The following is a 57,671-nucleotide window of genomic DNA, read 5'->3' as shown; positions in this document are numbered from 1 at the left end:
GCCACCGGCGTGACGTCACGCTCTGTAGACGAAGTGGCCGCCAGCGGGGAATTGAAGTGGCCGCGCCGGGGAGCTGACGTGGCCGCAGGCGGGGAAATTTAACTGTCCGCTGTCACCGCTGGCGGTACGCCGTGGTAGTCCATCTGCCCGGCAGGAGTGGGCAGATGGGCGCAACGTCTGTCAGGTGGCGGTGAACCTGGACAGCTCCACGAGCGTTGTCGCCTTTTGTACGCATGGCCACAGTCAGGGCTCCGCATCGCGCACGGCCCCGTCGTCGAGCCAGCGGCGCGGCCGTACTGGCTCATGGGCGGAACCGCGACCTGAACGCGGTACGCCCGGCGTCCCTCGACGCGCCGCGGACCCGAGAGCCTGCCCGCCAGGCACGTGCCCCGGGGTCACTGAGATGCAAGCAGGTGACCGGTGCATTCACTCAGCTCTTCACCTTTGATCGGCCGGGTCGCCAGTTCGGCAAGCCGGTCAGACCACGGCCCACGCGGGGCTCCCTGGCTGGCAGTCACAGTCCCGGTTTTGGGTCGTCGTGGGGCGCGGAGCGTGTCCAGGCGTGTGTCCAGGAGGTGCTGGGCAGTGCGCTGTCGTGCGGCGTGGGCGGCAGTTTGTGCTGCGGCGCGGCTGGTGTCGGGGTATTGCTGGTGCCAGCGTCGGCTTTCCTCGGTGGCGTAGGCGCGCAGAGCTTCTGCGTCGGCTTCCACTGAGCGTGCCAGCATGGCCAGGGCAGACGCCCGGTACTCCGGTTCGGCGTCCCGGACGGTCTGCAGGGCGTTGAATGCCAGAACCGAGTGCACATTCCGCAAGCTCTGATACTCATGATCAGTGGGGTCCATCAGGTCGACCAGGTGCTGACGTCTCTCGTCGATGCGTCGCTGCACATTGGCCCGAACGCTAGCGGCAACTGCTTCGATGTCGACGGGGTCATCCAGGTCGGCCGCCCAGGTGGCGGCAATCAGGCCAAGCTCGGCGATGAGGTCTCGGGTCTGGCGTCGATAGCCGCAGGTCTCGCACAGGCCCGCGGCTCGGTCGGCGCCGCAGTCCTCGCATGGAATTGCTTGACGGGCAGCTCTGGCGGCCTTCGCTGCAGCACGCTCGTTCGCGGCTTCCGCCTGCGCCTTCGCGCGGACTGCTTCCTGCCTGGCTTCGGCCTGGCGGCGACGCTGCACGAGGGTTTCTGCCTCGAGCACGACTTGGTTGCGCAGGCGCTCTTCTAGGGCTGCCCGGCGAGCGGCCGCGGCAGCACTGGGCATCGACGCCTCGACTTCGGCGACTGTCCTGGCGCGCTGGGCCCGGCGGATGCGGATGACGTTGTCGCAGGTTGGGCAGTCGCTGCCGGTGTCAAGGCGGGTGCCGTCGTCGCAACGCATGTCCGAGCATGCGGGACGCTGGACGAGCCCGCGGCGAAGGAGCCATCCGACCGGCTCGCGGACACCTGCGGGGCCGCCGTCTGCCCGTAGCCGCTCCGTCAAGCGCTGGGCGAGCAACTGCGGGGCTACCTCGGGGCCGGTAATTCCACTGAGGGTGATGAGCTCGGTCTCCGCCGCGCAGCTGATTAGGCGCCTTTGTGCGGCAGTGAACTGCGACCACAGGCAAGCAACCGGTCCCAGCGCGACCAACAGCCGGTCATCCTGCGACGGGCCATTGCGCCCGGATTCCGGGCGCGGTCGGGCATCCTCTCTTCTCCCCTGGTGGACGCGGAGGTTTTGGGGCTTGTCCCCGCGCAGCGGGCTGGCAGCGCTCGTTCCGAGCTGCAGCTTTGGCCCGGCCGGGAGAGGCTCGGCCTCGGCCTCGCGCGCGCACGCGCGTCCCGGCCGACGGCCCCGCCCCCTACGGACTTCGCCGGAAAACCCCTCACTACCAGCATCAACTTCCCGCCCAGGAACCCCGGCAGAGTGATCAGAGTGAAGGCCTGCCGGAACATCGGGCTCTGAAGTCGCAGCGCGCTCGGAGCTATCGGTCGCCCTGACCTGCGTGTCCGTGCGTGCGTGGGGAGCGTCACTACTCCCTGCCGCAGCGTCGGGGTCCGCAACGTCAGACAGACAGGCTGTGGTCACCTGGGGCGAGGGCCCGTTGCCGTGGGCGGCTGCCACCGCCGGCACCATCAGCCGGGTACGGTGCACCATCCCCGATGCCGTCCGCAGGCGGACCCGTTCAATCAGGCCCTGGTGCTCCAGGCGCTCGAGTACCCGCTCTGCTGCGGCCGCGGTGCAGCCCAGCAGCCGTGCCACGGTCGCGGCCGCGCGGCCGCGCTTGGTGTCGATGGTGCCGCCGCACTGCCGCACGCGCCCCGTCGGGGCCGTCTCCAGCACCAGGAGCAGCAGTGCGAGCCGGTCGGTCGCGGCCCCACGCCCCGTACGGGTGCCGATCAGCCCGGGCGGGGTGACCGAGCCGTCTCGGTGTACCCAGCCGGGCGCCATGAGCGCCTCCATCAGCCGGAAGAGCGTAGCGAGCTCCTTGCGGTGGAGCGCCAGCGGATGACCCACCTCGCTTCGTGCCTCCCACAGCGGAAGGACCCGGCATCGGAGCCCGGAGTTTTCACCGAACTCCCCCGTCGCCGTGACGACCTCCACGACGCCTGAGCGGCGCAGCCCGGGCACGACAACTGACGCGGCGTAGGACTCCGACATGCCCAACCAGCGGGCGAGTTCACGCGTGCGGATCTCCACCACGCCCGACGCTGATGGGGTGCGTGCCGCCAGCACCAGCACTGCCAGCCTCACCGCGTCCGCCCCTGGACTGCCGAGGAGAACGTGAACCGCGCTTCTGATGCGCGCACGAGCGTCTCGCCCGAGCGCCAGCGGCCGCCCGGGACTGCTCACGGGCGCCGGGCCTGCCTGCTCGGGAACCGAGCGCAGACGGGGGAGCCGCGCGCCCGCAGCCTTGCCGTGGATGGCGGGCAGGCCGACGCGGCGCGGGGAGGGGACCACCGCTGCTCGTTGGGTGCCGGCGCTCAACCGAAGCACCCGCCTCGAATAATGGGGCGAATCGGGCAGAGAGGGCAGTCAATCTCGACGGAGGGAATGAACTCGCCCGTGCGAATCAGGATGAAACGGGCGTAGGTGGACTGGCGAAAGGCATAGTGCTCCTGCACAATGGCTCCTGTCGTTGAGGCATCGCCACAAACGGCATGACGAAGCCCCTCGTGGACTTCGTGGTTCTCGCCGAACCAAGACCGAACTGTTCGACCGGCTCCCGACCGGACGGACAATCCCTTCGGCGGGCTCTCCCAAGCCCTCCGGTGGCAGATGGGCGCTGAGCCGTGGGTGACTCCCAATCACCCGCTGGCTGAGCAGCCGGGGCGGCATGAAGACCCGTACGGGCGCCGCCCCCGACGATCTACGTCATTCCGGCCCCCTCACCACGTGAGGTGCGGACCGGGGTGCGCGCGGACAGCACAAACACCCCGCCGAAGGACCAGCCATCGCTCATGCGACAGCTGGCACCACGGCGGGGTGCGGTGAGTCCAGTGCTGAGTACGGGTACCCTGATCACGTCGACCCCTTCTGGAGAGATAAAAGGGTGCTCGGCAGGCCGCAGGACCCCCATCACAAGGTCTTTCGGCCACGTGGCCCCTCTCGACTTGTCCAAGGTCGATTGACGGGGCCACTTCTCTTTTTGATCAATGCTCGGCGCAACTCTACCGGCCCCGTCACGCCCGAAGAGCCCTCGGGGCACACGTGTCGCCCCAGGCCTGCGCCCGTTCCTGAGCATGAGTTGATCTCCTTTCAGCTAGGCCCGCAAGCGGTGGCGTAGTAGGAGGCGAGCACGGCTTCGGCCCCCGATCCCTGCGCAGTCAGAATGCGCTGATACCGCGCGGACCGTAGGTCTCCGGCGATCTGAATCCGCGAGTGCTGCTGTTCGGGCAAGCAGTAGCCGTCCGCGCTCACGGCAAGGCCCGTCAGGGCCGCGGGCGTGTTCCCCAGGTTGCTCAGGACCGTGCCAGCCGCGTAGGTCTTCCGCTCTCCATGCCGGTCCTCCACCTCTACGCTCCAGTCATCCCCGTAAGGCGGTCGAGACAGGACTACGTGGGACACCGGCACGATTCGAACTCGCTCGTCACTCGAGACCTCAGCAACCTTGTACTCGTCCGCTGGCGGACAGAGGACGTGCAGGGTGGTCGAGGTCGCGGGGTGTGTGCGAAGCCAGGTTCCGAGCGGTCGATCACCACCCAGCACATATGTGCGACCGAGCAAGTCCTGGGGAACTGCGCGCCACAGCGGTGGCGGTGACAGCTCGGCAGAGGCACTCACCCAATCGGCATCGGACGGGGTCTGGGCGGCTACGCCGGTGGCAACCACGATCGTCTGCGCGCCGAGTACCCGTCCGTCATCGAGGACTAGCTCTGCACGGTCGTCCAGCCCACGTACCTCCACTGCACGGGCTTGTATTACGGAGCATCGCCCGGACTTCTGCAGGCACGCCAAGTCCGATGCAAGGGCCGTAGCGAGTTGCGGCCCGGTTGACCAACCGCCAGGCACGTTCTCCAGTGCACCGATGGTGTGCAGCTTGCCAGCCACCGGACCAGCTTCCACCACGAGGGTCTGCAGGTTGAGGCTGGCCGCCATCATCGTGGCTGCCACCCCGGCTGGGCCGGCGCCGACCACGAGCACGTCCGCTTCGGTCGTCGTGGCACTCATGCGTGTGCTCCTTCAGTTCCGCCGAGCCGGGACAGCGCTTCATGGCTCGTGATGAGTTGCTTGGCGCCAAGGTTCCTGGACGCCAGCAGAAGTGCTGCGTCGTGGTACTGGCGTCCGCCCGTAGAGGCGCAGGCGTCGGTAACGATCCACGGCCGGTAGCCGTTCTGATAGGCGGCCATTGCCGTGTCGTAGACGCAGGCGTCCGTGTCGATGCCGCACACAACCAGGTCGTTCCAGCCAGCGTCACGGATGAGTTCGGTGCCGCTAGGCGTGAAGGCTGACGAGCGCACCTTGTCGATCACCGCGGAGGCGTACCCCGCGTGTGGAGCGAGTTCGGCGACGAGTGCCTGCTCTTCCGCCGTGCGGAGCCGGGTCCATCCGGTGATTCTCTCGTACGGCGATCCCGGCTCGTTGCGAAAACGGGTCAGAACGATTGGGGCCCCCGCCTCGCGCCAGCCTTCCACCAGCCGGACGACTGTGGGCAGTACGCCCTGGCTGTGCCGGTTGATGAAGCCCTGTTGCACGTCAATGACCAGCAATGCTGTCGATCGAGGATCCACTCACTCCGCCTTCCCTGAAGCCATCACCGGTTGCTGTCTCGAAGGGCATCCTGGGCTGCGCGCAACCGATCAGGAAGGTCACTTGTCGAGAGGATCGCCTCGCGCATCACCCGATGCTGGGCAGTTTCCGTCGGGCGCGCGGTGGTCAGCCGCGAGTAGGCACCGCGAAGGAAGCGCCATCCGTATTCTGGCGGCATCACCGGATCCTGACCGTCCTCGACCATGCTCAGGATGTGGGAAGACAGCGCCCAAAGAGCCTGAACGTCCAGCTCCAGGGCCACAATCTGGCTCATGGTCAGTGCACGCTCGTCCGACTGAGGGTGGTAGGCCACTCCGGACCAGCCGGCGACGCCCCGAGACACGCCTCCACCGAAGGCGACAGCTTCAGGGTGGGTCCAGCCGTCCCGGAACTTGGCATCCTCCACCCCAGGAGCAAGCGGGACCACATTGGACGGGTCCTGACGGTTGACTAGCACCGATGGCGTGGTCAGTAGCTGAAGAGCCGTGTCCAGGCCAGTACCGCTCCAGGCGTTCTCGCGAAGCTCGTAAGCAGACAGCACGTATTGAGGCACCGGCGGCAGCCCGCGAACCTGCCCGTCACCTGAGCCCGTAGCCAGCAGCCGAGTCAGCCTCTCCCCCACCCACTCCGGATCCTTCGAGTAGCTCCGGTAGCGCCACACGGCCAGCTCGGTCAGCGATTCGACTCGCTGATGCTCTTCCAGATGCACGACCGCGACGCCGCACGCGTAGACATGGAGCGTCGACGCCTGGGCTGACCGGTGGCAAGCCCCGCGCACACGCTGCTCTAAGCCTCCCGGCCCAGCGGGCCGTGGCGTGGCCGACTCGTGCAGCGGAAGGCTTCGATCCCCCAGGTACACCGGCAGAAACTTGTGCGAGACAACGGTGCACGGACCTGGTCGAGCGGCTTCAGCTCGAGCTGAAGGGACTGGTTCGCCGCGGAGCGCCGCCAGGCGGAGGCGGAAGGCTTCCCGTTCCTGCGGCGTGCACTGGGCGAGTGCCGTGTCGAGAATCTGCGCCGTCTCCGGCCGGCAGACGCTGCTGCTGTTGTTCTTCCAATTCGAAACCGTTCGAGGACTGATGCCGAGGCGATCGGCGAAATCACGCACCGAGGCACGCATCACCGAGCGCAGCAGCAACGCCACTTCGCCTGTCCACTGCTCCACGGCGATCACTACACACCCCCTCAGCGGTCATCTGCCAGGCGGGAAGCGACCTACTTCCACGCTGCTTCCACACCACTTCCACGGCAGGGCATCTCGCCGAACTCGCACGCCCCGGAAGCTATGGGACGTTGATCGAGAACTAGCAATCCGACGGGAGAACTCCATGCCGAGCGCCGCGGGGCACCCCCGCCCCACGCCGTTGAGAAGGACGGCCGAATGCCCGTCGGCTGCCTCCTCATCAAATGTCCGGCTGTTCGGTCTGGGCTTGCTCGATGCGTTCCAGACGCCGGGTCAGATCAGCGACCTGGTCCTCGAGCCGCTTGATAGCTCGCGTCGTCGGATCTGCTACGGCTTCGACGGCCTGCTCTCGGATGAAGCTACCGCGTCCCTGGTGGGAGTAGATGATGCCGTCTGTTCGGAGCTCAACAAGGGCCCGCTGGACCGTTCCAGGAGCGACCTCGAAGCTGTCAGCCATCTCACGCGTGCTGGGCAGCTTGTCGTTCGCCTTGAGACGGCCGAGCCGGATCTGATCACGCACATACTGCGCAATCCGCTGGTAGGGCTGCATGGACTCGTCCGTCATGAGCCACATCGTAGAGCCACCTCACTGGTCTACATACCTTCCACAACTTGGTTGACACAGCCCAGACTGTATCAGCTAACCTAAGTAAGTCGGCAATGTTTCTCTGTCGGTGCAGCAAGGGAGTCGCCAGCGGCTCCCCCAAGACAGCGGGTGTCACCGCGTCAGCGGCGGCAATGGGGTTGAGCCTTCGCTCCCCCGGCCGAGACACCCGTACCGAATACAGAGCACCACCTGCATGACCTTGAACAGCGCGCTGCGCTGTCTGTCCGCTGGGCCCCGGGTGGCCGGCACCGCCTGGCGGGCAGAGAGAGCAGCTCCCGTTCTGCCACAGCCAGGAGGAATTGATGCCCCGCATTCGACCCGGCCGAGTTCGCACCAAGCGCACCAACGGCCGTCCGGCCCTGATGCTCAGCACCATGGATCCGCAGCACTTCAACGTCCGCTCTGGCGAGGTGAAGTCGGTCGTCTGCCCCGACTGCATGCGCTGGCGCCGACTGACCGGCGAGACAACGCTGAAGATCCGTGAGCACTGCGCCCCCGGCTGTGTCCCCGAAGGCAAGCGGCATCAGCGCTGCAACGGCAGTAGCCAACTCGTCGTGGTCGACATCTGCATCCGCGCGTGGACGGCGCGGCAGAACCGGCTCGCCCGGGAGGCGGTCCCGGCAGACCAGCGCCGTGCGGCACGGCAGTACCACAAGGCGATGCCTACTCCCGCGCCACCGGTCACCAAGCTGAAGCGGAGGCCGCCAGCCGCGCCTGAGGTCCTCACCGCCTACCGCACTCACTTCAAGCGCTGCGCGGGTTGCGAAGGCTCCGCACGGTGCCCTGATGGTCTGCGGCTCGCCGCGCTGTATGCGCACCTCGCGCGGCAGCAGGCCCGGCGGGATGCGCTGCGCGCGACCCTCGCTCGCGAGCGGATCCAGTTCGACCGGCTCTACCTCGCGCGAGCAGCGAGGAAAGCGGCCACCGAATGGATGAAGCACCACCAGGCCACATTGGACACGAAGCGGTTCGCCAAGCGCAGCGGCACCGCGATCGAGGAGACGAACAACATCTGCGGCTTCCGGCCGAAGGAGGCGGCCTCCGAGTTCCGCGGACCGGACCTGCCGCTGGAGCCAGTCCGGACCACCACCTGAACATGCTCCCGATCGACGAACGACCACGGCCGCCGCCACTCCGAGAAGGGGTTGGCGGCGGCCGTGGCTGCTCGTACGGCAGCCAGCCCAAGGACAGCCCCAGGGGCGCAATCCCTGGGGCTGTCTGCGCAGGTCACCCGCCAGAGAGAGGACGACCTACATGACGCACAGCATGGCACGCGCATCCGCACCGGCCGCGCCCAGGGCCGGACTGGTCGAGGACATGGAACGCGCGGAAACAGCACTGCACCGGCTGGTGCGTGACCTCGTGGCCGACGGCGACCGCCGCGCCATCAGCACCGGTCGGCGAGCCCGCCGCACGCTGGACGAGATGACGGCCGGAGCATCACGATGACCGGCCGGACCGTCTCCGGTGCCAGCACTATGAGCAGCGAGCGGATCCAGAGTCCTGAAGGCCGCCCCGCCGTGTGGCTCGAGCCCAACGGGCTGCGCGCCTCCATGCCTGCGGATGCGATGAACCTCCGCGGGGTGCGCAGGCTCATCGCGCGGATCCTGATGGCTGAGGGCCTCTCAGTCGAGACCGCAGACGCCGCGTGCCTGGTGCTATCGGAACTGGTCGGCAACGCTGTGCGCGCATGCGGGGACGGGGTCCTGCTCACGATCGAGCTGCGCCTGGCGGACGAAGGCGTTGTCGTCGCCGTCACGGATCCCGACCCGAGTCGGCTGCCACACACCACGGACACGGCGCTCGACAGCGCCGAGGCCGAGTCCGGACGTGGCCTGGCGCTCATCGACGCACTGTGCACGGAAGTCTCCGTCCGCACTACGTCGGTCGATAAGCAGGTTCGGTGCGTGCTCCCCGCGGCGTAATGGCCCACCGGGCGCGGCCAGGTAGATCAATCGCAGCCAGCGTCGGGATCACCCGACCGCTCCCCTAGCCAAATGCACCACTTGCCGGGCCGACCGGCTCCGCTCACCAATCGATCACGAAAGGTACGAACTCCCATGCCTGACTGGCGCCATGCGTCCGAATGCCGGAACGAAGACCCGGAACTGTTCTTCCCCATCGGGAACACCGGTCCTGCGCTCATGCAGATTGAAGAGGCCAAGGCCGTCTGCCGTCGCTGCCCAGTCTTGGAGCAGTGCCTGGCGTGGGCGCTCGAGAATGGCCAGGACACCGGTGTCTGGGGTGGCCTCAGCGAGGACCAACGCCGCGCGATGAAGCGCCGCGCCGCCCGCATCCGCACCCGCAACGCGGCGGCCCAGGCATGACCGCCACCGAACCGCGGCAGATGAACGCCGAAGCTCGCGGTACCGGGGGGAACGGCGGCCTCCGGCGAGCTCGTGGCTGAGGATCTCTACGACCGCTACATGAAGGCCTCAGCCGCGCTCCGCCGCCACGAGAACGAGTGCGGCGAGTGCTCGCCGGCCGAACGTTGCCTGGACGGGCAACGCCTCTTCGAGTCGTTCGCGCGACTCCAGGACGCGTACAACAACGGCCTCCGTCAGCCCAGGCCACCGCACCGCTGAGCGAGCCGGTCACCGCATACCGTCCGGCTGCTCACCGGTCATTCCACTATCTGCACCCGGCTTCCGGGCCCCGGCATTGGAGCTGCCGGGGGCCCGGAGGCCTGTTTACGACCCTATCGATCGACGCTGACCTCGGCGCTCTCCCCTGGAGGCTCCGCAAGGCGTGAAAGGACCCACCGTGTCCACCTCGCCCGACACCCGACTCAGGCGCGATCGCGCCGGGACCGCGAACTCCCCAAAGAGCGGACGTGCCAAGGCATCGGCGTCGTCCTCCATGTCTTTGCCCGCTCCATCGCCCTCCCTGGAACCCGGTCCAGAGCGCCCGATTCATGAGGAGGCCAACCAGGACCTCGCCGACGCGGCCGACCGCGCGGCCGACATGTGCGACCTGGCCACAGACAACGCCGCCCGCATCCTCGCTAATGGTGAGGCCCGTGTCGTCGAGTTGCTGGCCACCGCCCGTACCCAGGCCGCCGCAATCACTCAGGCAGCAACCGCCGACACCGAGCAGGCACGGGCCGCCGCAAGCCGGGAGGCCGTGCAGCTGGTCACCAACGCGCAGCGCAGAGCCGACAACCTCACCTCCGCTGCCAGCATCGAGGCGGACCGGCTCCTGGCCGACGTCCACGCGAGAGTCGAACAGGTCCGTCTCGCAGCCGAGCAGGACGCCGTCAAAGTCCTCGCCGACGCGGGGACCAAGCGCACCGAGCTGCTTGTCGAGGCGGAGCATGCGGGGGCCGCGGCCCGTAGCCGCGCCACGACGGAATCCGCGAAGGTTCTCGAGCGCGCTCGCACCGAGGCCGACGGGATGAGGGACAGCGCGGACACTCATTCCACGCAGGTTCGTGCCGCTGCCGAGAAGGCCGCGGCTGACATCCGGCAGGATGCCGACCGGGCCCTGGCGGAAGCGAGCACCTGCGCCGACAAGCTGTTGGCCGGCGCCGAGAAGGACGCCGCGCGGCTGCTCGAACATGCCCGGGCCGAGGGCGACCGCATCCTGGCGGAGGCCACGCAGCGCACCGTGAAGCGCGCGCGACGCCGCGAGATCCGTGCGGACTCGCGCGCCGCACGCCGCAAGGCGCGCCAGGACGCCCGGCCCGTCGGCGGTGTCCCCCCGCTGTCCGGCCAGGAGATGGCGGGGGCAGTCGCGATCGTGCTTGCCGCCGCCACAGTCTCCACTCTGGGGCTGCTGTCCTCCTACACAGCGCTCGAGGACGCCGCTCGCGGCTGGGGCTGGTCCTGGCCATGGCTGCTGCCCGTCGGCATCGACGTCGCGATCCCCGCTTTCACCGGCGCCAACCTGATCCTGATCCGGATGGGCATGGAACTGCGCTGGATCCGCTGGGTGCCCCGGGCGCTGACCGGCGCAACGGTCTACCTGAACTGGCAGGCGTCCGACGACCTGGCCGGCCGACTCGGACACGCCGCCCTCACCCTGCTGTGGGTCGTCTTCTCCGAGATCGCCGCCCACGTCTACGCCACGCGGATCGGCGCAGTCACCGGTAAGAAGCGCATGGAGACCGTCCGCCGTTCACGCTGGCTCCTCGCTCCGATCCCCACCGCGCGGCTGCGCCGCCGGATGATCCTGTGGGAGATCACCTCCTACGAGGAGGCGCTCAAGCGTCTCCAGGAGCAGACCTGGCTGCGAGCGCGTCTGAAGGAGAAGTACGGACGGCGGTGGCGGAGCAAGGCTCCGCTGGAACAGCGCATGGCGCTCAAGCTCGGCACCGAGCCCGCCTCACTCGCTGACACGCTCACCCCTGAGAACGCTCACACCATCGAGCGCGTCGCCGACACCAAGTGCGCTCACCCCGAGCCGAGCACGCTCATTGCGGGGAACGCTTGCGGTGAGCATGAGCGCCAAGCGCTCCCCCCCAACGCTCACGGCGGTGAGCGCACCAGCGAGAGCAGCAGCGCTCACGGAGCGCAGGGCACCCGAAGCCGCAGCGCGACGGACGCGCTCACCGAGCGCCGCCATGAACGCATCCGCCTCCTCTACACCGAACTCGGGCGCCGCCCCCAATGGAAGGACATCCGCAAAGCGCTCACCGAGGCGGCTCTGTCCGACAAGCCGGTCTCACGCCCGACCGCTCAGCGGCTACGCACTCAAGTTGAACGCAAGCAACGAGCGTCCCCGCATGAGCGTGAGCCTGAGTGGGTGAGCGAGGGATGAGCCGGTGAGCGGGTGAGCGCGCTCACCCGCCCAGGCAAATCACCTGACGCTCACCGTCGTCATCGGTGTTCACCCGAGCGCTCGGGTGAACCGGTGACGCTCACCACCAGCCGGCCCCAACAGCACAGGCGCCCCGTCCTCATTACGGCGGACTGCCACCCCAGACCGGACTCCCGCACCACCAGTGAAGGCCAACGCGGGCACACCGGGTTGGCCTTCACTGCAACTGCCGGAAGCAGTCAACAGCCCACCATCACCGCCTGAATGGCACTGGAGGTTCCCCTGTGAACAGCAACGACTCAAACCACGCGCCTCTGCGCGATGTGGCGCAAAGCCCCGAGGCGACCGCCCGGTACCTCGCGGACATCCAGCGGGTCCTGCTGGACATCGGCAAGAACCTGGAGACGCTGCAGCTCGAGACACGCGTGCACTGCCGCCACACCCGCGTCGAAGGAGACCACTGGTACAGCGCCCGTCTGCGCGCCCTGCCCGTGGATAGGCAACTCGCTGGCGCTCTCAAAGACCTCCGTGCGCTGTCGGACGGGCTGGAAAAGAGTGCCCACAAGCGCCACGCACACGACGAAGGCGTGAGGGAGGTAGCGCGAAAGCGCCAGGAAAAGGCCCTGGAGAAGCAGCGAAAGAAGGCGGCTGCACTGCAGTCCGCACCAGAACCCAAGGAGGACATTACTGCAGATCAGCGTCGCTATAGTGGCCCCAAGTCGCTTTACGACCTCACCGACAGGGAGACGGCATGACGCGCCCGCTCACCAGCGTCGAGCGCTCGGCACAGAATCGCATAGCCTGGCTGGCAGACGAGGAACGCGCAGCCCGCGAATCACGCGGCGAAAAGGGAGCAATGGAATTCTGGCTCCGGCTAACCCGATCTCAAATCGCTAAAGAAATCAAAGCTGGACGCTGCGACGTCTACGCCGGATTCACCCTCGTCTGCCGCCTGTTCATGACGGCGACCGACAGGCGGGCGGCGGGCGACCGGCGCCTGTGGGACGACCTTCTGCGATACGCCGAGCAGGTCGTCGAGCAGAACCACCCGCGTCACTGAACGTCACCCGCGATGGCCCCTCCGATGCCCGGAGGGGCCTCGCGCGCACAAAGCGTGCACGCGTGCCCGTGCACGCGTGCACACAAGGCTCACGGTCTGTCAAGCCCCTTGGAAGGAGGTGCGCGGTGTCCGATGACCCGAACGGGATCCTGCTTCGGTTCCCCGGAGGCGGCGATCCCTCGTATGTGCCGCCGCCTATCCCGGCCTACACCGATACCCTCCCGGCGCCGGAGGACATTCCTGAGGCTCCGCCGGAAGAGACAACTATTGATTTGCCACCCATTCCGCACCCTATGGACCCGTCGATGGCGCTCTCTTCGGAGGGAATATCGATACCTGAGCCGAACGGCGAATACGGCGAGGATGAATACGTCGAGTATGTTCAGCCTCGCTCTCTCGCCGACCGTATCGGTGACTGGCTGGAGTTCCGGATCGACATGGCGCGGGCACGTCACGAAAGTGAGGCGCCGTTCCGGGAGGCCGAGATCGCACGGAAGGCCGCCTTGCTGGGGGCGCGCACTGCGCAGGAAGTCGCGCTGATTGAGCAGAACGGAAAGCTGCGACAGGCGCTTCTCAAAGCAAGAGGCGACAAAGCGGAGGCTCGGGGAAAGGCGGAGGCCGACCGTGTGAAGTCCACCGGCTCCGGCCTGGGATCGGGCAAGGGCCGCTCTAAGGCCGGTACCGGTGGGGCCTCGCGCAGCGGTACGGGGTCTGGTCCTGCCCGGCCCAAGCAGCCGAGGGGCGGCGCCAACACCGCAGTCCAGGCTGGTCGTACGGGTCCGAAGTCGCCCGGCAAGGGAGGCGGGGGCAGTGGGAGTCGGGGGCCGGTCAAGGGCGCCCCGAAGGGCGCTGGCCGGCCTCCGGCAAGCAGCACACCCGGTCCCGGGCGCAGCGGAGCTGACGGCCGGTCAAAAGGTTGGCAGGCGGGCTCTGGCCGGGGCGGTAGGGGCAAGCGGAACGGTGTCGGCAAGACGCTGGACCCGCACAGGCCCGGCCACCGGCCGTGGCGCGACTCGGGCAGCAAGTCGAAGCCGCCCCCGAGCGTCGGCCCATGGAAGGCCAAGCCAGAGAACAAGCCTGCGGCGAAGGGGGGTGGGAAGCCGAGCGGCAAGGCTGAAACGGGCAAGAAGAGCGAGGCCGCAAGGCCGAGCAAGAGCGGGCGACTCCCGGCGGGCACGGTTATCGATCCGCACAAGCCCGGCGAGCGGCCCTGGAAGTCCCGACCGAAGGCCTCGAAAGGGGTCGACGGCACAGTCAAGGAGACATCCTCCGAGGACGCCCCTGACGCCGCCGCTGACGGCCGCAAGGCAGGCACCGCGCCCGATGAGCCGGATGGAACCGAGAAAGCGCGCCACGGCCCATCTGACGGCCCCGGGAAGGACAAGCCTTCCGATCCCGCAGGCGCCAGCACCAAGCCTGAACCAGGACCCGACAGTTGTGACGCGGACAGCGCGGGCACGCCAAAAGGCGAGCGGCTCCGGGACCGATGGCGCCGTAGCCGCGAGCGCAGCCGCGGGCGAACGGACGAACTGCCCGGCCTGGTCCCCGCCGACTCCCTCGGCATCACCGTCGAACGCACCGACCATCACAACCCGGACACCGAGGACAAGGAACCGCCCCAGGTCAGCCGGCCCGCCCTCAGCGCCGCGCACAAGGACGAGGCAGGCGCAGCGGAGCAGCCGACGAGGCCCCATGACCCCATCCGAAATACAGGCACAGGGAAGAGCAGCGTGAACAAAACGGAGGTCACCGCCCCGTCCCGGCAGGGCGGCCTCGCCACCCAGCACCGCACGGACATCTCCTTCGATCAGTACCTGGTGGAGATGGTGAACGTCGCCATCAGTGCCGCGGCCCACCAGGAACGCGCCGAGGCCTTGGCGGAGGCGTTCGCCACGGTTGCCGACGCCCTGCGGGGCATGGCTGCAGACCTGGTCGACGACCACAACATCGACACCCGCGTCACCGACCTCATCACGGAACTCGCCGATTCCGCGGGCCGCCTGAAGCTGCAGGCCCGGCGTTGCGCGGAGGAGTGCGGGATCGCCTCGGAGGCCGCCATGGTCGCGGCCGCGGACGTCGCCCGCGTCTACGGCCAGGACATGGACGCCAGGGACGACGCGGGCCTGGCGTCCACGTCGGCCGCTGCACACCACGACTAGATCAAGGAGCCACTGATGGACAGCGACCTCGAACGCGATACCAGCCGCACGGCGCCCGTGCCGGGCGACGGCGACAACCGCTACAAGTCCGTCCAGGCCAAGTTGAAAACGCTCGGCATGGCGATCGACGACGCCGCCTTCGAACTCGACGACCTGCTCCGCGACATGCGGGCCAACGCCAACCGCGCTGCCGGCCTCGCCGGTGCCATTGAAGGCGCCGAACTCGACAAGAAGTTCGTGGAGCTGTCGAACCATGTGGCCGTCGCCCTGGGAGGTGCTGCCGTTCAGGTCCGCAAGCTCACGGGCACTGCGCAGGAGGCTGCCGACCTCACGTACCAGACCAAGAGCACCCACTCGAAGCTGTACGGCGCCCTGGATGACATCCGCTCCACCCGCCGCGAGAGGACGCCCCGGCCTGGCTTTTTCACCCGCTGAGCTCCTAACCCCGCTCCGTGAGGGCGGCCACCAGCACAACGCCGGGGCCGCCCTCACCCGCTCTCGAAGAGGAGGAATCTCCGGTGTCCACGCCGCGCAGTGTCGTGCTCGAACGCCTCGCTTACACCCTTGCCGCGCCGGTACTCGCCGCCGTCCCGAACGCTTGCCCGGACGGCGCCGTGAACACCGGTGTCCTGCTGGCCGGCGCCGCCGGGATCGGCGGCATGATCCTCGCATTCAAGGGCCGCGAAGGCGCGGGCCGGAAGATCCTGCGCGGGTCTCCACTCACCCTCGGCACCGTCGTCGACGTGGCCGCCCAGTACACCCCCGGCTGGGGCTGGGACGCGGGACTTGCCGCAGTGTGGGCCGCGGCAGGCTGCCTCGTGCTGCCCCTCTCCCGGCACTCCCGCCGCGGCCACCGCCCCGCCCTCGCCACCCCGGCCCCGCAGCTGCCCCCCAGCCGCCCCAAGGCCACCCTGGTCGTGCCGGATGACGGAGCTGACCAGCTCACCCGGAAGGCGCGGATGCTGTGGGCGCGGGCCGGGATGCCCGGGCGCACCCACATCGTCGCCGCCCACCGGCACCCCTCCATGCAGCACGACCTGACCGTGCTCCTGCGGGCCTCAGAACCCGGACGGCCGATCACCGGCCTGTCGGAGGCCGACGTCGCCGCAGCATTCGGTGATGTCGACGAGAGCGACGTGTCGCTCACACCGGTCACCCCCCATCCCGGGCGGCAAGGCGGCCCCGGCTGGCTAGAAGCCCACATCACCCCCGACGCCAACCGGCGCCGCCGCGAGAAGCCCACCGACAAGGAGCGATGGGCCGACCGCATCGGCGGCCCCAAGGGCGGCGCGCCCGGCTCGGTCCTGGTCAGCAAGAGGCGCGACCACGAGCGGGGCGTGACGTTCTACCGAGCCAAGCTGACCGATGCCACCGCCGTGCTCCGCGTCAACCTGGCCAAAGTTTGCCGAGGCCTGGGCATCAAGGAAGACGACAGTCGCGTGTTCCTGCTCGCCGACGGTGCCGAGTTCCTCATCAGCGCCTTCGACACCCCGCCACTGAGCCAGATCTTCCCCGCCACCCGCGAGCTGCTCACCCCGGACGCCAAGGGCATGTACGTGTGCGGCTTCACCATCACCGGGCAGCCGGTGAAGAACATGGTCTGGCAGCACGACAAGAACGCCGCCTGCCACGGCCTCGTCCTCGGTGTCTCCCGTTCGGGCAAGACGCAGTACTTCGCCATCTCCATGGCGGCCGAATCCCTGGCGGGGGCCGTGGTGTGGCTGTCCACCGTCCGCAAGGACGAAAAGACCACCACACTGGGCCAGTACATCGACCGGCAGGGCTCCACCGCCCTGTTCATGGCCCGGCAACTGCGCGCGGCGAAGGCACTGTGCGAGATCCGCGCGGAGATGCCCTGGCCACACGACGGCAAGCCACACGACTACAAGCCCGGCGACCCGCGCTGCCCCTACCGCCTGCTGTCCGTCTACGCGGACGAATTCATGACCGCGACCCAGGACACCCTGTGCGGGCAGGACATCCAGACCAACGGCGACGACCTCACCGTCACCGGCCTTAAGTACGGCATCGGCTTCAAGCCAGCCGGCCAGTCACCGTTCGCGCACAACGGGTTCTCCACCGAAATGAAGGACAACCTGCGCCAGAACTCCCGCCCCGTCATCTTCAACATGGGCAGCCCCGGCGCCACCCGCAAGGCCGCGGAAGGCACCATGGAGAACCCCTACGACGTGCCGACCATCCCGGCCCGCTACTCCCGCCAGGAAGGCTCCGCCATCGAGCGGGCCATGACCGGGGAGGCTGACCCGGAGAACGGCGCCTCCACGGGCGGCGTCGCCGTCATCATCCTCGACAACGGCCGCGCCGTGCTGCTGCGGGTCCTGTACGCCGACTTCGACACGGACCTCGCCCACCTCTTCCCCGACGAGGTCTACCAGCTCACCGAATACGAGATCCGCGAGCTGGAGAAGCGCGGCCTGTGGGGCGACTGGAACCGGCCCCCCGAGCCCGGCGAGTTCGGCCCTGCGCCCGAAAACGAGGGCGAGGACGACGAAGACGCCCGGCCCCGCCGGGGCGGCGGCAACCGCAGCCGGGAGAGCGGCGGCGGCAGCGAGGAGCGCCAGGACGCCGTCACCTCGCCCAGCCAGGCGCTCGCGGCCATCAGGAACCTCACTGGCGCCTGAGTCACCCCCCTGCGGGCCCCGTCCCGCGGACGGGCGGCCCCTGGCTCTTGTGCCGCTCAGCACTCCGGCAAGGAACCACACCCGTGGCCATCACCATCTCCGCTGCCCTACTGCTCGGCATCGTCTTTGCCGCCCTGCTCAGGGAGGGCGCCGTGTGTATCTGGCCCGCCCTCGCCTCGGCAGCCTTGCCCCGTCATCACCGGTGCGATCGGCACTGTCAGCGGCTGGATGCCCAGCTCCTAGACGCCACACCGCCGACGTCGAAGACCGCCCCCCTCACTCACCCTTCGACTCCCTGCGAGGAGACACCGATGCCGCCACGCATCGCCCACACCCCACCCAATCCAGCCTCCACGAGCAACACACCGCCTGCCGAACCATCCCTCGAGGCCCGCATGGCCGCAACGGACGCCGCAATGACCGTGGCACTCGAGGAAGCCGCCGTGGCGTACGAGGTCCGCACCGCACACATCCCCGCCGAGCCCCTCGACCTCAACCGCATCGTCGCTCTCCCGCTCACCCCGGCCCGGCAGCCGCTGCCCAAGCTGCATCCGACCCCGGTCGCCGCGCTGCTCCAGCGCGCCTACTACCGCCTGATCACCGGCGGCTGGTGCACCGGGGCCCTCATCGACACAGAAGGCGCTCGCTGCCTCTACGGCGCCATCCACGTCGAAGCCCGCGGCGACCAGAACCTGGAGAGCGCCGCCATGAACCTGCTGCTGGACACCATTGGGCGCGAATTCGGCAACGACGTCGACTCTGTGCCGTCCTTCAACGACGCCTTCGCTTCCGGCCACGTCCCGACCCGCATGGTCGACCGGGCCGCTGACCTCGCTGATGCCCGCGGCCTGTAAACCCCCGCCTGGGCCTGGCCGCCGCGGCTGCGCCTATCCGGACCCGCACTACCCGCCCCTACTTGTCGTCGAGACATTTGTCAGGAGACACACATGGAACCGCAGCACGACCGACCCGACACCGACCTCCACCCGGTCCTCACCGCGGCAGAACACGAGGGCCCCCGCTGCTACCGGTGCGGGTGCACCGACAACCATGCCTGCCCGGGCGGATGCCGCTGGGTGCCCAACGCCGTCACGCAGGACCTGTGCAGCGCCTGCGTCCACGCAGGGGAAGTGCTGCCGCAGGATGCCGTGCCGTTCACACGTGTGTGTCCCGCCTGTGGCAGCGCTCGCGTCGTCGAGTTCGGCGTGCCTATCCCCGGTACGGACGACCGTGCGGATGCCGCCCGCTGCGAAGCCTGCCGCCTGGAGTGGTGCCTGAACCCGGCCGCCGACGGCGGCTGCACTTTCTGCGGTGGCAGCGGCTATCTGCCTCCCTGCACCAATTCCGCTTCGCCGTGCCCGTGCCGCGAGGACTACCAGCAGGTCGCCTCTGCCGCCGAGTGGCTGGCCTTCGTCGCACTAACGCTTTCCGCGCAAGCCCAAGAGTTTGCCGTCGGCGTCATCTGGCCCGAGCCTCAGACGGAGAAGGCTGCCTCCATCCTCGCCGCTGCCCAGCAGTTGGTGGACGCCGCGCGGATCCACGATGCCTCCCAGGCGACACCGTTGCCTCTCGTGCCGACCGCACCCCCTGCCGACGCCGGTTAAGCAGCGTCGCCGGCCTGCTGTCGAAGGCACGGGCTACATGATCCCTCTCCAGTTCCAGGGGCGAGATCCGTGGCGGCCTCGGAGGCAGTCGACGCGGTGCTGGGCCTGGCTGGCCCAGTCCGGATGGACCGCCGCGTGCTGAGCCGCATAGGTCACCATGCGGAGCTCCCTGGCCGCGGCGAAGACGGTGTAGCCGGGCCACTCGGTGACGTCGTATCCGTAGGCGGCGCAGAACTCGTCGTACTCAGATGCGGTGACCGCCCCAGTAGTTCGTGCCCGTACCGCGGTGGAGACCAAGTCCCACTCCGGAGGGCCGAGTGAAAAGCGTTCCAGGTCGATCATCAGTGGGCCATTGGTCGTGCGAATGAGGTTGCCCGGCCAGGCGTCACCGTGCACAGCGCAGTCGGGTCGTCCTGCGGGACGATCCGTCCACGCTGTGGCAAGGTCTTGGTACAGGCCTTGGAGCCACGCACGGTCAGCGCCGCTGAGGGTCGTGGCTGCCTGCAGGCGCTCGGCAACGCGGACGAAGGGATCCAAGTTTCCAAGCTCGAGGTCAGGGGGCGGCAGGTCGTGGAGCTGCCGCAGCAACAGGGCGACATCGATATGGCTGCCCTGTTCGTGCGGCGGAAGTTCCTCCCAGAACGTGACCGGGCGGCCGTCGGCCTCGACGGGCTGTGCTACGTCGGCCAGACGCACGGCAGGCAAGCCGTTTTCTGCGAGCCAGCGCGCGACGCGCACTTCGCGGTGGGTCGCCGGGCTCTGCCCGGCTCGGGCGATACGAACGACCACTCGTGAGCCTGGCAGTCGCCATATCTGGTTCTCTGCCAGCCGTACGGGCTCAGCGCCGTCGGCGTCAAGGCCGACGGCCCGGCAGGCGTGCTCCAAGGTGTCGCGCGCGGGCGCTGCGGCCGAAGTCGTCATGCTGAGACGGTAGTGGCGATGCGCTCACGCAGGACCACCGCTGCCCCGACGGTGGGGTGCTTGGACGCGAACGCTCCGAGCTGGCGAAGGTCGTCGGCGGCCCGCCGTGAGGTGAGACGGCCGACTTCGTCCAGAGCTTCGTGCCCAGTTGCTGCTGCCTGCCGCGGATCGCCCTTAGCCATGATGAGCGCGGCCAGCTTGGTGAGGGAGATCGCCCGTGAGCGTTTGAAGGCATCCGCGTGGCCCTGCACCGCGGCGTCGAAGCGGCGCGCTGCGCGGCCAGGGTCCTGGCTGGCGAGGATGGCGAGGTCGAACAGCGCATGTGCCGTGTCGCCATTGTGCTGGGCTTCGTCGTAGTACGCCATCCACGGCGGGTCCTCGGACGGCTGGGCTTGCGTAAACGCGTCGTCGGCTTCCCCTACTGCGGCCATGCAGTCGCGCACATTGCCCATCTTCCCGAAGGCCCTGGCGCGGGCGGTGTGGAGCATGGCCCGTTCGGTGGCGGTGAGCCGGTCCGAGCGGACCAGTCCCTTCTCGGCGTAGGTGAGCCCGTCGTCAGGCTGGCCGATCCATACGGACTGACGGGCCAGGTAGCTGTAGGTCTTGGCGCGCAGGTGCCAGTCTCCGGCCTCCTCCGCGCAGTCAGCCGCGAGCTTGAAGTTGCGGGTGGCGTTGTCGTGCTCGTAGGTGTCAAAAGCGGAGGCGCCCACGACGATGCCGAGCCTTGAGACGGCGGTGAAGAGGGCGGGACGCAGCTGCTGCGGGCTCTGAGCCTGGAGAAGCCCGGCGGCCCACTGCATGGCTCGGGCGGCGACGTCTCGGACCATGCCGCCGCCTCCGTACTTGTTGTCCCAGCAGCTGATGGTGGTGGCGACGTCCAGCACCTGCTCAATGTGGCTGGAGCCAACGGTTTCAGGAAGTGTCAGGAGCCGTGGGTCTATGGGGGCGAGGGCAGCCAGGCTGGTCGCTTGGAGGAACGCGCGTCGGTCCACAGGCTCTTGGCTCCCAAGGCGAGGAGTTACTTCGTCTCTGTCCAGGATGCGGCCTGTCCGCACCTGAACGGCCTTCTCCTGTCGGCTGTGGAAGCGCTTATCGGCATCAGGGCGTTTTCTGTCGGCATCGCGGCGGTCGAAGACCATCGGCCATGCCCGTTCCAGAACGCCATCCGTCGCGAGGATCTCATCGAGCCGACGGGCCAGCTCACGCTGGCAAGAGGGATACTTACCCTTCTCAATGGACAAGATCATGTCGCCGCTGACCAGGACTAATCGTCCAAGTTCCCGCGCTGACAGGCCCTCCGCCTTCCGCCTCTGACGCACCTCGTACCCGAACCACTCCTGGGGAGATGCCCCGGGGTCGAGAGGCTTCTCTGGCTGCGGCATGTCCCGTTCCCATCCCTCGTGATGCCGAACTCTCCGACTCTCGGCATCAGAATCTGCACGCGCCCGACGTGCTCTGCCTCAATGGTTGCTGATCGGTTTGGTCTCAGTACACACCGCAACCGTCGCCTTATGCAGGGCCTTCGGAGCAAGGGAACGGAGTATCGCGATGAGCGCACTTCTCAATCCCGCTGGCACGGGTGATCCGGTTCGCGCGATCACCAGAACCAGCCTCGGCCAACTTGACATGCGCTTCTGCGTAGAGGCGCCGCATCTGGCGAGGGTGCGACATATCGTGCGCGAGCATCTTCGGTGGTGGAACGTCAGCAACGGGACGTCCGATCGTGTGCTGCTTGCCGTCAACGAGCTACTGACGAACGTGCTGGAGCATGCCCGGCCCGATGTCCACGGGCGTCGAAATGCAAGCCTTCTCGTCCAGCACGTGCGCGACGGGGTCACCGCGATTGTCCGCGACGCGGACCCCTACACGCCAGCGCCGGTGTCGGCAAGACCGCTCGATGAGAGCGGTCGCGGCTTGGCCCTTGTGCATGCTCTGGTCGATGACTCGTCCGTGTCAGGGACCACTAACGGCAAGGACATGTGGGTCTTCATCGCCGAGCCGGTCCCCCTCGACGAGCAGCACGAGGAGATCCACCGATGAGAGCCCACTTGCTTACGAACAGTGCCGCTTGGCCCTTCTCCTGTCGTGGCCGTCTGGCTCCGGTGGCGATATGAGCACCCGGTGGGGCCATCGGCAGATCCCACCGAGTCACCAGCGCTGGCGCTGACAGCGCCCGCCCACCCCGCTCCCCATGAGGAGGCATGTCGATGACCATCAGCACACTCGCACCACTCGGGCTGCCGCCGGGCCGTCCCGGACACCCCATGCCGGCTGAGCGCGTGGAGTCTCCTTTGAACGTGGAACAGCTGGCGCTTGTACTGCAGGCCCTGAAGTCTTCATGGACACCATTCGACCCGAACGCCGTCTTCGATCTCTTAGATCGTGTTCTGGGCGACCACACTCCGCAGCCACACGAGACACCCGAACTCACTGAGTCGCTGAGGGGAACCTTGCTGCAGCTAGTCAACATCGCCGTCTCGGACACGCGTCGCCCCACGACAAAGACGATCGAGGACGCGGTTGAACAAGCCCGTGCCGTCCATGACGAGCTGCTTCCCAGCGACTGCCCGTCGGCCCTTGGCCTGACCCGCCGGCTGGCCCGTGTCACTTGGGAGCTGCTCGAGCTACTGATCGCTGCTCGGGAAGTCAAGGACGCCGAATGACCAGCAAGCCAGTTGCCCCAGCCCAGCTTCGAAAGGGGCCAGGACGCGAGATGGAGAGGAAGGGGCTCATGTGCCAGCACCGGCCGCCGTGTCCTTCGCCGGACGCGCCAGACCGTGAAGCGGCGGTCGTCCTCACACGCCGCAGCGTGCAGGGGTGGGCGCTGCTGTGCAATGGAGTCCTGCTCTTCGACGAAACAGGCGAACTGCTCCCAGAGGGACAAGTCGTTACCCCCCACCGACCCATCCCGACGGAAAGCATGCCGTCATGAGCGGCGTACGCCAGTTCCACTGGCGAGGCATGCGTGTCCCGTTCATCGCGCGCTGGTCCCGAGAAGACCAACGCCAGTACCCCATCGAGCGACGCCCGAGCCTCACGGGCGACGGCATCGGGTACCCGGACGAGGATCCCAGGGCCGACCGCCGGGATGGCGTGCTGTGGGTGCGGATGCCAGTCGTCCGCGGTATCGGAGAGCCGTACCTCGCCAGTGTTCACGCTCTGCGGCAGCGCCAATGCATGAACCACATGCTCTGCCAGATATGCGGCGAATCCACCTTCACTCACAGCGGCGGTCGGCACCTCTTCCTCATGCGTGGCGCGAAGGGACAGCCGATCCGCGAGGGTGAGAAGACTGCCGTGCCGCCCGTGCACGAGGCGTGCGCGGCCGAAGCCGTGCGGCTCTGCCCTCATCTACGCAAGGGCTGGGTAGCAGCGCGGGTGGAGTACGCACCTCCCTGGGGCGTGGCGGGCATCGTCTACGACTCCCAGACTCTTCAGCCGCTCCCCGCCGAGCGCGGCCGAGAACTTGAGTTCGTCGGACTCGACGATCCGCGCCTGCGCTGGACTCTCGCCGCCCGGGATGTCGTCGCCCTGCACGGGTGCACCCCCGTCGAACTGGACGAACTCGCGGCCGCGGCCGCGCACTGAACCCCGTCCGGCGGACCGGATGTCCCTCCCCCTGGCCCGGTCCGTCGGGCGGCACACACCTCGACGCGGGGGCTGACCACTCAGTGTTCCGCACTCTCCATAGCTACCCGCAATCCCCGTCCTGGCCCCTCACCGCTCGCACACCTCAAGGAACAGACACCCTCCGCGCCGCCGGTTCACCCCCGTGCCGGCGAGGAGGTAACCCCCTCCGTGGTGATCGGCACTCCTCCTTCCGGCCACCACGGCACGCAATCCCGGCCACATCCGCGCGTGTGGCCCTGACCCCGTGGACCCGTCGTGATGATGCAGCACCTGACCGACCAGACGCCATCGACAGCATTCGACGACGCGCCTTCCCCCGGCGCCATCGTGGTGGGCCTCTACCTCCGAGCGCTCAGGGGACACAGCTCGCAGACACTGCGCAGCGTCGCGTTCCCCCTACGCTGTACGCCCGCGGCCCTAAGCCAGATGGAGCGCGCCGAGATCCCGATGCCTCCCGCCGTCCTGAAGGCCCTTCTGCCCATGTACGGCGTCGCCGATCCCATGCATGGCCCGGCGATCCAACAACTACTGCCCCAGAGCGAGAGCTGGCGACGCCACAAGTGCCTAGACCCCCACCCGGGGGCGCGAGCCCGGCTGGCCCTTTGTGAGTACGCAGCCACCGCGATCTGCTTTCACACTCGCTTCTGGATTCCCCGTGCATTTCAGGTTCCCGGCTACGCCCAGATGGCGTCGCAGGCACTCATGCGCCTCGACCCAACCCGGCCCGCGCCCGTTCCGCTGACCGTGCCCACACTGCGTCCAGGCGAGGGCCAGCATCTGACCCTGCTCCTGGACGAAGCCGTTCTCATGCGCCCCTTAGGCGGCCGCGACGTGATGAGCAGGCAACTCAACCATCTAGCAGACCTGATTGAGCGCGATGCAGCAACGATCCTCGTGCTCCCCTTCGACAGGCCGGCCCATCCCTCCGCGTCCGTAAGCGAACTGGTGATGGGAGGGGGCCATCGGCTTGTCGTCCACGACAGCCTGTCCGTCGCCTACGAAACCGGCCCGAAGCACGCCCTCGCCATCCACGAAGCCCTGAACGGCGCCGCGGCCGCGGCCCTCAGCACCGATGAGAGCTACGCGTGGATCAACCGTGCGGCAGCCGCTTTGTCCCAGGGGTGACTCGTCATCCTGCGGCGGGCCAGGGTCTACGCCGAGCGCATCTCGATCGAGTTCGAGCGTATCCGCCGCGAGCTGGGCGACCTGCCCGGCGTCGTTGCCTCCCCCGCCCGGCTCCGCACCATGCTGGAGCACTTGGCCAAGACCCTGCACTCCGGCCTCCTCAACGACTGCTTCTACCAAGCGTGGACGGCGGTCTGTCGAAAGCGCGCCAAGGCGGCAGGGTGGCCCTTGCCGCTGTACAACATGTGCCTGAGCTGCCCCAGCGCCCGGCGATCCACGATCCACGTCCCCCGGCTGCGAACAGCACGGGACCAGGCCCTGTCCGTACTGGAGATGCGGCAGAAGGACCGCGCGACAGCCCGAGGGAGGCTGGCACACCGTATGAACGAGGAAACGGACCTGAGGATCTGGCAGACCTTCGGCCGCTTGCGCCACGGCAGTCGTCCGCTGACGGATATCGACCAGGCGTTGATGGACGCCTTCGAACGGCTGACGCACGACCTGTCCGAGACCACCGACGGCAAGGTCACGATCGTCAATGTGTGCACCGAAGCCGATGTCTCCCGCGCCTCCTACTACTCGCCGGTGGCGCAGGCGGTGAAGGAGACTCTGGAGACGCCGCAGACCCGGCGCCCGGAACCAGAGGAACTGCGGGCGGAGGTATCCCGGCTGAAGAAGGCAGAGCGCGAGCTTCGCCGAGAACACGCCTCCGCGGTCCGCGAGCTGTCTCTCCCGACGTGGGAGCTGGACGGCTCGTTCCTGGCGCAGTCCACCATGGGGCGGTACCGGACCGAGCTGAAGGCCACCCCGCGGTACGAGGAAACCGCGCCCGCTCGACTGCGGCCCGGGCAGGCCGACGACCCGGGACCGACAGATGCTCGTGCTCGCGGTACAGGGCCCAGTTGTACTGCCCGACAACGCCCGTTGCCTGGGGGAGATCGTGGTCCGGTACCCCGTGCTGCTCGGCGGCTGCGACGACAACAGCCACCCCGTCGTCGGGACCGCCGGGGACCCGGTGCCGGGACATCGAGCACAAAGGCCGCGGCCGGAGCGGAGACGGCGACCACCGCACCCCGGCCCGCGACGTCCTCGCCCTCGAACGGCCCATCGAGCTGCCACAGGAACTGACCGGCGCCCGGCGCCCTTCCACGCTGCTCGGCGAGCCCACCTCTGCCCCTTGGGCCCTTCGAGAAGGGGGCATGTCCGACTTCACGCCTGCCACTAAGCTCACCGCGCCACGCTGTTGCTCAGCCGTACGTCCAGCGCTGGCCGGTCCCGCGGTACTCCTCTACAGGGATCGGTTGCACACCCGAGCGCATGCGCTCGCGGTACAGCACGCCGCCCAGGTGGTCGACCTCGTGGTGGACGAGCCGGGACAGGCCGTGGGTGAACCGCGACAGGTGGGTGGAGCCGTCGAGGCTGCTGTGAGCGACGACGATGCTCAGCGGGCGAGGCACGAGTCCTCGGACGTCGAAGAAGCTGAGGCAGCCTTCGTACTGCTCGTCCTCGTCCTCGGAGGCCTCGGCGACGTGGGCGTTCAGCAGCACGATGGGCTCTGTCGCTGCATCGGGTGGGAAGACGACGGCGGCGGCGCGGTCGATCCCGATCTGCGGGGCGGCGATGCCCATGCCCTTGCCGAACGTGTGAAGTTGGCGGACGCGGCCGACTGCGTCCATCAGCGAGGTGATGACCTCCTGGGCCTCTTCAGCCTCGGTGGGCAGGTCGAAGGGACGGGCAGCGCGGGTGAGGACGGGGTCGCCGTCCTGGACGATGCCGGCGTTGGCCATGGCCTGGCTCGCGGACAGGGTGCTCACGGGGTTGTTCGCTTTCTCGTCGGCTGCGTTCTTCAGGCGCCATTCGAGGCGGAAGCGGGCGTGCAGGGGAGGGTCGAGGGTGGCCCAGGAGAAGACGCTGTGCTCGCCTCGTTCCGTGCGCTGTGGGGGTGTGCGCAGTGGGGCGAAGTCGGCGCTCATGGAAGTCTCGGTTCCCCAGACGGACGGTTCACTGTCTCGGGGGAAAGACAGTTCCACAGCCAGACGCCGGGTGGGCAGTCGCACCGCGCGCTGGAACCAGGGACCCCATTTCTCGGCGCCGACGCAGTACGAGTAGGAGATCTCGGCTTCCTGGCCGGGGTAGAGAGGGCAGCGGCTCGTTGGGTTCTGGAACTGGAGCCACACCTCCTTGAACGCGTCCCGGTCGTGTTTGACGGTCCAGCCCATCGGCTCGTCCGCGCAATGCGCCGTGAGCTGGAGTTCTTCCCAGGTCAGAGGGTTGCGGCGGTAGAGGGCGTTGGACCGTTCCGGTTCGGAGGGGTATCGGTCGACGGCGATTCGTACGAGGTAGCGGGTGACGGGCTCGGTGCCGTTGTTATGCAGGAGCCTGCGCATGCTGAGGTGGAAGCGTCCGTCGTCGTAGCGGAGCGCCGCCTCGTCCTCCAGGACCAGCAGGCCGGTGCCGGACGGCGGGTCGTTCTGCTCGGCCGCCTGCGGGGAGGCGTCGGTGCGCTGCCATGCCCGCCACAGTGCTCCGCCAGCGTCGAGTTCGGTGTCCGCCCGGCGGGCGAGCTGGGAGCTGCCGTGTTCCCGGCCGGCCTCAAGGTGGCTCACGTACGAGGGGTCGATGTTCAGGCGCTGGGCGAGAGCTGCCTTCGACAGGCCCCGCACGCTGCGCCAGTGCGTGAGTTCCGCAGCGAACGTAGCCCGCTCCTCCCTCTCCAAGGTGGCTTTCCTCTCCGAGAGTTGCTGACGATCGTGAGTGAGCGCTCCTCATGGTCGCCTCATCCTGCCCGGTTGAAGCCCAATAGTGCTAGGCAGCGGCCCCGGCGAATCTCCAGGACGGCGTGCTCGTCGTCCTCCAACCGTTGTCACGGCGACCTCATCCGAAGTTCACGTTCCGTGTCACCACGAAGGACGCCCGTGAAGGTGATCACCCGCTTGGTTCTGCAAACCAACAGGAGGCGCACTGCCGCCGAGGGACAGAGGCCCACATGAGTCCGAACAGTAACTACTGGATGAACTACGCCATTCGCGTCGCACAAAGGGCGTCGAAATCAGGTCGGCGGGTCGGCGTTGCGCTCGTGTCTGAACACGACGAATTGACTTGCTCCGCCTTCGAGGGGGAAGTCCGCGGCGTATCCTGGTATCGCACTCTGCGGAGCAGGATGCAGGAACTCGGAATATCCAGCGCACACAGCGCATATCTGACGATCAACACCCTGTCGGCAAACCAGTCGTTTGAGCTCGCTGAGCTCTTGAAGGAAGTGCGCATCGACAGGGTCTACATCGGCCTGCCAGACCCCGCGCTGACGAGTTACCTCGATGAAGATCCCGTCACTGCACGAGGTCATGTACAACGCTTCCCCGACGACCTACAGCGTGAGATCCTCGAGCAGAACCGAGACCTCTACGCAGCGAGCGAGCAAAATATCGAGTGCAACCCCCACTACTCCACACATCGCATTAGTGAAGCTGTATCCACCGGACTGAGGTCGAGGGGGTTCGCGCTTTCCAGGAGTGATGTCAATGCGAACAGGGGGAGGCTCTCGCTCGCTTCTCTGATCTGCCAGAGGTATGGGATCGAGTACAAAGAGGCTGATCGCGCCGTAAACGACGCACTGTCGGAAGCTTTTGACGCGAAGTACGGCACCTATGACTACGCGTACGACGCCCGTGCCGCCAACTCGGGGTGGATGGACGACTTCATGTCGGTTTACAGGAGGTCGTCCACAAGTTCTCTGTCTGCCGTCAACATCCTCAACGTCGGTGTCGGAGCCGGTCACGAAGCAGCGGCTTTGTTTTCCGATTGCCCGCAGATCACCTTTGTTGACATCGCGGAAAGTGGTCTTGCGAATATAGGCGGACGCATTCCCTCGTCGAGAACTGTCGTCTCTAGCGCCGAAGACCTGTCTGCCCTGCCGGAGAACAGTTACGATCTGTATGTGTCCTTGAGGACGTACAACTCGTCGTTCTTTGACACGTCCGCGGCGGCCTCAGAGGCGCACAGAGTGCTGAAGCCCGGTGCGGTGATTATCGTCTCCGTGGCCAACGGATTTCTGTATACTCGGCGGGGCTGCGTCGTGCCGGGACTGATCATCCCCGGCACTGAGTTCGTCGACCTCTATCGCGGGATGGACACAGCCAATCTGATTGGCGCGGAGCTCGACTGTGCTGGATTTAAAGATATCCGAATGGTCCCAACAAGTACCGAGATTTACCTGTCGGCTGTCACCGCCTAGCGATTCCGCCGCCACTCCGGCCGGCCACGTTCGCGACGTCCCATCAGTTCTGCGGGAAGGCTGAACGCAGACGGCCGGACGCGACCGGACCGTCCAGAGTGACCAGCACGAAGGAAGGACTTCTGCAATGAACGGGCCAGTGACTGTTGCCCAGCGGATCCTGCAGTTCAACGAGGAACTCGCGGGAACGACGCTTGAACTGCCCGCCGGATTCACGGTCATCAATCCCTTCAGCGGCCCCCAGAAGGAACGCGTCCGCGAGGTGACGACCGCGTTCTACCACAAGTACTACGACGACGATAAGCCGCGCCGTCTGGTACTGGGGAGCTCGCCCGCCCGACGCGGCACGGCCGTGACCGGGGTCCCGTTCGAAGACGCCAAGCTCCTCGAAAGCGAAACGGGAGTCGATGTCGACGGCTATGCGGTAAGCCGGCCTTCCGCCGGATTTCTGCACGACGTCATCAGGCGCTACGGGGGCCGCGACAAGTTCTATGCCGATTTCGTCATGAGTTTTGTGTGCCCCCTTGGCCTGGTGAGAACGAACCCCAAGGGAAACGAGGTCAACTGCAACTACTACGAGAACAAGAAGCTGCTGGAGCTCCTGCACTCTTTCCTCGTGGACACCCTGAAACGCCAGCTGGAATTCGGAACTGACACCTCGGTGTGCTACTGCATCGGCAGTGGCGAGAACTTCGCGTTCCTCTCGAAGGTAAACGAGGGCCAGCGCTTCTTCCAAAGGATCGTGCCCTTGGAGCACCCGCGCTTCATCACCCAATACAACCGGGATAGAGAGGAAGAATTCGCCGAAAAGTACCTCAGCGCCTTCCGAGGACAAGACGACTAGTCGTTGCGGCCTCCGGAACGCTTGCCAACCTCTCAGCTAATTCGACGAAGGCCGTAGGCTCCCAACGCGCCGGAACGAGAAGGAGAATAGTACATTGGCGACAGAAGGCAGGGTCCTGGTCCATTTCAACTCGGAACGCGTGAGCGTTTACCGCTCCCAGGGCGGCGAGTTGAAACTACTCAAAAGGGAGCAGCTCGCGTTCGAAGACAGCCGCGCTCCCGAGGCGCTGGCAGACAGCGTCGGCGAGTTATGCGCCGGACTCGCGGAGGTCAGCGAGGTCGTCGACAACAAGACAACGCGCCTGTACGCCACCGGGATCTTTCAGCAGCTCCCGCAGCCGGATGCGGCCGCACTGGTCAACAGCGTCTATGTCGACACCGGCCTCTACTTCAACATAGTCGGGCCTGAGCTGGAGCAGTTCTACCTGAAAACGGGCATGTCCGCGTGCGGATCGGACGACATGATGGAGGGCCTGATCCGGAGGGAATTCCGGAATGCTGTTGTCTGCGGCAGCTTCCAGCAATCTCTGGGGTACATCGAGGACACCATCGCCCATCTGCGCGAGAGCGGCACCGTAGTGCTGAGCCCGCGCAGCACAAGAATCAAGCCGGAAACCGCGGGCACCGACTTCATCCTCTTCGACTACCAGGATTTCCTGAAGAACGACCGCGACACGTGGCGGCACAAGTACGTGCACATGGACGCGTTCAGGCAGGCCGACGCTGTCGTCGTATGCAACCCCGGCGGCCACGTCGGAAAGGGCACAATCTTCGAGCTCGGCTTCATGTCCGCGATTTCCAAGAGGGTCATCTTCACGGAGGAACCCCTGGGCGTTTCTGTCTCGTTCCCCTGCGAGGTCGGCCTGGAAGCCTAAGCACTCCCGCTGACCGCTGCGGCACCCCACCCCGTTCTTGAATTCCCGACCGGAACAAAGCGGCGTTCCGGCGAACGGCACAAGGGCCGAAGCAGGTCTTCGGGGTCGCTCTCTTTCCAACCAGATCTCACTTCTCGGCTACGAAGATACGGAAAGGACCCCCGCCGGTGCGCGATGCAGAACCCATCGATACAGTCCTCGACAGGCTGCGAGAGATCGTGGCGTCTGTCCTCGAAGTCGGGAAAGACGACATCGAGTCCGGTGCCCTGTTCTACGAGGAACTCGGCATCAGCTCCCTGGAAAAGGTTGCGATCGCGGCCGCGATCGAGCGCGAGTTCGGAGCCCTGTCCCCCGAAGAAGCGGCAGCCCTCACCAGCCTGGACGCCGCAGTGTCCGTGCTCAGCACGCGTGCGACAAGCCTCCACGGGGTCAACCTGATCGACCGCCTGGTGGCGGGTCATGTCTTCGCCGGCCGGGGTGAAAGAACCAGCTACCTCGACCCCCTGGCGGGGGAGATCACCTACGCCGCCCTCCTGGATGCAGCCCGCGGGTACGCGGGCGCCCTCAGGGCAGCAGGAGTGCCTGAGGGTGCCCGCGGCCTCCTAGTTGCCGACGACTCCGTGGCGACCGTCGTCGCCGTCCTCGGCTTGTGGTGGCACGGCTGCGTCCCCGTGGTGATCAGCCCGATGCTCACGGACGACGAGGTCCGCTACATCGCCGAGAACTGCGCCGCCGCGATGGTGCACCTCGACGCAGCCCCCAAGCGGCAACGTGCCCTGGAGGAGCTGTTCGAGACGACAACCCAGTTCGCCGGCGCTGACGTCCGCGCCGCTCTGGCCACGGCCGAGCCCGGCCCCGTACGCCGCCCGCAGGAGGCTGGGCCCCCGGCCGCGTGGAGTGCGGGGCGTGAGGCGCTCGTGCAGTACACCTCCGGAAGCACCGGCATGCCCAAGGGAGTCCGGCACTCGGCGGGTGCGATCGCGGCCATGGCCGACGGCATCGGCACGGTACTGGCGCTGACTCCCGAGGACACCGTGCTGTCCACCGCCCGGCTGTCTTTCGGCTACGGCTTCGGCAGTTCCGTCCTGTGCCCTCTGGCGGCCGGCTCCCGCGTTGCGCTCATCCGCGGCCCGGTCGACGTTCACTCACTCGCCGCCGCGATGCGGCGCCACCAACCCACCGTGCTGTTCTCCGTCCCACGGCTGTACGCCGCGCTGCTGAACGCTTCCGGGACGGCGCTCGCCTCCGACTCCGTGCGGCTGTGCGTGGCGGCGGGCGAGAATCTGCCGGGTCCGCTCAGCGAGCGGATCCGCACCGCCTTCCAGGCCGAGGTGCTCAACGGTCTCGGCGCTACCGAGGTGCTCTACATAGTCGTCGGCACGCCGCCGGGGAGAGAGCGTCCGGGCACCTTCGGGGTCCCGGTGCCCGGGATCACCGCGACCGTCCGCGCTGTGGACGGCACGCCCGTCGCCGACGGGGAGGAGGGCCGGCTGCACATCGCCGGCCCGACCGTCGCCCTCGGCTACATCGGCCGCCCGGAGGCCGCAGCGGTCACCTTCGCCGACGGCGGCGCGTACACCGGCGACGTGGTGCGCCGGGCGCCGGACGGCACGTTCACTCATCTCTGCCGCGCCGATGACCTGCTCAACTTGGGCGGCTACAAGGTCGTGCCGAGTGAGATCGAGAGCGTGATCCGCGGTGCGGAAGGGGTCCAGGAGTGCGTAGTGGTCGGCGGCCGCGATGCTAACGGCCTGGAGCAGGCCGTGGCGTATCTGGTGGCCCGGCCGGGATTCGACACGGCCGTGGTGCGGCGCGCGGTGATCGCCGCGATCCGTGGCGATCTTGCCGCCTACAAGCGGCCCGCCCGTCTGGAGTTCCTCGACGAGCTCCCGACCACGTCGACCGGGAAGCTGGCCGCCTTCGAGCTGAGGAAGGCGGCTGCACAACCGTGAACTGGGACATTACGGGCATGGCCGCCGTCGCCAACATCGGTGCCAGCCCCCGGGAGATATTCGCCGCGTTGTGCGCGGGCCAGGAGAGCCGCAAGCCTCTGCGAGCGTTCGCCCCCGACAAGTACAGGGCGGCCTACGCCTACGAGATCGACGACCGGCCCGAGGGCGGTGGTGACATCCCGCGCCGCGCCACCCGCTGGCTCACCACCGTTATTCGTCAGGCAGTTGCTGACGCGGGCCTGGGCGAGGACCTGTCACACGTACCCGTGCTGGTCGGGACCACCATGCGCGAGCAGCGCAGCCTCGAACTGTGGTGGCGTGACCACGCGGACGTGGCCCTCGAGGACCTGCACTTCGGCACCGCCCTGAAGGAGACCTTCGGCGCGTCCACCACGTACACCTTCGCCAACGCTTGCTCAGCCACGCTTTGCGCGCTCGGCATGGCCACCGACATGATCGAGCTCGGAATGGCTGACACGGTCGTCGTCGCGGGCACCGACGCCGCGACCGAGAGCGGCTTCGGCACGCTCGACCGGGTGCAGAACGACATCCCTGACGCGCTGCACCCCTTCGACGCCACGCACAAGGGCATGCTGATGGGTGAGGGCGCGGCGGCCGTCGTCGTCCAGCGCGCCGGCACCGGGCACGGGCCTGTGCACGCCCGGGTGCGCGGTGTGTCCATGAACTGCGACGCCCACCACGCCACCGCGCCCGACCCCGACGGCATCACAAGCGCCGTGATCGACGCCTACAGCAGAGCAGGGGTACGGGCGCAGGACATCGACCTGGTGATGCTGCACGGCAGCGGCACCCCCCGCAACGACGCGACGGAGTCGAGCGTCCTGAGCCGCATCTTCCACGGCGTCGGAACCGGTCCGCGGATGACCGCCATCAAGGCGATGACCGGCCACACCCTGGGCGGCTCGGGACTCCTCAGCCTCCTGATGGCGGTGCTCGCCATGAAGGAAGGCACGGTACCCCCGGTCCTGGGACTCACCGACCCGATCCCCGAGGCCACGGGGCTGGACCTGGTACAGGGCACCCCCGCATCCGGCGACCTGACCATCGCTCAGATCGACGCCTTCGGCTTCGGCGGGATCAACGCCGTCGCGATCGTGGAGGCAGCTTCCCAATGCTGATGTCAAGTCGCAGCTGTGACGGGCGGTGTCACTTGGTAGCACCGTCGGTCACGGATCAGGGCCCAGAGCACGTTGACACGACGCCGGGCCAGGGCAAGCACGGCCTGGACGTGGCGTTTTCCTTCCGCACGCTTCCTGTCGTAAAAGGCGCGGGAGTTGGGGTCTCGCTGGATGCTGATCAGCGCGGAGGTGTAGAAGACGCGTTGGAGGCGTCGGTGGTAGCGCTTGGGGCGATGGAGGTTGCCGCTGACCTTGCCCGAGTCCCGCGGGGCCGGTGTGACGCCGGCGAAGGCCGCAAGACGGTCAGCGGTGGGGAATGCCTCCAGACTGCCGCCGACGGCCGCGAGGAACTCCGCGCCGAGCGTGGCCCCGATGCCAGGCATCGAGGAGATCACTTCAGCGAGTTCGTGCTCCCGAAACCGGCACTCGATGAGCTTGTCGGTCTCGGCGACCTTCTCGTTGAGGGCCATCACCTCCGCGGCCAAGGTGTGGACCATCTTGGCGATGACCTTCTCCCCGACGACGGCGGTGTGCTGCCGCTCAGCGGCCTCGACGACCTTCTCCGCGAGGGCCTGGGCGCCGCGGACCTTTCGGTTGCGCAGCCACGTCGTCAGCCGCTTGGCGCCAGCCCGGCGGATGGCGGAAGGGGTCTGGTAGCCGTAGAGGAGCCGCAGGGGACCTGCGTTGTCGAGGTCCAGAGCCCGTTCAAGCGCGGGGAACATGCTGTTCAGGAGGGCACGGAGCCGGTTGATGACCCGGGTCCGCTCGGCGACCAGGTCCGTGCGTCGGTCGGTCAGCAGCCTCAGTTCGACGACGGCCTCGTCGTCGAAGCGGACTGGAAGCAGGTCTCGGCGCATTCGGGCCTGGTCGGCGATGACCAGGGCGTCGCGGGCATCGGTCTTGCCCTGGCCTCGGTAGCTGTCGGTGGCGCGGTTGACCGCGACGCCGGGTATGTAGACGAGGTCCTGGGCGTGGTTGGCCAGAAGGTTGATCAGCAGGCCCGGCTCGCCGCCGGTCATGTCCATCGCCCAGGTCACCCTACGGCCATCCGCGATTTCCAGGACGTCCGCAATCAGCTGGAGGAGCTCCAGCTCGTCGTTGGCCACTCACCGCGACAGCAGTGTGCTGCCCTCAGCGTCCACGACCAGTGTGTGGTGGTGAGTCTTGCCGCAGTCGGTCCCAGCCCAGATCCGGCCCATCGTGCTCCATCAGGTCGCGCGTGCGGTTTGTACCACGGACGACTGCGCCGGCATTGCTCTACACAGCGACTTGCTCGCACTTCCCAATTGGCGGCCGAGTCGTCGTGGGGAACCAGGCGGCCAAGCTACCTGAGCCATGATCGGCAGCCCGATGAAAGCCACACCCGGTCCCCCTGGGTGCCACAACCCTACGAATGGCTGGAGCGGACCCAGAAGGAAGGTAGAGCCCGATGAGCGGGACAAGTACCGCACGGATGAGTATCCCGAGCGCCCGGGAGGTCGCCGTCACGGGCATCGGACTGGCGCTCCCCAGTGTCGCGACGTACGGCGCCCTTCTCGGACCCCTGCCCGGCGAGGGCGGCTTCGACCCGGCCACCGGACTCAGCGGACGCGAGCTGCGCCACAAGGACCGCGCGTCCCGGCTCGCCCTGCGGGCCGCCGAGTTCGCCCTCCACGACGCGGGCCTGACCGACGCCGACGCCACGTTCACGGGCGCGGCTGATGCGACCGCCGTCGTGGTCAGCACCAACCTGGGCAACGCGGACAGCGTCTGCGCAGCCACCGACACGATCGCCAGAGAAGGCGTCAGGGGCCTCAGCCCACTGGGCCTGCCCCAGACATCAAGCAACGTCATCGCCGGCTGGGTGGCCATCCGCTACCGGCTGCGCGGCCCCAACCTCACCGTCTGCAACGGCGTCACGAGCGGTCTGGACGCCCTCGCCTGGGCCCGGAACCTCATCGTGGCCGGGCGCGCTGAAGCAGCCGTCGTCGTCGGCGTCGAACCAGCCAACGACGTGACGGCGAAGCTACTCGGCGAGCAGTCCACCGACGCAGCGGTCGCCGTCGTCCTCGAACCGGCGGACGCAGCCGCTTGCCGTGGCACACGGCCGCGCGCCACGATCACCGGGTACGCGCGGGCCCGGGATCTCGCCGCGGCGCTGACCTGTGCCGGTGTGGCGGAGGAGGAATCCGTCGGACTGTGGCTCGGGGCCGAGGTGGGTGCCGGGGCGGGCCAGCTGCTCGCAGCCACGCGCCGGATCGACCTGGAAGCCCAGCTGGGCCCGCTGTCCGGGGCGCTGGGCGTCCTGCAGTGCGCCGCCGCGGCTGCCCACTTCGAGGGCGGCGCCACCGGGAACGTGCTCGCCGCGGCCGGAGGCCCTCGCCACGACGCGGCAGCCGTCCTGCTGCTGACCCCTTGACCGACCACTCGTCCATCCACGCAGGAGCTGGGGGAACACCCATGACCAGTGCGACCGTGAACATCGAGGATCTCCGCGCCCTGATAGCCGGAGCACTGGAGATCGAACCCGAGGAGGTCACCGACCAGGCGCACTTCACCGACGAGCTCGACATCGACTCGCTGCTGATGCTCGAGATCTCAACCCTCGTGGAGAACGCGTACAACGTCCCGGAGAACACCGTGGTCATCAGCGGTGCCAGGACCCTCGCCGAACTGCACGCCTTCGTCATCTCGAAGCGTGTCGGAGAAACGCCGGCCGACCCGGTCATCCGCCCGAAGCCGCTGAGCGACCCAGCGGCGCGCCTGTTCCTGTTCCACCACGCCGGCGGCTCACACCTGCTCTACCGAGGCTGGGCGGAACACTTCCCCCAGGACTGGGAACTCTGCCTCCTGGAGGCCCCCGGCCGAGGCCACCTGCAGACACTCCCGCTGATCGACGACTGCGACCGGCTGGTCGACTACTTCCACAACGCCATCGCTCCCCTGCTCGACCGGCCCTTCGGGTTCTTCGGCCACAGCCTGGGCGCCCTCATCGCCTACCAGCTCACCCGCCGACTCCACCACGAGGGGAGCCCGCTCCCCACCTGGCTGGGTGTGTCCGCCTACAGCGCCCCGCGAGTCGAGGCCAACGCCGACGAGCGCCCTCACCTGATGTCCGACGACGAACTGCGCAGCTGGCTGCGGAACATCGGCGGCAGCACACCGCAGCTCCTCGACAACGACGCCGTCTGGCCCACGTTCGCCCCTGTGTTCCGCAGCGACTTCAAACTCCTGGACACCTGGGCGCCTCCCCACGACCCCGAGCCGCTGCCCGTTCCGCTCTCGGTGTTCGGGGGCCGCCACGACAAGCTGACCGGCGAGGACCGCCTGCTCTCCTGGCAAGCGTTCACCACGCACTTCCGCGGACTCGAGAGGTACGAGGGCGACCACTTCTACGTGATGGACCACCGGCAGCCTCTGGCTGCCGCCATCACGGCCGCGATGCGTTCCACCGCTGCATGAGCTCGCCTTCACCACCACGCCACCCGCTGGGTGATCAATCCCAACGGGGTGCCCGCGGAGGGCGCGGTGGTGGGCCCTCAGGCGTCGGGATCGACTGCGGGGTGCGTGAACCGCACGGGCCTGCCCAGCGCCCGGGCGTAGGCGATTTCAGCCCGGGTGCTGTCTCCGATGTAGTCGCCGACCACGAGCACCTCGTCGGCGAGCCGGATCTTCGACCGGTGCAGTTCGTCGAGTCGAACCTTCAGCGCCTCAGCCTCGACAGGATCGGACCAAAGCTCGTGCGGCGACTTCAGGTCGCAACCCGGCTTGACGACAATCCTCCCGGCCTTGGTCTCCCGCAGATCGGCCTCGGCCATCTCGGCCATGAAGCGAGTGGAGCCGCAGATCGCGACGATACGCGGGAAGCCCAGCTGCCTCTTCGCATCGGCGAGCTTCTCCTCGGGGGTGATCACTGGCGGGGACGACACTGGTTCCTCCTGGTGGTGCGGCCCGAGGGGTGCCTGCGGAGACGAGAACGAAGGCGTCCAAGATCATCTTGTGGTGAAAGACGTGGACACCCGCGCGCCCGCACTCTATGTGACGAGCACCCCTACGTGGTGCCGCGCCGTCCGCCGGCCAGCCCTACGCCCCGCCTATGCGATGCCGAACTGGTCACCCTCGCCACGAAAGGCCGGTGTCGGTTACCGCGTTCAACGCCTCCATCAGCCGATTCACGCGGCAGGGCGCCGCGGTGTCGGCTTGGTCGGCCGGTCCCCTGCCAGCTGGTGGTGGTGCCGGGTCGGGCTCGGGTACTGCCACAACCCGAACGAGGGAGGCGCAATCAGATGACCGCATTGACGGAGCGTTGTCGGTCGGCGATCTTGCGGCCTCGCTGCACCCGGCGCGGCCCGCCGCAGCTCGCTGAGCACCTGGCGGCCGCGGTTCATGCCCGCGTCCTGACCGACCCGACCACCTGCCGCCCGCTCATCATCTGACCACTATCGCTGTGCGCTTCGACGAGGAGACCATGTCCACCGCATCTCACCAGCCCGCCACCAAGCCTGTCGCCGCGCCTTCCACACCCGGCCGCACCGCGGAGGGGGAGCAGATCATGGCGGTCGCCGACACGCTGGTGCTCGCGTACGGGCTGCACCCGGCAGACCTTACGCGTATCCCGGAGGGCACCGCGACGGACAACTACGCCGTCGTGGACCAGGCGGGCCGGCGGCACTTCGCCAAGGTCTACCGCACTCGAGAGCACTTGGATCTGGAGCGGGCGTCGGTCGAACTGTCCGAGTACTGCGCCGACGGAGGTGTCGCGACCGCGCGGGCAACCCGCACGCGCGAGCACGAACTCATCGCGACCCACGGCCCCCTGCCGATGTCCCTGTGGTCGTACGTGCCGCACACCGCGACCGCCGAAGGCGGCCTGAGGGGTGCACGGTGGGCAGCCGTCGGCACAGCGATGGGCCGCCTCCACAGTCGGCTCGCCGCTCACCCCGCCGCCGCACCCACCCTGAAACCTGGCGCCGCGGTGTGCGACGTGGCTACCGCACGAGACCGCTATGAGGGTCTGATTCTCGCGTTCCAGAGCAAGCCCAGGCTTGGGGAGTTCGAGGCATGGTCGCTGCAGGCGACGCGTGAACGGCAAGCTCTCTTGGGTGGCCTCGAGCGCATCCTTGCTTCGCTTCCACCGCTGACGGTCCAGATCCTGCACGGCGACCTGTCCGGCCCCAACGTCTTGTTGAAGGACGACGATGCCGCCGCGTTCGTGGACTTCCGACCGCCCACACCCTGGTACCTCGCCTGGGAAATCGCGCGTCTGGGCTGTGACCCCAGCAGCGTGCTGGCCAACGGCGTGGAGGGCTGGCTCACCGGATACACCGATCTCACCCTGGCCTATCGGGACGCCAACCCCAAGGTGTCCGCGAACGACCTCGTGTCCTCGCTCCGTGTGGGCTGTGCAGCCGTGCTCTGCTCGACGTTTCCGTTCTCGGCACCAGTGAAGCGTCCGCACATCGTCGACGCCGCACTTGAGTCCTACGGCAGGGCGCGGCACGAGGCCGATCTGATGCTGCTGGACCGGCTACCTGTCTTGGAGGAGGCCCTGCGTAACACCCTTCTCTGAGTTCATGACCCTCATGGCCACGCAAGCCGCAGGCCCGGCCCTGGCCGGTGGCCTCGGCGTCCTGCGCCGGGCCTGCAACCCCGCCCACCTCGACACGTGTCAAGAACACCGCCGTCCCGGACACCGCGCGGCTGGCCACCGTCGACGGTGACGGCCAGCTGCGCGGCGGCCGCGGTCGGGGTCACCGGCGACTGGAAGGAGCGGGCCGCGATGCTCGTCGACCACGGCGTCGATGCGCTCGTCGTGGACGTCGCTCACCGGCACGCGCGGACACCACTGGTTCGGCCTCGACGGCACCCAGCGGGTGCTCGCCCTCGGCGCCGGCCCCGGCATCACAGTGCGAGGTGGAGTACCGCCTCTTGCGCAGCCTCCTCGACCACGACCAACAGGTGATGCGAAGGGAGATGGAGCACATCGACCGCTGGCGTCTCTCCTATCTGTCCGAGCGAGGCCTGGCCACAGAACGCACCTTCTACTCCAAGCGCAGATTCCTGCGTGACACCCTCACCGCTCGCCCTGAGCTCCTCTTGGACCGCTGACGCCCGACACAGATTCGAGACCTGAGGTGAGCCCACTGCGGCACTCCTAACCGGCGTCAGCCTCCGGCGCGGGTTTGCAGGCGTCGCATGCAGTGGCCCAGCCGTGCCGCAGGAAGGCTATGGCCTCCATGTCGCTGGCGGGGGTGAGGCGGCCTTCGGCGGCCCAGCAGGCAGCGCGGTGGAGGACGAGAGCCCGCCTTTTGGGGGTGTCGTGGCGCAAAGCCTGGAGTACCCATGCCGGGCTGCCGTGGCGTTCGGTGGGGACGTGGCTGTAGTTCTCGCCGTCGATGGGGCGGACATCTGCTGCGGGCATGGGCAGCGAGACTTCGAACCACCACTGGCCGCCGGAGTCCTGGCGGCGAGCGTGGAGACGGCCCTCGGTGACGCGTCCCCCGGGGAGGGTGACGGTGACGCGCGGAGCCAGATGCTCGTACATGAGTTCGATAATAATGGTGGGCTGGCACATCTGGCTCGTCACAGCGCCAGGTGTCCTTGTGACATACGATCTTGACCGTTGGCCAGGTGAGTTCGCCCGCCCAGTTCAGAGCGTGGTTGCGAACCAGGACGGGAAAACTCGCTGCCGGGTACCCCGGCGGTCCGCTATCCCTGGACCATGACCAGCCTCACCGTTGACCCGCGCGGCCTCGTCCTGCCGGGCCTGTGCCCGAACTGCCACGTCCACTCCGGCTTCACGATCCGGTCCTCCGGCATCGGTACCTACCTCTGGCCGCAGGTTCGGACCGAGGACCCGTCTGTCGATCACCTCAAACACGCCGGACGCACCTGGCTGCGGCAGCTCAACGTCAGCTGCCAGCACTGTGGCAAGAGCGTGGTTCTGCACCAGCTGATCCGCTTCAACGAAGACGGGGAGACCGGCGAGGTGCTCCGGGTAATCCAGGTTTGGCCGGAGCGGCAGCCGCGCGATCTGCACATCTCTGCCCCGAACGTGGTGCGCGACCTGTTCGCGGAGGGCGCGCGGGCGGAGGCCGCCGAGGCCTACCGGGCGGCGGCGGCGATGTATCGGGCTGCCGTCGAGGAACTCTGCAAGGACTTCGGCGCGGCGGGCAACAACCTCGCCAGCAAGATCAATGACCTGGTCAACCGGGGCGTCACTAGCGAAATCGTGGAGGACCTCCACCAGGCTCGCCTCCTCGGCAACTGGAGCCTGCACGATGGCCTGGAGTTCTCCGCCGAGGAGGTCGCCGACGTCGCCGGCCTGATCGCCGAGGCCGTCCACGCCCTCTATGTGCAGCCCCAGGAGCGACGGGCGATGCGCGACGCCCGCAAGGCGCGGCGCGATGCCTTCGTTGCTCGGAACCCGTAGCCGATCGGGCCCGGGGTGCGGGGAGAGAGAAATTCATTACTCTCTCTTGTCCGATGCCGCGTCGGGGCGCCGGGCGCCCGGGCCGGTCTCCGCGACCACATCCCGAGCATAGGCTCCCTCGCGACGGAGTAGGACCCGGGCCCTGCAATATCAGCCCTGGCCCGACCGTCGTCAGGCACGGAGGAACACTGTGCCCTTATGCGTTCCCCCGCACCGGTCAAGATCACTAGGCAAACGGTCAAGATCGCATGGCAGAGGAGACCAAGTGTCCTGTGACACCGACCTCTGACCGCGTGCCATCGATTCCTTGACGGACGCGACTTCGTGTCATCGCAGGTTGATCACGCTGGTCAGAGAAGGTCCAGAGCACGGCGGACCACATCCACGTGCCGCGGTGGGGCTAGGTGCGCGGGCGCGCCTCAGCTGGCGTTGCCTACCAGGCGACGCATGATCGTCATGAGTTCGTCGGGCGGGGAGATGCTCATGGTCCGACTTTCCTGGTCGAAGTGCGTGATCGATGTCAAGGTGCCGGCGCGCCACCAGAACACCCGGGGGGAGAGGCGTCCGGGGCCATCTTCGTAGGCGCCCTGCCCGAACTGTGCCAAGGCGTTGACGGCCTCGGGGACGTGCCTGTCGGTGAGCGGGTAGAACGCGAGGTTGTGCCGGTTCGGGACGACCAGCAGCACACCCTCGTCCGGAATCTCGGGGCCGTCGGTGGCCCGCACCGACTCGTCGAAGACGAGCACCTTGCTGGCCGCGAACACCGACTCCGGGTGGCCGAGGGTGTGGAGGACCGCGCCACCGGGGAGCTCGAAGGTGTCGTAGTTGACCGGCTCGCTGAGCAAATTGGTGCGCGCGGCGGCCGCGAGGGTGTCCCGCTCGACGAGGGCCACGTCGCGGTCGCTGAGGACGCGGACGTTGTCAGGGGTGTCGAGGGCGAAACCCGCCAGGAGGTCCGTGGCCAGCGGTTGCAGGTAGCTGAACTGCCCTCGCGCTTCCTCGGGTATCGATTCCTCGGCAACCAGCCGCAAGTACACGCTGCGCATGGGGTCCGGGGCACTGCTGTGGTCGGTGCGGGCTGACAGGTCGCTCATACGCGGTTCCTTGGGGTGTGCGGCCGCGGCGGGGCGCCGGGCACATCTGGTGGGCGATCGTCGGGCGACTCACAGGTAGAGCCGCTCACCGATCAGATCACGCAGCCCCGCGCCGCCGCACCCTTGCTGCGACGGCGAGCAGGGGCGGCCGCCTGTGCGGCCGTGGCGCCGACGGCGAGAGTCACCCCGGCCGGGCGAGGGCGATCACGCGTTTGCATGCGGGGCCTCTGCGTCAACGTGATCAGCTTCGATGACACGAACCCGCATCCGTCTAGGAATCGATGGCACGCGGTCAGAGATCGGTGTCACAGGACAGCAAGATCATCCTGCTGCACCTCTTGGGCTCGCCTACTGGACCCTTCAGAGAGGCTGACGGGCCACTGACGGTGCCAAGCGCCGGTGGCCCCATCGGCTCACAGAGTCACGGCCGACCTCTGACCTTGTCGAGGTCGACAATCTGGTCGGCCGGCGGGGCGGTGACGGTGACCGGCTTGTTGTAGTCGGAGAAGACCAGTGTGCCGGGTTCGTCGCCGCCCTCAGTGACGAACTTCAGGAAGTACGGCTGCCCCTTGGTGGCGACGTAGAACGTGTGTGTCTCTGCACCGTCTTTCCGGGTGAGTGTGAGGGCTTTTTGGCCGTTGACCTCAGTGGTCTGGCCCTTGGTCACACCAGCGGTGTCCTCGTCGCCCATCTCCTTGAGGAGTGCGTTGAGGTTGCAGAGCTCGCCCATGCTCTTGGCCTGGTCAGCGGGGATCTTCATCCACCGGCCCTTGAGCATTTCGGCGATGGCGGTGGACTGCTTGGCCGAGGTGCCCGTCTCCTTGCCTATCTGCTTCCAGAAAGCCTCGTCGCCCTTCATGTAGCTGATCTTGTCGCTGACGAGCATGGCGTTCTGGCCGTAGCCGGTGTTGCCGACCCGGCCGGTGCAGTCGCCCGCCTTGCTGAGAGCGAACTCCATCGACAGGTGCTTGTCGTCGTCCTTGCCTTCGCCCGCGACCTTGAGTGAGTCGGCGGCCTTGGTGGCGGCGAGTGCCTTGTCGGTGATCTGGTCGGCGGTGAGGCCCTCGAAGGGGTCCAGCAGGGCTTTCGGCGACGGCGTGGGGCTCGTCGCCTTGCCCGTGTCACCCTTACTCTGCGCGCTGCCACAGGCGGTCAGGCCGATAGATGCGATCACGCACAGCGCTGTCGCGGCCAGAATCTTACGGTTAGTCACCGTTCGTCACTTCCTTGATCTCTTCTCGTACCGACCACTCGGACTCACAACGCACGTTGCTCGATGTACCGCTGAGATGTGTCTTGCACCACATCGCGATGAGGCGTCATCCGACGCCGCGATGTCCCTTCGGCTGTGCATCGCACGGAGTCGCACCGAACGCGGTGGCGAGCAGATCGCACGCAGATCGGGATGCCTGAAATAGTCGGCCTGAGAGAAGGTGACACAGAGCGTCAGCGGATGCCGGTGTGGGAATGGGTGGGGAACTGCGCGTATTGCTGCTCAGCAGGCAGCTCTCGGACCTGCCGAGCTTCGTCCTGAGCCTGACGTTCTTGCTGCCTCATCCGGATATCCGCGGTAACTCTCTTCCTCCTCCGATCCTCTTCCTGGAGCTTCTCCTGTCGCACCTCGTCCTGCTCGTCTGCCATCTGATGCTTCCTTTTCTTGTGCGGACCGGGTGGGTGGGTCAGCGCCTATCGACCCCGGTGGTCTGTTGTGCTTGTTGAGCGTTGCGCTGGGCCTCATCAGCGTTGGCCTTCGGGGGGATCGTGGGCTCGGCATGCGCGGAACCGTCGACAGCGCGAGAGTTCACGCCATCTGTGAGCCTTCGGCTGGCCGCTTGAATCCGCTCATGACTAGTTGCCAGGAGCTGAGCCAAATCCGTGTCCTTCGGTGATTCGGGCGCTGAGCCGCGGCTGGTGGTGATGTTGCCCGGATGCGGGCGTTCCACAGTGCGGTCTCGGCGAGGCAGGCTGGAGGATGTTGCGGCTGTCCTACCCCGCCATGCGACTGTGGGCTGATGTGGGCGTGGGCCGTTTTGCTTCCTTGCTGTCTGGTCGGTGCCTTCGGCAAAGAGGGCGTCAGCCTGGGCTGTCTCGAGGCTAGGTATTACGACCCGTGCCTGATCTTCGGCCGTCGGAAACATGTCGCGCTCCCGCAGCGCATCCGGGAGTCGTCGGCCCCGTTCCGGGGTTGCGGACAGGGTTCGTGGGATGGGCTCTGGAGAAAGCACCTCGTTGGTGTGAGCTGCCAGACCGGACAGGGGCAACTCCTCTTCGTTGATCATCGGGGCGGCTGCGGGCTGGTCCTGGAGTCGTGTGGCCGGGCCCGAAGGTGTGGCCTGCTGCGCTGGTCCATTGTGGAGTTGTAGGAGGTTGGGCAGTCGCTCTTCCAGCGGCTTGAGCTGAGCTGGAAGCTGGTGGATTTTGGTGACGAGGGTCTCGCGTGGCTTCAGCCCGTTCGGTGGGCCGACTACGTTGAGGGTTTGGAGCACATCCAGGGCACGTTCCGCTTCGCCGTGGGTCAGGCTCAGGGCAGGGGTGTTGCTCAGTGCAAGCGGCGAGGCGACCGTGCCCTGTTCAACGAGGTGCTTGGCGACTGCGCGGATCTGGTCGGTAGTGATCTCCGCTTCCCGGGCCTCGTCGGTGAGCTCCGTTGGGCCCGCCACTTCCCGGGCGAACCGGTCAGCAGCCTGGTGGAGGAACGAAGCATCCCGGTGGGACGGGTTGTTCTCCACACGGCGTCGGAGCGCAGCGATGAGCTCGAGTCGCGTCGCCACCGGGTTGTCTGTGCGCATACCTGCGACGAATGGCTTGGGCGGGAAGTCTGCCGTGACACCCCACTCCTCGTCGCCCAAATCCGAAGCAACTGTCCGTTGGGCAAGGAGGAAACGAATCTGCAGGTCACTTCGGTCGTTGGGCCGTAGGTACTTCGCCTTCAGCTCCGCCATCACGAACCGGGTCTCGTCGTCCAGTGCGTTGCGGTAGCGGTCCGGTGGAGTGATTTCGTAGTGGCCGAACTCGCGCTGCTCACCTATGCCGAGGGCTCCGCGCATCCGCTCAAGCCGTTGCTCCGCATAGTGGTGGATCAAGGCAGCAAGCCCTTGTCGTCGTCCCTGTTCGTCTCCCGGGTCCATCCGCCGACGCGCGATCCTCGAGATCATCTCGAAGCCTCGTATCTGGGCTGCCTCGATCAATCCGTGAAGGCGCACATCGAGCACCAGGCGGTGCCCAGCGCGGCGGGCACCCTCGGCGAGATTGGTCAGCGCCTCCATCAAGTGGGAAGCCCCTGCGAGCTCTAGGTCGACGGCGGCCCCGATGGCAAGGGCGCTGTCCAGTGCGGGGTCATCCGGGTCGCCCAGTTCCGGAGCGTTCGCGGTGGCCGGCCGACCGGGCTCGGCTCGCTGCAGCTCTCTGTTCAGCTTGTGGATGTGGGTCAGGAGGAGCCTTGGGGTATCGAGCTTCTGCGCCTCCTCTAGGCCTGCGGCCTTCTCGGCGTGGGCTTCCGCAACCCGTGTGAGGACACGCATCGCCTCTGCTCCGGGGGTGTTGCGCTGGATCCGATTGTCAAGATGGGAGCTGGCCTCTGCGGCATGTCGTGCGATAAGGCTGGCGGCCAGGGTGGTGATCCGTGCTGCCTGTACTGCGGCTTGCGGGGTCCGCTCGGCACGCGCATTCAGGTCGCCAAGAGCCACGGTAGCTCGTTGGTGGACGTCCCTGATGGCTTGCCAGACGGGCCAGGCGGCCTGGCCGAAGTAGTACGCCTGCTCCTCGTAGGCACCGGACATTGCGATGTCTAGTCCCCGCAGGTCTCTCGGGCCCGTCGGCGGTGGGGTGTCGAGTGCCCTTGCCCTGCGCAGACCGCGCCCGAGACTGTCCAGGCGGACCAGGCGCCGCTCAAGTTCGGCTTCGGTCTCGCCGACGGTGGCGTGGGGGGACAGCTTGAAGGCTCGGGGGGTGGTTGCAGGCCGGATGGGGCTGGGCGTGGTCATGAGTGTCTCCGGATCAAGGCTGGCTGGGTGCGAGCGAGGTGGCCTGGCCAGCAGCAAGGGCGGCGTTGGTCTGCGCCTCCCGGCGCATGTCCGGGCGGGACCGCTTCGTCGGCGCAGCTCCATCCACAGGGCTGGGGGGCGGAACCTTGTTGCGCTCCTGCTGTCCCGCGATGAGCATGGCGGCCTGCTCTCTGGCCCAGGAACGAAGTGCGTCGCTGTCGGGATCCTGCCTGCTAGAAGTTTCGCTCTTCGCCTTTGCGGGTGGTCGAGTTTGCACGCTTGTTCCAGCGCGGATCGGGGCGGGAGGCTGTGCGAGCAGCGTGTCGATGTCGGTCGTACGCGCGAGGACCGTGCGAGGCGCGTCGGTCCGGTAGGGGCCGAGGATCTGCTGTTCCTCCAGGCGCTGGAGCATGCGGTCGGCGCGCTCGGCTGAAACGCCCAACGTGCGGCGGAGGTTCAACGGTGAGGCACTGCGATGAGCGGTGACGGTGAGCGCTGCCTGGCGCAGCTCCGCAGGATCGATGGGCCCTTCGGGGGCCTCTCCGGCTGGCGGGGCCCCGATTAGCCGTTGCTGGTAGGCCCATGCCACGCCATTGAACAGGTCCGCAGTCGGGTCATAAGGGTTGCCCGATTCACCCGTGTGTGGGTCGGTGTCACGTAGTTCGGCCACGCGTCGGCGCAGTCGATTCAGGAGCAGATGGTGGGCATCGAGCAGGTTAGGAACGGGCGGCGCGCCGGCAATGTGGCCGTTGTCAGGAAGGAAGTCGGTCCCAACCGGCTGGCCGTGCAGCTGCTCATAGCGCGCCCGCCACCGTGCGCGGTTGACGATCCACCGTTCTTGGAGTTCGCCTCGCTCGTCCAGGGCGGTACCGGGCGCAGTCATCCGGCGTTCGAGGTCCCGCTCGATATGGGCGAGGTCCTGCATCCGCCGGTCGGCTCGGACGGCCTGCGGAGCGATCTGCCCGGCAGGGTCCTGGCCACGAAGGCGCGCTACAGCACGCTCCAGGTGTTCGCTGAGCCCCGTCAGCCGGATCTTCGAAGCGATGGTGGCGAGGCCTTCGAGAACCCGGACGACGGAGGCCTTCGCCCAGTTCATCAAACGCTCGCCGCCAGGGCCTCGCAGCCGCTGCACAGCGGGCAGGTCCACATCCATCTGCGCCACGAGATCTGTGATCCGCTCGTACACCGTGCCTGGAAGGCCGATGGAATACGGACGCAGTACGGCCAGGGCTTCGTGGGCGCTGTGGTGGGCGACGGTGAGGTCCACCGCGACCGGCGGTTCGGTGGCGGAAGGATCTCCCGGCGTGAGAGCTGCCGCTTCCTGGCTGACCTCACCGAGGATGGCGGCTTCCTGGCGGAATCCCTCCAGTAGTTGCTCCCAGGCTGGGTCAGGACCGTCGGTGGCATTCTCTTCCACCCAGGCACCGTCGTCGCGGAGCACCCAGATGTGGCCGGGGGCGGCAACATGGTCCAAGGCGAGGTCGGCGTGGCCTTGGGTGTACATGGCCACGGCCTGCTCGGCCCGCTTCTTCGTGTGTTCCGGGAGGTCTGCGTCCGCGATTCCCTCGGTGAGCGTGTCGAGGAGGCCGACGAACTCTGACGGAGCGGGGTGCACGGGGAGCGAGGCCGGCAGGATGGTGCGCAACGCGGTCCGCCACCGGGTGCTGAGCGGTTCGCCAAGAAGCCCGGCAGCCTGAGCTGCTCGGTACTCCACGGCCGCGAGGAGCTCCGCCGGTCTCATTTGCCTAAGGCGGCTGTGGGACAGGCGGATCGAGTCGGCCGCGGGCGGGCCGAGCCACACCACCACAGTGGGGTCCTCGGACTCTTGATCAGCCCCAGAGGTTGCCAGGGCGACGCCGTGGACAGTGCCGAGCGGAAGGGGCGTTGCCAGACGGCCGGGCTGCTCTACCTCACTTGCATGCTGTCCGAGGCGTTGATGCAGCGCGGTGTGGAGATTGTCAGCCGCAGCGTTCCGGTCGTTCAGCTCGACTACGCCTCCATCCGGACCCGGGCTACGGAGGGTCAAGGCGAGCGGTAGTCCGCGGTCGGCGGGAGGCACCGTGGCCAACGGCCTGATGCGTGCCGACGCGGCAGGCGCAGGCCGGGACCCTACAGGCCACTTGCCGGGGACACGGCCTGCGCCGCTGCCGTCGGCAGCCGGCTGTGGGTCGTCGGCTGAGGGGGCCGGAGTCATGGGAGCGTCCTCCATCGCGAAGAGTGCCGACCGGCGGGTTCGTACGAGGGCGTCGTAGTCGAAGTAGCCGGCCGGATCCGCAGCGAGAATGTCCAGGGCACGCTCGTACGCGTCGTTCTCCCGGTCGTCATCGTGGCTTCCAGGCCCGAGGAGGACGGCGGTCGCCGTCAACGCTCCCGGGATCTGCCAGGACTCATGAAGTCGCCTCGCCCACGTGCACGCCTCGCGCTCGAGGATCCGGGTGAATCCGGGAGTCGAGGTCCACGCCTCGGCAGCTTCCCTGATGTAGCGCCCTGCTGTCGCTGCGGCCGCACGTGCCCGGTTGAAGTTGGCGAGGCTCCCACCAAAAGCGTGGGCGGCGCGTTCATGGTCGTCAGCGAAGGCAAGCAGCGCTGTTTCGACGGCCGCATCGAGGAGTGCCTGTCGCTGCTCGATGGCGGCCAGGACTGGTGTCGCACCGTCTCCCCCAGTGGTGATGCTGTCCTCCCACAGCTTTGCCGCGTCTTTGGCCTCAGGCGGGTCGGCGACTTCTGCCGTCCCGGAGGTGCGTAGGAGCAAGTCCCACGACTTGAGCAGCACCTTTTGCCCTGCGCCATTGGGGTCGTTGTCACGCAACATCACATGGAGGTATTGGACGTTGCCGCTGTCGAGACCGCGCAACAGAACGAGTTGCCGTTCGCTCAGTGCGGTACCCATCGGCGCGCCCGCGACGGGGCGCTCACCAAGGGGGAGGCTTTCGCTTGCCCGCGCAACGGCGATGGTGTCGAAGTAACCCTCCACGCTGACTCGTGGCCCGACGCTCTCCGCACGGGCTTGCGCCTGTGCGGGGTGGTGGAGGCCGAAGACCAGGTCTCGTTTGGTGAATATCGCTGTTTCACGGGTGTTGAGATACTTCGGACCGCCGCGCCCCCAGGCCTGGTCGTCCGTCTCGCCGGGGCGATCGATGCGGCGTCCGCCGAATCCCACAATGTCGCCGTGCTCATCGTGGATGGGAAACATGACGCGGTCGTCGAACTCGTCGATGAGGCTGCCGATGCTTGATCGCTTGGCGAGGCCTGAGTGCAGGATTTCGTCTTCGGTGTAGCCGCGGGCCAGGAGCTCTCGGGTCAGCACGTCCCATCGGCCTGCGCTTCGGTCGGACGGCGCGTATCCCAGGAGCCACTGTTTCTGCACGTCCGGAGGGATCTGGCGTCCTGGGATCCCGGCTGCGTCACTGCCCTCATGTAGGTAGGTGCGGGCCAGTTCGGCGTGGGGGTCGTTCCGCAGCCGCTCGGCGAAGATCTGTGCTGCTGTCGTGTTGATGGCGATCAACCGCTCGCGGCGCACCGACGGGGCTTCCGGCCCGGGTGTTTGGGTGTCCGGTTGCAGGAGCGTCTGCCCTATCTGCGCGGTGTGTTGGAAGTCGAGACTGAAGCGGTCCAGGCTCCGATCCGGCTGCTGGCCGACCGCGCTGTTCACGGCCTGGCGCAGGCTCTGGGTGAGATCGCGGTCCTGGGCGACGTCGCCGCTGGTCTCGACCGTGACCACCACATGACCGGGTGCCGTGAGGGTTGCGGTGACTTGTCTTCTCGCAACACCCAGCCCGGCAAGAGCCTCACGGGCCAGGTAGGTCAGTCGATCGACGGCCGTGGCACCGTCCATCGGTTGCTGCTGCGCCCCCTCCGCAGGGGCGGGCTTGACTGCTGGTTCCCGGCGCGTCGAGTGGACCACTTCGCCGCCGTCCGGTGCTTCGGCGTTAAGCGGGCTGGTCGAGGGATCGTCTGGGACGGGCGCTTCGGCTTGCTCCGACGGTGCCGGCGACGGCGGGGCTGGAGCTGGAGCTGGGGTGTCAGCGGCCTCTACTGCCGTCGACAGCGGTTGCTCCGCCACGCCAGGCTCAGCCACTGCTGTGGAAGGCTGCTCGTTAGTGCTCGGGCCTCCGACGAGGGTGGCGTCCGGTGCGGCAGGTTCGTCAGGCGGCGTCGACACAGGCCCCGCTTCCTTCTGCGTGGGCGTCATTCCAGGGGTTTGCGCCTCGGTGGCAGCGGCGAAGGGTGCCGTGCCGGGTCCGATCGGGGCAGTCTGTCGAGGTGTGGCGACGTCAGGACCGTAGTCCAGAAGGGGGCGGCCGCCATCGTCCTCGACCTCCATCCAGGCTGCTACCGCCGCCATGATCAGGGACGGATCGGCTGCCTCGAGATGCCCCGCACTGATGTGGACCGCTCGCGCGTCCTCAGCGGTGCTGAGTCCAAAGTGGAGCAGACGGTCCGAGAGGTCCGTTCCGGCGCCTTCTGGATCGGTGTGGGTTACATAGACGGGTCGGCCGTGGACATGGGCAAACTCAAAGGTCACTCCGGGATCGGCTTCCAGCAATGCCCGAGCGCGTGCGACGAGGTGTGGTGCAGCCTCTGCAGCCGTCAGCATCACTCCGGCCCCGTCCGGTAGCTCAAGAACGGGCAGGTGCATGTCTTCGTCCGCAGCCATGGTGTCCGCCTCCTCTGCCCTCTGCGGTGCCGCTTCGGAGCTGTCCACCGCGGGGGTGGTCTGTTGGCTGAGCTTGTTCGCGCGGTGCCGGAGGTACTGCCCCAGCTCCATCGGCCCGGCTTCGGTCTGCTGAGGAAAGTCAATGAACTTGCCGTCGAAGGCAAGCGCGTGGAGCCTGCGCAGGTGTTCGCGGCTTGTGCTGTTCGCTGCCTGGTTCAAGACGTGTTTGGCCATAGTTAGTTGCGCGCGACGGTTGTGGTGGGCGAGCCGCTGCACGAGCTCAGCATGGTCGTCGTCTCGGCCTGCGTGTGCCTGTGCGTCGTGGACGGCGGTTTCGAGGTTGAGCAGTGCCGTCAGCGCAGATCGCCCCAGCGTGGTTACGGTCGCCAGTTCGTTGGCTGCGGTGGTTGCCGCCGCGTTGTCGGCCAGCCAGACCTCGTGCTGGTTCAGGAGCGAGAGCAGTGCCTCGTGAGCTTCGACGTAGGTGGCGGCATCGGAGTAGGGCGCGGGCTCCGCGAGCGCGAGCGTCTCCCGGGCGGTCGGCGCAGCATGCCGGGTTGGATCGGGGGTCTGGTGGCCCTCGGCGCGCGCCGGCTGAGCATCGGGTTCCGTGCTGTATCGATTCGTGCGCCGTCCGGCGGGCGTGTCTGTGGACTGCGTCGGAGCATCGGGATCAGCCGATACCGCCGCAGCCGGTGCCGGGGAGGCAGCGGCCTGCGCGTAGGGGGCGGGCGGGCCTGCGGGCTCCTCCGCTGGCGCGACCGCAACGTCGGGAGCGTCCTGGTTCTGCTCGGCAAAGGCGGTGCTCCGCGATTCGCCGGGGTCGGCCACTTGCGCGGGTGCCAAAGAAGCCTGCTCCAGCGCCGCCCATGCTGAGTCGGGCGCGGGCTTCTGGTCCTCCTGGGATGGCACCGCGGTGGGCTCAGCCGTGGCGGGCTGTGAGGCGCCGAAGGCGTCGGGTGTGAGCCAGGGGTGGTCGTCGGGCAGAGATACCGGCAGCGGTGCGAACTGGTCTTGGGGAATGTACTCCACCGGCCTGCCACGTCCGGGGCCGACGTGTGAGAAGACCGCGCCGATGGTCTGCCTTCGGCCGCGGCCGCGCTTCGCTGCGTGTTCTACCCGGGTGACGGTGCGTTCGCCCTTGCGGCCTGGTACCCGGACCACGTCTCCGGGGCGCATGTAGAACGCGCCCAGTGGTGCCGTGGTCTCGCCGGCCGCCTCAGCGCGGTCGAATGCCTTCCAGCGTGCCGCCCATATATCACGGTGCAGGGGGACGTCTGCCGGGCACGGGTAGGGGTCCTGGTCGAGCGGGTAAAGCAGGGCGGGATGGACCGTCTCGTGGGTCCCGTCGTCGAACCGGACGACCTGCCACAGTCCGGTGCCTCGCGGAGCCTCGACGGCTCCGACCGCCGTGGCCGAACGCTCAGGCGAGTCCTCCGTGGCACCGACGTGCCGCAGGACGGTGCCGTCGGCTTGCAGTATTCGTCCGGGCCGCTCGGGCGTGAGCGTCGGCTGGGCGTGCGCCACGGGCACCAGCCCTTGCGGGGGCTCGGTAACCCAGGGATGCAGCCAGGTCCCTTTGGGATCGCGGGTGAGCTGACGGGCGGTTTCCTGCGTCCGGTCGTGAGTGGCGTCGGATGCTTCCAGCAGCTCGTGCAGGGCGGGCTCAAGCCGCTGCTTGAACTCGTCGTCGAAGGACCGGTCGAGGTCGTCGCGGACGGTATCCAGCATGCTCCGCACTTCACGCAGCTGATGTGCGACGTCCGCCAACGCGACTGGTGCCGCTGGCAGTTGACCGGCGATGCGTGTGACGGCCCGCTTCACTGGCGCGAGATCGACATGACTACGGCTGGTGCGTGGCCACTTGTCTGGGAGCCGGTCCAGCGCGGCGAACGCGTCGACCAGGCGCTGCCACGCAGCCGTGGCCTCCTGGGGATAGGTGTACGCCTCCGTGGCTGCGGCGGACCCTGAGCCTGTCTCCCCAGATGCAAGCTCTGCGTGCTCCGGCTCCTCGTTCATCGTCACCCGTTCCTCTTCACGCTGGGGAGCATCGCCGTCGGGCACCTGCTTCGTCGCAAAGTCATTGGCTGGGCCGAAGGGCTCCCTGTCTTGCCCCTTGTGCTCCACAGGTGCATGGCCTGCTTCCTGGCCAGGAGAGGTGTCTGCGTCCGTGCTGGCGGCGGGCTCTTGCCCTAGACCGGGCCCCTCATCAGGAGGTGTGTCGCCACTAGGCGCTGCTACCTCTGCTGTCTCGCTCGCTGGCGCCGCGACCAGCGGCGAAGCAGGTGGCTGCGGCGGCTCGTCCGCCACCTGCCTCGAGTCGGCAGTGTTCAAAGCGGGGCCACCGGTGGACTGGCCCGGATCGCCTGCCGTGCGGGGCTCCACGTGTTGCCAGGTGGGGCGCTTCTGCAGCCAGGCGTACACCGTGTCGACCTCTCCTAGAGCGTGGTGGCGAGCTCCCCTCGCTACGAATCGCGCTGGCTCAGCGACGCGTTCGGCTGCCGGGAAGTGCGGGTACTCAACCTTTTTGCGCCCGAGCTTGCGCAGCTTTCCATCCCAGCCACCAGCGTCCTCCACCACCTGAGCGATTGCGACATGGTCCATTCCTTCGGCGTCAGCGTGCGCGATGAGCGTTCGCAAATAGGTGATGACGAGTGCACGGGCATGCAAGTTGTACGACACGTCCGCCTGGGGCCCCCGGGAGGAACGCCAAGCCTCGTCCATGGCCTGCGGATCGCTGCCAGCGCTCTGGATCCGCTGAAGGTAGTCGTCGGTGGCGTCGCGGCCAACCTTCTCGAGCGCCACGCGTAGGTTCACCACTGCTTGGGTCGCGTAGGCGCGGGTGGCAGGATCGGTAATGCGCTCAAGTGCCGCGGCGGCATTCTCGTCGAACTGCGCGAGTGGATGATGCCTCTCCCAGACCCACCGTTCTTTGGGGTCTGCTACGGCGAGTGCGGCCACGTCTCGCGCTGTGGACCGGGCGAACCGGTCCCGTGCGTCCGCTGCCGTGCCAAACGCCGCACGTATGTTTTCGCCGGTCTCCTCTTCCTTAGGGATCTTGTACCAGCCGTCGGCGAAGGATGCTACGGCCGGCGGACGTGACCAGCCCTCCTCGAAGTCAACCTGCCATTCCCCCAGGGGGGTGTAGTCGATCGACGACGGCAGCACCAGGAGACCCTCCCGCTTGGCCATGGTCTGACCGTGCGGGTATGGCTGTCCCTCTCCCTCCGCGTCGATGCGCATGGCTGCCGTGCCATCAGGAGCAGTGGGTGTCGCATCCGACCTTGTGTCGGAGCCGGTTTGCTGAGCTGACTCAGCCAAGGGGTCGCCTGGCCCGTCGATCCGGAGCGGGGCCCCAGTCGCAGAGCTGTCGACGTCGAATAGGGCGGTTTGTTGCGTGGCGTGCCTGGCTGAGAGATCTTCCTCTGGTGGTGTGCGGCTCCCCGACGTCCACTGCTGCTGTGGGGGTACCGCCGCGGCATCCAGGACATCGTCAGCAACGATGGGAGGGCTGGAAGGACCCTGCAGATGGTCCCCCACGAATGACTCAAGCGATGTGGGATCGACGACGGGCGCGGGATCATTCCACTCGACAGGCTCTCCGTCGATCTCGGCTTGGATGTGCTCGGACCATGCCTCCTCGCGAGCCTCGGCTGCTGCGATGATCTCGGCGTACTTGGCACGCCGCGCTGCCAGCACTGCGACGCCAGCCGCGGCCACCTGCTTGCCCCGCAGGCCTGCGTCTTTGGCGGCCTTCCGAGCCGCTCGTTCGGCCCGTTTGTCACCCTCTGCCATGGCCTCCGTGTACAGGGCGGCGCGAACGTTCGGCTTGGGGTCGGTCTCCCCCGCAGCCAGCGCCACCAGCAGCAACTCGCCTGTCAGGTCATACGCCCTGTCCTGCCAGTCGACCCACGTCCCCTTCTCCTCGGAGAGATAGTGCGCGATCATTGGCGCGTCACGCCCGAACCGGTCGTCGTCTGTCAGCCGGTACATAAGATGCTTGCCACAGATAACCACGTGACCGAGTGATGCACCGTCCTCGGCAAGCACGTCGACTACGAAGCGGTGCAGCTGATCCTTCTTGCACTTGCCGACGTACGGGGTGGAGACAGCACAGGTCTCCTCGTGCTCCTGATCCACGGCGAGGATCCGCAGCCGCTCTGTGGGAATGGCGTCGAGCCCCTCATGGGTGGCGCACCACATCGCGGCGTAGAAGCGGTGGTCGGGGGACCGTCGAGTACTCTCCGGCAGCGCACCACTGCAGACGTGCTCCCAGCCCCAGGGATACTCCGTCAGAAGCCCGGACCTACCGAACCTGCGCACCAGAACCGTGCCCGGCTCAAGGTCCTCGGTCTCCAGGGTCGTGCTCCAGGCGACCGGCTCCTCCAGCCTCTGGCCATGCCGCTCCCAGCGCCCTGCCGCCAGCGCGCGGGACTCCCCGTCGCGTCGAATCCAGTCCAGGGCTCGGCCCAGGTCGCGGGGGCCATCGCTGGACCACCAGGAGTAGCCACCGTTCGAACTGGACCACATCCAGGGCATTCGAGCGATACGCCACTCTCCCGGCGCGTATGACACTGCGGTCAGCCGGTACTCGTGGCCATGTGCTCCACTGAAGACGTAGTCCCCTACCTCATCGGCTTGGTCTCCGTCGTACCGCGCGACAGACTCTCCGGCAAGCAGCAGCTCCCCGGGGAACTCCGTCTCCGCCCCCGCCCGCGTGCCCGACTCTTCCGTCTGTCGCGGCGGCGCGTCTGGGGTGTCACTGCCGCTCGGCAGGGTGACGACGCCTGGAGACCTGTCCCCGTTCCGGACGACCGGCATTTCATCCTTGGCTGGTTCGCCTGCAACCGCCGGTTCTGCGCTGTGCCTCTGCGCTCTCGCGACTGCACCGTCCGTGGCCTCCACGGGTGGTTCTGCTTGAGGCCCCGTGCTACGGGTGCCCAATCCAGCCGTCTCGGCCGGTGGGCGCTGAGTCTCAGCGGCCCCAGCAGCGCTCTCTTCGGCGCGTGGAGTATGAGGGGCAGGGGCCGTGTATGTGCTCAAGTCGTGGGCGTCCTGTGCCTGAAGTGGTGCCTGAAGGACGCTGTTCGAGGTGTCGGGGCGGTCCTTGATCACCGGGTCGTCTGCCGGCCAGTGCGTCATGTAGAGGTCGGCGGCCTCTTGCAACCGCTCAACCCACACTGCGGTTTCTGTCGCCCCGGGGTCATGTGCGACGGCCTCCTGGTAGGCGACCGCCTGTTCACGGGCGGTGAGAACGCCTTGGCTCGCTTGGGTGAAGTCGCCTTGGTCCAGGGCTGTCACCATCTGCGTCAGGAGTTCGCGGATCTCTTCCAGACGATTGCGTTCCGCCCGGGCGCCCCGGCGTCGCGCAACGTAGTGCAGGTCGTCGGAGGCCTTGAGTACCGTCGCGAGCGTGGCGGCCGCGTGCTCCTCCTGCGCCAGGCGGACGGGCCGGTCGTCGGACCACTTGAGGTCCCACTTTTCCATGGCGGGCAAACGCTGCGCGATCGCCTTGGCCTCGTCACTGGTCCGCCATCGTCGGCGCGCGCCCTTCAGGCGGGCCGCGTAGGCGGCGGAGTCATCGGGGTGGATCCCGTCGGGGTACAGGTTCGCCAGGTACAGCCCTTGCCTGCCCTGTGCCGTGGGGTGCAGGGCCGAGCCGTCTGCGCCGTTATCGACGTGCGCAAGGAAGCCGGAATTCAGCAACAGGTCAACGCGCTGCTTGTTGACGCGGCGGCCCGGCCTGGTGCCGCTGCCCGGTTGACGGTAGGTACCGTCCGGGCCGACCAGAATGCGGCCATCCTGGGCCAAGCGCAGCACGTCGACCAGCGGCCGGGACCAACCGAGCCTGGGCACGACATCCGCGGCGTGGATCTTGTCCCGCTCGTGCCGGGCACGGTTTTCCGGGTCCATGCCGGTCTCGGCGCGTAGCGAGTGCTCGGTCCATTCCTCAATGGCCTTGTCGAGGGCGGCTCGAAAGTCCTCGGGCTGTGTGACGGCCCAGACTTCGGGGTTGCCGCCCCCCTCGTCGTCCCAGACGTCTACCGAGCCGGGGTCTGCTGGCGCCACACTGACGGTTCTGTCCCGCGCTGGTGGCACCGCCTCGCGGGGCGACCGCTGGCCGGCACCAATGGGTGGATTGGGAGCCGTGGGCGCACTGTCCTGCGCAGTGCTCGGGCCGGTTCGGCCGGGTGTAGGGGTAATAGTGGGCACTGTCTGACCCGGATCACCACGGGCATCTGCATCGGGCGCTGGCCTCGACGGCTGGGGGAGGCCGTGATGGGGTACGTGGGGAGTCTGCGCTGACCGCGCGGATGCATTGGTAGCGCGCTCGGCGGACGCGGTGTACTGGCCCCTCCCGTCGTGAGCCTGTGGAGCATCGGCCGGTCCGACAGCAGCTGGCGGCTTCAAGCCGGTAGCGAACAGGTGCTCTTCCGGGGACAGGAGTACCGGCACATCATCCGCGTCCGCCCGCCCCTGCGCCGCACCCTGCTCTCCACCGAGGTCGACCAGCGGCACATCATCCGCGTCCGCCCACCCCTGCGCCGCACCCGGTTCACCACCGAGGT

47 protein-coding genes and 2 pseudogenes are annotated in these 57,671 nt (G+C 67.7%); 32 read left to right on the top strand and 17 right to left on the bottom strand.

What is annotated here, in order from left to right; translation table 11 throughout:
• Nucleotides 1-395 precede the first annotated feature (395 nt).
• The 5 genes from ACFU5O_RS27950 to ACFU5O_RS27930 all read right to left on the bottom strand — a co-directional run bounded on the left by ACFU5O_RS27950 (nucleotide 396) and on the right by ACFU5O_RS27930 (nucleotide 6,973).
• Nucleotides 396-2,729, bottom strand: a complete 2,334-nt coding sequence (locus tag ACFU5O_RS27950) for a hypothetical protein (RefSeq protein ID WP_384244737.1) — start codon at nucleotides 2,727-2,729, stop codon at nucleotides 396-398.
• Between the two features lie 1,005 nt (nucleotides 2,730-3,734).
• Nucleotides 3,735-4,646 (bottom strand): NAD(P)/FAD-dependent oxidoreductase, encoded by a 912-nt coding sequence (locus ACFU5O_RS27945; protein ID WP_384244735.1) that lies wholly within the window; start codon nucleotides 4,644-4,646, stop codon nucleotides 3,735-3,737.
• Nucleotides 4,643-5,206, bottom strand: coding sequence for an isochorismatase family cysteine hydrolase (locus ACFU5O_RS27940; protein WP_384244734.1), 564 nt, complete (start codon nucleotides 5,204-5,206; stop codon nucleotides 4,643-4,645). Before ACFU5O_RS27940 ends, ACFU5O_RS27945 begins: the two co-directional genes overlap by 4 nt.
• A 23-nt stretch (nucleotides 5,207-5,229) precedes the next feature.
• Nucleotides 5,230-6,399 (bottom strand): helix-turn-helix domain-containing protein, encoded by a 1,170-nt coding sequence (locus ACFU5O_RS27935; RefSeq protein ID WP_384244733.1) that lies wholly within the window; start codon nucleotides 6,397-6,399, stop codon nucleotides 5,230-5,232.
• Between the two features lie 229 nt (nucleotides 6,400-6,628).
• Nucleotides 6,629-6,973 (bottom strand): GntR family transcriptional regulator, encoded by a 345-nt coding sequence (locus tag ACFU5O_RS27930; protein WP_384244731.1) that lies wholly within the window; start codon nucleotides 6,971-6,973, stop codon nucleotides 6,629-6,631.
• Between the two features lie 344 nt (nucleotides 6,974-7,317).
• On the opposite strand from ACFU5O_RS27930, the gene ACFU5O_RS27925 reads away from it, so the two are divergent.
• The 13 genes from ACFU5O_RS27925 (at nucleotide 7,318) to ACFU5O_RS27865 (ending at nucleotide 19,238) form a co-directional block, all read left to right on the top strand.
• Complete coding sequence (locus ACFU5O_RS27925; RefSeq protein WP_384244730.1) at nucleotides 7,318-8,109, top strand: hypothetical protein; 792 nt, start codon at nucleotides 7,318-7,320, stop codon at nucleotides 8,107-8,109.
• A gap of 160 nt (nucleotides 8,110-8,269) precedes the next feature.
• Nucleotides 8,270-8,464 (top strand): hypothetical protein, encoded by a 195-nt coding sequence (locus tag ACFU5O_RS27920; protein WP_384244729.1) that lies wholly within the window; start codon nucleotides 8,270-8,272, stop codon nucleotides 8,462-8,464.
• Nucleotides 8,465-8,493: 29 nt separating this feature from the next.
• On the top strand, nucleotides 8,494-8,940 hold the full coding sequence (locus ACFU5O_RS27915; RefSeq protein WP_384244727.1) for an ATP-binding protein: 447 nt from the start codon (nucleotides 8,494-8,496) through the stop codon (nucleotides 8,938-8,940).
• A gap of 135 nt (nucleotides 8,941-9,075) precedes the next feature.
• Entirely contained in the window at nucleotides 9,076-9,342 is a 267-nt protein-coding gene (locus ACFU5O_RS27910) for a WhiB family transcriptional regulator (RefSeq protein ID WP_384244726.1), read from the top strand.
• Between the two features lie 72 nt (nucleotides 9,343-9,414).
• Nucleotides 9,415-9,600 (top strand): hypothetical protein, encoded by a 186-nt coding sequence (locus ACFU5O_RS27905; RefSeq protein ID WP_384244724.1) that lies wholly within the window; start codon nucleotides 9,415-9,417, stop codon nucleotides 9,598-9,600.
• A 274-nt stretch (nucleotides 9,601-9,874) separates the two neighbouring features.
• Nucleotides 9,875-11,773 (top strand): DUF2637 domain-containing protein, encoded by a 1,899-nt coding sequence (locus ACFU5O_RS27900; protein ID WP_384244723.1) that lies wholly within the window; start codon nucleotides 9,875-9,877, stop codon nucleotides 11,771-11,773.
• 284 nt (nucleotides 11,774-12,057) lie between these two features.
• Nucleotides 12,058-12,528, top strand: coding sequence for a hypothetical protein (locus ACFU5O_RS27895; RefSeq protein WP_384244722.1), 471 nt, complete (start codon nucleotides 12,058-12,060; stop codon nucleotides 12,526-12,528).
• Nucleotides 12,525-12,833, top strand: coding sequence for a hypothetical protein (locus ACFU5O_RS27890; protein ID WP_384244720.1), 309 nt, complete (start codon nucleotides 12,525-12,527; stop codon nucleotides 12,831-12,833). The genes ACFU5O_RS27895 and ACFU5O_RS27890 overlap by 4 nt, the downstream gene beginning before the upstream one ends.
• A gap of 125 nt (nucleotides 12,834-12,958) precedes the next feature.
• Nucleotides 12,959-14,992, top strand: coding sequence for an ATP/GTP-binding protein (locus ACFU5O_RS27885; RefSeq protein WP_384244719.1), 2,034 nt, complete (start codon nucleotides 12,959-12,961; stop codon nucleotides 14,990-14,992).
• 15 nt (nucleotides 14,993-15,007) lie between these two features.
• Nucleotides 15,008-15,427 (top strand): conjugal transfer protein TraB, encoded by a 420-nt coding sequence (locus tag ACFU5O_RS27880; protein ID WP_384244718.1) that lies wholly within the window; start codon nucleotides 15,008-15,010, stop codon nucleotides 15,425-15,427.
• Nucleotides 15,428-15,510: 83 nt separating this feature from the next.
• Nucleotides 15,511-17,634: a chromosome segregation protein ParM gene (locus ACFU5O_RS27875; protein WP_384244716.1), complete on the top strand. Its 2,124-nt coding sequence runs from the start codon at nucleotides 15,511-15,513 to the stop codon at nucleotides 17,632-17,634.
• 416 nt (nucleotides 17,635-18,050) lie between these two features.
• On the top strand, nucleotides 18,051-18,488 hold the full coding sequence (locus ACFU5O_RS27870) for a hypothetical protein (protein WP_384244715.1): 438 nt from the start codon (nucleotides 18,051-18,053) through the stop codon (nucleotides 18,486-18,488).
• A 222-nt stretch (nucleotides 18,489-18,710) separates the two neighbouring features.
• Nucleotides 18,711-19,238 (top strand): hypothetical protein, encoded by a 528-nt coding sequence (locus ACFU5O_RS27865; protein ID WP_384244714.1) that lies wholly within the window; start codon nucleotides 18,711-18,713, stop codon nucleotides 19,236-19,238.
• 33 nt (nucleotides 19,239-19,271) lie between these two features.
• On the opposite strand, the gene ACFU5O_RS27860 is transcribed toward ACFU5O_RS27865, so the two are convergent.
• A complete protein-coding gene (locus ACFU5O_RS27860; protein WP_384244712.1) occupies nucleotides 19,272-20,159 on the bottom strand; it encodes an aminoglycoside phosphotransferase family protein in 888 nt (295 codons plus the stop codon).
• Nucleotides 20,156-21,043, bottom strand: a complete 888-nt coding sequence (locus ACFU5O_RS27855) for a hypothetical protein (RefSeq protein WP_384244833.1) — start codon at nucleotides 21,041-21,043, stop codon at nucleotides 20,156-20,158. The genes ACFU5O_RS27860 and ACFU5O_RS27855 overlap by 4 nt, the downstream gene beginning before the upstream one ends.
• An 84-nt stretch (nucleotides 21,044-21,127) precedes the next feature.
• Between ACFU5O_RS27855 and ACFU5O_RS27850 the strand changes: the two genes are divergently transcribed.
• Nucleotides 21,128-21,427 carry a hypothetical protein gene (locus ACFU5O_RS27850; RefSeq protein WP_384244836.1) on the top strand — a complete coding sequence of 100 codons (300 nt, stop codon included), beginning with the start codon at nucleotides 21,128-21,130 and terminating at the stop codon, nucleotides 21,425-21,427.
• Here the strand turns inward: ACFU5O_RS27850 and ACFU5O_RS27845 are convergent.
• Nucleotides 21,365-21,541: pseudogene (locus ACFU5O_RS27845) on the bottom strand (XRE family transcriptional regulator); the annotation flags it as partial. The gene ACFU5O_RS27850 and the pseudogene ACFU5O_RS27845 overlap by 63 nt on opposite strands.
• A 166-nt stretch (nucleotides 21,542-21,707) precedes the next feature.
• On the opposite strand from ACFU5O_RS27845, the gene ACFU5O_RS27840 reads away from it, so the two are divergent.
• From ACFU5O_RS27840 to ACFU5O_RS27815, 6 genes are all read left to right on the top strand, one after another.
• Nucleotides 21,708-22,199: an ATP-binding protein gene (locus ACFU5O_RS27840; protein WP_384244711.1), complete on the top strand. Its 492-nt coding sequence runs from the start codon at nucleotides 21,708-21,710 to the stop codon at nucleotides 22,197-22,199.
• A 167-nt stretch (nucleotides 22,200-22,366) separates the two neighbouring features.
• Nucleotides 22,367-22,822, top strand: a complete 456-nt coding sequence (locus ACFU5O_RS27835; RefSeq protein ID WP_384244710.1) for a DUF6415 family natural product biosynthesis protein — start codon at nucleotides 22,367-22,369, stop codon at nucleotides 22,820-22,822.
• Between the two features lie 68 nt (nucleotides 22,823-22,890).
• Nucleotides 22,891-23,091: a DUF5999 family protein gene (locus ACFU5O_RS27830; protein WP_384244831.1), complete on the top strand. Its 201-nt coding sequence runs from the start codon at nucleotides 22,891-22,893 to the stop codon at nucleotides 23,089-23,091.
• The gene (locus tag ACFU5O_RS27825; protein ID WP_384244709.1) at nucleotides 23,088-23,747 is read left to right on the top strand and encodes a hypothetical protein; all 660 of its coding nucleotides are present in this window, start codon (nucleotides 23,088-23,090) and stop codon (nucleotides 23,745-23,747) included. Before ACFU5O_RS27830 ends, ACFU5O_RS27825 begins: the two co-directional genes overlap by 4 nt.
• A gap of 300 nt (nucleotides 23,748-24,047) precedes the next feature.
• A complete protein-coding gene (locus ACFU5O_RS27820; RefSeq protein ID WP_384244707.1) occupies nucleotides 24,048-24,914 on the top strand; it encodes a Scr1 family TA system antitoxin-like transcriptional regulator in 867 nt (288 codons plus the stop codon).
• Nucleotides 24,915-25,034: 120 nt separating this feature from the next.
• On the top strand, nucleotides 25,035-26,042 hold the full coding sequence (locus tag ACFU5O_RS27815) for a hypothetical protein (RefSeq protein ID WP_384244706.1): 1,008 nt from the start codon (nucleotides 25,035-25,037) through the stop codon (nucleotides 26,040-26,042).
• Nucleotides 26,043-26,161: 119 nt separating this feature from the next.
• Here ACFU5O_RS27815 and ACFU5O_RS27810 read toward each other — a convergent pair whose 3' ends face one another.
• Nucleotides 26,162-27,631: a peptide deformylase gene (locus ACFU5O_RS27810; protein WP_384244705.1), complete on the bottom strand. Its 1,470-nt coding sequence runs from the start codon at nucleotides 27,629-27,631 to the stop codon at nucleotides 26,162-26,164.
• Nucleotides 27,632-27,924: 293 nt separating this feature from the next.
• Here ACFU5O_RS27810 and ACFU5O_RS27805 point away from each other — a divergent pair, with 293 nt between their 5' ends.
• The 5 genes from ACFU5O_RS27805 (at nucleotide 27,925) to ACFU5O_RS27785 (ending at nucleotide 33,957) form a co-directional block, all read left to right on the top strand.
• Nucleotides 27,925-29,148: a class I SAM-dependent methyltransferase gene (locus ACFU5O_RS27805; protein WP_384244704.1), complete on the top strand. Its 1,224-nt coding sequence runs from the start codon at nucleotides 27,925-27,927 to the stop codon at nucleotides 29,146-29,148.
• Between the two features lie 127 nt (nucleotides 29,149-29,275).
• Nucleotides 29,276-29,992 (top strand): uracil-DNA glycosylase family protein, encoded by a 717-nt coding sequence (locus ACFU5O_RS27800; protein ID WP_384244703.1) that lies wholly within the window; start codon nucleotides 29,276-29,278, stop codon nucleotides 29,990-29,992.
• A 139-nt stretch (nucleotides 29,993-30,131) separates the two neighbouring features.
• Nucleotides 30,132-30,866, top strand: a complete 735-nt coding sequence (locus ACFU5O_RS27795; protein ID WP_384244701.1) for a hypothetical protein — start codon at nucleotides 30,132-30,134, stop codon at nucleotides 30,864-30,866.
• A 167-nt stretch (nucleotides 30,867-31,033) separates the two neighbouring features.
• Complete coding sequence (locus ACFU5O_RS27790; protein ID WP_384244700.1) at nucleotides 31,034-32,818, top strand: AMP-binding protein; 1,785 nt, start codon at nucleotides 31,034-31,036, stop codon at nucleotides 32,816-32,818.
• Nucleotides 32,815-33,957: a beta-ketoacyl synthase N-terminal-like domain-containing protein gene (locus ACFU5O_RS27785; RefSeq protein ID WP_384244699.1), complete on the top strand. Its 1,143-nt coding sequence runs from the start codon at nucleotides 32,815-32,817 to the stop codon at nucleotides 33,955-33,957. The genes ACFU5O_RS27790 and ACFU5O_RS27785 overlap by 4 nt, the downstream gene beginning before the upstream one ends.
• A 2-nt stretch (nucleotides 33,958-33,959) precedes the next feature.
• Here ACFU5O_RS27785 and ACFU5O_RS27780 read toward each other — a convergent pair.
• Nucleotides 33,960-35,156, bottom strand: a pseudogene (locus ACFU5O_RS27780) (IS110 family transposase).
• Nucleotides 35,157-35,386: 230 nt separating this feature from the next.
• Between ACFU5O_RS27780 and ACFU5O_RS27775 the strand changes: the two are divergent.
• Nucleotides 35,387-36,355, top strand: a complete 969-nt coding sequence (locus tag ACFU5O_RS27775; protein ID WP_384244697.1) for a beta-ketoacyl synthase N-terminal-like domain-containing protein — start codon at nucleotides 35,387-35,389, stop codon at nucleotides 36,353-36,355.
• Between the two features lie 41 nt (nucleotides 36,356-36,396).
• On the top strand, nucleotides 36,397-37,398 hold the full coding sequence (locus ACFU5O_RS27770) for a thioesterase domain-containing protein (RefSeq protein ID WP_384244696.1): 1,002 nt from the start codon (nucleotides 36,397-36,399) through the stop codon (nucleotides 37,396-37,398).
• Nucleotides 37,399-37,475: 77 nt separating this feature from the next.
• Here the strand turns inward: ACFU5O_RS27770 and ACFU5O_RS27765 are convergent, their stop codons facing one another.
• Nucleotides 37,476-37,865 carry a hypothetical protein gene (locus tag ACFU5O_RS27765; protein ID WP_384244695.1) on the bottom strand — a complete coding sequence of 130 codons (390 nt, stop codon included), beginning with the start codon at nucleotides 37,863-37,865 and terminating at the stop codon, nucleotides 37,476-37,478.
• 539 nt (nucleotides 37,866-38,404) lie between these two features.
• Between ACFU5O_RS27765 and ACFU5O_RS27760 the strand changes: the two genes are divergently transcribed.
• From ACFU5O_RS27760 to ACFU5O_RS27750, 3 genes are all read left to right on the top strand, one after another.
• Nucleotides 38,405-39,505: a phosphotransferase enzyme family protein gene (locus ACFU5O_RS27760; protein WP_384244694.1), complete on the top strand. Its 1,101-nt coding sequence runs from the start codon at nucleotides 38,405-38,407 to the stop codon at nucleotides 39,503-39,505.
• A gap of 96 nt (nucleotides 39,506-39,601) precedes the next feature.
• Nucleotides 39,602-39,898: an IMP dehydrogenase gene (locus ACFU5O_RS27755; protein WP_384244692.1), complete on the top strand. Its 297-nt coding sequence runs from the start codon at nucleotides 39,602-39,604 to the stop codon at nucleotides 39,896-39,898.
• Complete coding sequence (locus tag ACFU5O_RS27750) at nucleotides 39,865-40,044, top strand: hypothetical protein (protein ID WP_384244835.1); 180 nt, start codon at nucleotides 39,865-39,867, stop codon at nucleotides 40,042-40,044. The genes ACFU5O_RS27755 and ACFU5O_RS27750 overlap by 34 nt, the downstream gene beginning before the upstream one ends.
• Nucleotides 40,045-40,090: 46 nt before the next feature.
• Here ACFU5O_RS27750 and ACFU5O_RS27745 read toward each other — a convergent pair whose 3' ends face one another.
• Complete coding sequence (locus ACFU5O_RS27745; RefSeq protein ID WP_384244691.1) at nucleotides 40,091-40,522, bottom strand: DUF6233 domain-containing protein; 432 nt, start codon at nucleotides 40,520-40,522, stop codon at nucleotides 40,091-40,093.
• Nucleotides 40,523-40,657: 135 nt separating this feature from the next.
• Between ACFU5O_RS27745 and ACFU5O_RS27740 the strand changes: the two genes are divergently transcribed.
• Entirely contained in the window at nucleotides 40,658-41,368 is a 711-nt protein-coding gene (locus ACFU5O_RS27740; protein ID WP_384244690.1) for a DUF4145 domain-containing protein, read from the top strand.
• A 419-nt stretch (nucleotides 41,369-41,787) separates the two neighbouring features.
• Here the strand turns inward: ACFU5O_RS27740 and ACFU5O_RS27735 are convergent, their stop codons facing one another.
• From ACFU5O_RS27735 to ACFU5O_RS27715, 5 genes are all read right to left on the bottom strand, one after another.
• Nucleotides 41,788-42,462: a hypothetical protein gene (locus ACFU5O_RS27735; RefSeq protein WP_384244689.1), complete on the bottom strand. Its 675-nt coding sequence runs from the start codon at nucleotides 42,460-42,462 to the stop codon at nucleotides 41,788-41,790.
• 421 nt (nucleotides 42,463-42,883) lie between these two features.
• A complete protein-coding gene (locus ACFU5O_RS27730) occupies nucleotides 42,884-43,675 on the bottom strand; it encodes a hypothetical protein (protein ID WP_384244687.1) in 792 nt (263 codons plus the stop codon).
• Nucleotides 43,676-43,908: 233 nt separating this feature from the next.
• Nucleotides 43,909-44,103, bottom strand: a complete 195-nt coding sequence (locus ACFU5O_RS27725; RefSeq protein WP_384244685.1) for a hypothetical protein — start codon at nucleotides 44,101-44,103, stop codon at nucleotides 43,909-43,911.
• A gap of 38 nt (nucleotides 44,104-44,141) precedes the next feature.
• The gene (locus ACFU5O_RS27720) at nucleotides 44,142-46,445 is read right to left on the bottom strand and encodes a hypothetical protein (RefSeq protein ID WP_384244683.1); all 2,304 of its coding nucleotides are present in this window, start codon (nucleotides 46,443-46,445) and stop codon (nucleotides 44,142-44,144) included.
• 13 nt (nucleotides 46,446-46,458) lie between these two features.
• Nucleotides 46,459-57,171 (bottom strand): hypothetical protein, encoded by a 10,713-nt coding sequence (locus ACFU5O_RS27715; protein WP_384244681.1) that lies wholly within the window; start codon nucleotides 57,169-57,171, stop codon nucleotides 46,459-46,461.
• Nucleotides 57,172-57,465: 294 nt separating this feature from the next.
• On the opposite strand from ACFU5O_RS27715, the gene ACFU5O_RS27710 reads away from it, so the two are divergent.
• Nucleotides 57,466-57,671: hypothetical protein (locus ACFU5O_RS27710; protein ID WP_384244679.1), on the top strand; the 206-nt coding region annotated here is incomplete at its 3' end.

Origin of the sequence: Streptomyces sp. NPDC057445, assembly GCF_042802855.1 — a bacterium.
GTDB lineage: Bacteria > Actinomycetota > Actinomycetes > Streptomycetales > Streptomycetaceae > Streptomyces.
The sequence above is the reverse complement of the archived record's forward strand: the minus strand, read 5'-3'. Positions and strand labels throughout refer to the sequence as shown.

Excerpts from the sequence above, each read along its gene's own strand:
- ACFU5O_RS27770 (WP_384244696.1), top strand. The coding sequence starts at position 36,397 with ATGACCAGTGCGACCGTGAACATCGAGGATCTCCGCGCCCTGATAGCC.
- ACFU5O_RS27840 (WP_384244711.1), top strand. The coding sequence starts at position 21,708 with ATGAGCGCACTTCTCAATCCCGCTGGCACGGGTGATCCGGTTCGCGCG.
- ACFU5O_RS27910 (WP_384244726.1), top strand. The coding sequence starts at position 9,076 with ATGCCTGACTGGCGCCATGCGTCCGAATGCCGGAACGAAGACCCGGAA.
- ACFU5O_RS27945 (WP_384244735.1), bottom strand. The coding sequence starts at position 4,646 with ATGAGTGCCACGACGACCGAAGCGGACGTGCTCGTGGTCGGCGCCGGC.
- ACFU5O_RS27830 (WP_384244831.1), top strand. The coding sequence starts at position 22,891 with ATGTGCCAGCACCGGCCGCCGTGTCCTTCGCCGGACGCGCCAGACCGT.
- ACFU5O_RS27900 (WP_384244723.1), top strand. The coding sequence starts at position 9,875 with ATGTCTTTGCCCGCTCCATCGCCCTCCCTGGAACCCGGTCCAGAGCGC.
- ACFU5O_RS27880 (WP_384244718.1), top strand. The coding sequence starts at position 15,008 with ATGGACAGCGACCTCGAACGCGATACCAGCCGCACGGCGCCCGTGCCG.
- ACFU5O_RS27805 (WP_384244704.1), top strand. The coding sequence starts at position 27,925 with ATGAACTACGCCATTCGCGTCGCACAAAGGGCGTCGAAATCAGGTCGG.
- ACFU5O_RS27760 (WP_384244694.1), top strand. The coding sequence starts at position 38,405 with ATGTCCACCGCATCTCACCAGCCCGCCACCAAGCCTGTCGCCGCGCCT.
- ACFU5O_RS27800 (WP_384244703.1), top strand. The coding sequence starts at position 29,276 with ATGAACGGGCCAGTGACTGTTGCCCAGCGGATCCTGCAGTTCAACGAG.
- ACFU5O_RS27815 (WP_384244706.1), top strand. The coding sequence starts at position 25,035 with ATGCTGGAGCACTTGGCCAAGACCCTGCACTCCGGCCTCCTCAACGAC.
- ACFU5O_RS27825 (WP_384244709.1), top strand. The coding sequence starts at position 23,088 with ATGAGCGGCGTACGCCAGTTCCACTGGCGAGGCATGCGTGTCCCGTTC.
- ACFU5O_RS27820 (WP_384244707.1), top strand. The coding sequence starts at position 24,048 with ATGATGCAGCACCTGACCGACCAGACGCCATCGACAGCATTCGACGAC.
- ACFU5O_RS27740 (WP_384244690.1), top strand. The coding sequence starts at position 40,658 with ATGACCAGCCTCACCGTTGACCCGCGCGGCCTCGTCCTGCCGGGCCTG.
- ACFU5O_RS27890 (WP_384244720.1), top strand. The coding sequence starts at position 12,525 with ATGACGCGCCCGCTCACCAGCGTCGAGCGCTCGGCACAGAATCGCATA.
- ACFU5O_RS27860 (WP_384244712.1), bottom strand. The coding sequence starts at position 20,159 with ATGACGACTTCGGCCGCAGCGCCCGCGCGCGACACCTTGGAGCACGCC.
- ACFU5O_RS27915 (WP_384244727.1), top strand. The coding sequence starts at position 8,494 with ATGAGCAGCGAGCGGATCCAGAGTCCTGAAGGCCGCCCCGCCGTGTGG.
- ACFU5O_RS27920 (WP_384244729.1), top strand. The coding sequence starts at position 8,270 with ATGACGCACAGCATGGCACGCGCATCCGCACCGGCCGCGCCCAGGGCC.
- ACFU5O_RS27775 (WP_384244697.1), top strand. The coding sequence starts at position 35,387 with ATGAGCGGGACAAGTACCGCACGGATGAGTATCCCGAGCGCCCGGGAG.
- ACFU5O_RS27725 (WP_384244685.1), bottom strand. The coding sequence starts at position 44,103 with ATGGCAGACGAGCAGGACGAGGTGCGACAGGAGAAGCTCCAGGAAGAG.
- ACFU5O_RS27925 (WP_384244730.1), top strand. The coding sequence starts at position 7,318 with ATGCCCCGCATTCGACCCGGCCGAGTTCGCACCAAGCGCACCAACGGC.
- ACFU5O_RS27835 (WP_384244710.1), top strand. The coding sequence starts at position 22,367 with ATGACCATCAGCACACTCGCACCACTCGGGCTGCCGCCGGGCCGTCCC.
- ACFU5O_RS27870 (WP_384244715.1), top strand. The coding sequence starts at position 18,051 with ATGACCGTGGCACTCGAGGAAGCCGCCGTGGCGTACGAGGTCCGCACC.
- ACFU5O_RS27930 (WP_384244731.1), bottom strand. The coding sequence starts at position 6,973 with ATGACGGACGAGTCCATGCAGCCCTACCAGCGGATTGCGCAGTATGTG.
- ACFU5O_RS27720 (WP_384244683.1), bottom strand. The coding sequence starts at position 46,445 with ATGACCACGCCCAGCCCCATCCGGCCTGCAACCACCCCCCGAGCCTTC.
- ACFU5O_RS27735 (WP_384244689.1), bottom strand. The coding sequence starts at position 42,462 with ATGAGCGACCTGTCAGCCCGCACCGACCACAGCAGTGCCCCGGACCCC.